The following is a 56845-nucleotide window of genomic DNA, read 5'->3' on the forward strand; positions in this document are numbered from 1 at the left end:
CTTTGAAGGGTCGTTCGAGACCAGGACGTTGATAGGTCAGGTGTGGAAGTGCAGTAATGCATTAAGCTAACTGATACTAATTGCCCGTACGGCTTGTCCCTATAACCTTGACGGTTATGTAGCACTTACCTCGTGTTTGAGAACACTACCCCTCCTTTTACTTCTTCCCGGATTGTTGACAAGTTATGCCTGATGACCATAGCAAGTCGGTCCCACCCCTTCCCATCCCGAACAGGACCGTGAAACGACTTTGCGCCGATGATAGTGCTGCAACCAGTGTGAAAGTAGGTTATTGTCAGGCTCTTATTAGAGAAGCCCGCTAACATGTGTTAGCGGGCTTTTTGCATTTCGTCCCCAGATTTCGGCGTTTCGTCGCACAGGCGTTTTAGCCTTTTGCTAAGCCCATTACGATCCATCTGTCGCTACTGCGCGTCAGAAAAGGATAACGATAATGGATAGAACGTCCCCCCACAGCTTCACACCTACCGCAGGCAATGAACGCATCGAAGCCCTTGATGTCGTGCGCGGCTTTGCGCTGATCGGCATATGCATCATGAATGTCGAATACTTCAACCGTGCCATCGCCGATATAGGCGGTATCAATCCGAAGCTGACGGGCCTCGATTTCATCATCAGCTATCTCACGCAGTTCCTCGTCACAGGGAAGTTCTGGACCATTTTCTCTCTGCTGTTCGGCATGGGCTTTGCGGTGATGCTGACCCGCGCCGACAAGGCTGGCCGCAGCTTCCTGGTTCCGTATATGCGGCGGCTCGCTGCATTGGCGGTCTTCGGCGCCTGCCATCATATCTTCCTGTGGGGAGGGGACATCCTGTTCAGCTATGCGGTAGGTGCGACCTGCCTGCTGATCACCTTGTTCGGGCGGCCCAAGTACATCATTGCCGCTATCATCCTGTCGCTGCTGCTGGGATTCGCACCCAAAGTCGCCGTGATGGCGGGACTGGTCGCCGAAAAGTCCGCGCCGGATCTCGGTTTCTTCTTCGGTCTGGCGGGCAGCCTGGCCTTCTTCTCCGTCGTGGCGTGGTGGCTGCGTGGCGATACGCGGGTCAAGAAACTGAACATGCCAGCAGTGGCGCTGCTGCTGCTCGTTGTCGGGATAGTCGCGCTCATCGCAGCCGTGGTGGTGTGGGTCATGCCGAATGCGCCGCGCGAACCGCGCATGGGCTTGCCCGTCTTCGGTCTTGTGGCGACCACGCTTGGCGTCTTGACCTACAAGTTCCACGAGCCGAAAGCGGCGCGGCCATGGCGCCTCGGCATCGGCATGTATCTTCTGGCTTTCTCCATGATGACCGGCGTGGGCGGCATGCTGTACGCGTTCCCTGAAAACGCCGAGCCCGTGGCGCAGGCAACTGCGGCTACGCCGGCCACAGGCAAGGCCGCCGAAGCTGCCAAGGCAAAAGCCGAAAAGGCCGCAGAGCGCGCCAAGCGCCGGAAGGAGCGCGAAGAAGAGGTGAAGAAAGAGACGCAAGTCGCCACTACGGGCAGCTATAGTGATCATCTTGTCGTTCGTGCAGAACACTTCGCGAAGAATGCGCCGGGTGAGCTGGGCTTCGCCCCCATCGTAGTCGGCATGTTCCTGCTTGGTTATTGGTTTGTGCGGGCTGGGATCATGGAGAACACGCGTGCGCACCTGCCCCTGTTCCGCAAGCTCGCCATATATGGCCTGCCGTTTGGTATCGGCTTGGGATTGCTCGGTTCCGCCATCGCGATATATCCGGTGCAGGGTTCCAACGGTGCGGATGGCTTCCAGCTCGCCATGGGCATGCAATTCCTGGGCAACCTGCCAGCCTGCCTTGGCTATGTCAGCCTGGTTATCCTCATGTTGCATAGCAGCTCCGTGTTCTCGAAGATTCGCGTGCTCGCGCCGCTCGGCCGCATGGCCTTGACGAATTACCTGACGCAGTCGCTGGTTGGCGCGTTGTATTATTTCGGCTGGGGCTTTGGTCATTTCGGTGCAAGCCGTGCGCACCAGATGGCTTATGTCGTCTGTCTGATTGTCTTGCAGGTTGCGTTCAGCCACTTCTGGCTGGCCCGCTTCCGCTACGGTCCGATGGAATGGCTGTGGCGCGCGATCACTTACTGGACCATCCCGTCCATGAAGCTGGAAAAACCGTCGGGTGTCCCGGCCATTGCAGGAGGCGTTTGATTGCAGGCTGTATTGCGTAGGCTGGCGCCGGCCTTGGCGCTGCTGGCGGGCGCCGTCGGCGCCCATGCCGAAACCGTTGAAGTGGCCGGGCTGGGACAGGCGGCCCGCATCCAGGTCGATAAGTGGGGCGTGCCGCATATTTATGCGGCGGATCGCAACGACCTGTTTTTCGTCCAGGGGTTCAATGCCGCGCGCGACCGCCTGGCGCAGATCGACCTGTGGCGGCGGCGTGGCCTTGGCCGCATGGCATCGGTATTCGGTCAAGGCTATGTGGAACAGGACCGCGCCGCGCGGCTCTTTCTCTATCGCGGCAATATGGATGCCGAATGGAAGGCTTATGGAAGCGGCGCCCGCGAGATTACGGAGCGGTTTGTCGCCGGAGTTAACGCTTACATCGATTTGCTGGAGCGTAAACCTGAGCTGCTGCCGTTCGAGTTCCGGCAATTCGCCTACAAGCCCGAGAAGTGGGCAGCCGACGATGTTGTGCGTATCCGTAGCCATGGCCTGACCCGCAACCTGCTGCAGGAATTCGAACGAGCGCATGTCGCCTGCAACGCCAGTCTTGAGGCCGACCAGATTCGCGCCAAGCTGGCGCCGGCATGGGTGACGCGCATTCCCGAGGGATTGGATCCCTGCCTGCCGGATAACGCACTCGATGTTTTCCACCTTGCGACGGCGCCGGCACGATTGCTGCGCAATCCTGGCAAAGGAGACGTTGCCGCTGCGGATAGCCAGCGCATGGAAGGCAGCAACAACTGGGTGATCGCTCCGTCGCGAACTGTGACAGGCAGGCCGATCCTGGCGAACGATCCCCACCGCTCTTATGCCACGCCATCATTGCGCTACATAGTTCACCTGAGCGCACCGGGCTTGGATGCGATCGGGGCAGGGGAGCCCGCCTTGCCCGGAATTTCAATCGGCCACAATGGCCGCATAGCTTTCGGCCTGACGATCTTCAGCATTGACCAGGAAGACCTGTACGTCTACGAAACCAATCCGGATAACCCGCGCCAATACCGCTATCAAGGTAAATGGGAGGACTTTCGCGTGCTGAAGGAGAGCGTGCCTTTGCCGGGCGGGCGTTCGTCGCAGGTGGAACTGCGTTTTACCCGCCATGGTCCGGTTATTTTCGAAGAGCCAGGAAAGCGGCGCGCGCTGGCCGTGCGCAGCGCCTGGTCTGAGCCGGGCACCGCGCCGTATTTCGGCAGCATCGATTACATGCGTGCGCAAAACATGCTGCAGTTTCGCGCAGCGATGGCGCGCTGGGGGGCTCCGGCGGAAAACCAGGTATATGCCGACACCTCAGGCAATATCGGCTGGGTAGCCGGCGGTATGGCGCCGTTGCGGCCCAACTGGGATGGCTTGATGCCGGTGCCCGGCGACGGGCGCTTTGAATGGGAGGGATTCCTGGACGGACGCAAGCTGCCTTCGCAGTTCAATCCGAAGCAGGGATGGTTCGCCAGCGCGAATGAGATGAACCTGCCGCCGTCGTTTCCGTACAAGGAATACAAGCTTGGATTCGAATGGGCCGAACCGTCGCGCGCGCAGCGCATCGCGGAAGTGCTGGGCAAACCGGGCAAGGTCGGAATGGAGGACATGCAGCGCTTGCAGAACGACCTCGTTTCGATTCCCGCGCGTCGGCTGCTGGTGGTGCTCAAGCCAATGAAGACAAACGATGCCGCAGCCCAAGCTGCATTGCGCTTGCTCGCAAGCTGGAACGCGGAAGCGAGACCGGAATCGGCTGCCGCCGCATTGTTCGAAGTGTGGTGGTCGCGCCATCTGGGGGAAGCTTTCAAGACCGCCTTGCTGGGCCCGGCCGGTGCACGCACGATGGGCAATCCCGATACCACAGTGTTGCTGGAGGCGCTGGAGCGGCCGGCGTCACGCTTCGGAATGAATGCCAACGCCCGGCGCGACCGTTTGGTCTTGGAAAGCTTATCGGCAGCCTGGGCGGAAATGGTGCGCCTGCAAGGCAGCGATCCAGCGCGCTGGGCCTGGGGACGCCTGCAATTCAGTTACTTCATGCATCCGATGTCGCAAGTCGTGGATGCCAAGGTGCGTGCAACGCTGGATGTCGGGCCGATGCCGCGCGGCGGCAGTTCGCATACGGTCAACCAGTCGGGCTATCACCCGGCCAATTTCTGGCAGGTCAACGGCGCTTCCTTCCGCGTCGTGATCGATGTGGGTGGCTGGGATAATTCGCGTGCAATGAATACGCCGGGCCAGTCCGGAGACCCGGCCAGCCCGCATTACCGCGACCTGGCTCAGGACTGGGCCAAGGGCGACTACTTCCCGCTGCTGTACACGCGCAAGGCGGTGGATGCGGCGACGGAAAGGACGATCGAACTGGTACCGGCCCGGCGTTGATTGCGCTTCAAGGACTGACGTTCATGCGCTGCGTGTGTGTCCAGTTATGGTCGGACGCACTGACGGCCGAGGCGAAGGTCCGATAAGTCTGGCCCTCGCCCGGCCACGGGTTCATGATGTAGATGTAGTTGGTGCCATTGGACGTTTCATAGCCGCGCCCCACCATGATATGCCCGCCGCCACTGGTCCAACCGTAGCGGATCACGAACGGGCGGCTGCCGTTGATCTCGTTCACCACCGAATTCCACGACAGGTAATTGTTGATCGCCGTATTCGGCACGCCCCAATTGGAAAGGATGTTCTGGACGCTGCCGGAGCTGCCGTACATATTGTTTGGACGGTTGGCGTAGCTATTCCAGTTAAAGTTGCTGTTGCCGCAGGCGTAGTTGATGCCGAAAGCCCAGTTCACGATCTGGCATTGGCTTGGCGTGCGGTTATATAAATTCAGGACCGCCTTGCTGGAGCCGGCCCAGCACCATTGACTGTGTTCCTGCGTCACGAGCGGGACGCTCAGTGTTTTCCACTGTGCGAGGGCGGTGGGCAGGGCGAGCGCCAGCACGGAGCCGGCCAGGATGTTCGCGAGTTTCATGTCTGCCCCTCCTTAACGGAATGCTTCGATATTGGCTTTCACCGCGGCGCGCAGCGGCTCGAGCAGGTCCGCCCCGTCCACCAGCTGGTCGCCGTTCTTCTTCAGAAGCAGCGATTCGCGCGCGGAGTGGAGCGGCGCGAACCTGGCGTGGTCCACCTCGAGCAGGTCGGAGCGCGCCTGGTAAATGCGGATGAAACGCAGGTTGGAGCGCGCGCTGTTGCCGTGGACGTTCATGGCGGCATCCACGTCCTTGGCCAGTACGGCAGCACCGTATGCCACGGTTTCGTAGCGGCCGTTCACCTTCTGCACCGTGGCCAGGCCGATCGCCTTGCCGCGCACGGAAATGATGAAGCGCCATTCGCCGGTCGGCTTGGCGAGCGATGCCAGGTCGCCGCGCGCCAGCAGGTCTTTGGGTTCGATCGTATAGACCTCGAAGCCCTGGTTGATCGTCGCTTGTTTCAGGTCGCCGACATCGGTGATATCAAGCGGGAAGTCCACCGGCGCACTGCCGGGGCGAATCGCCTGCTGGTGCTCGGCGAATTGGGCAAGTCCACGTTTTGCGGCTTGCATTGCTGCGTCGTTGTCGGCTTTGGCCAGGAACGGGGAGGCCATCATCGCTGCGCAGGCAATGCGCAGCCAGAGTCGATGCGTATGCATGTGACTACTCCTCTGAGAGATCGATCAGATGACGATAGAGCTGCGTGTTGATTGCCCCCTCTGTGCTGGACCTGAGAGTTTCACAGGCATTGCTGCCTGCTTGCTCCTTCGGTGCGCCAGCCATGCTGCACTGGCGGCTCTTCAGAGTTTTGAAAACGCGTGGCCGGTCCTTGGGCCTGAGAGATTCCGGGGGCGGCTTGCTCCTTCGGCGTTGTCCATGGTGGGACAAACTCTCCCGATCACGCGACCGGCATGCGCCGGCTGCAAAATCAGAATAGGCAGCGAACTATGCGAATTCAAATGAATTCCCGCAGGCGTTGCGTTTTCACCAAGGAAGGCTTTCATGATATTTTATTGACACCCGCATGAGAAATTGGTAACGTTTCCAAAAATAGCGGCACACTACAGGAGACGGGATGTTGAAGCGGTTAATTGCCGGCGCGATGGCGCTGGGCGCTGCATCCGCGCAAGCGGGCGGACCGAGTGCGGAAGTGATCCACTGGTGGACTTCAGGCGGCGAGTCGGCCGCAGTCAAACAACTGGCCAATGCTTACCGTGCCGCGGGCGGCACCTGGATCGATACGGCGATCGCCGGCGGCGACCAGGCGCGCGCCGTGACGCTCAATCGCATGGTCGGCGGCAAGGCGCCGACTGCCGCGCAATTCAATATCTCCAAGCAATTCGTTGATATCGTTGACCAGGGAATGCTGGCCACGCTCGATGATGTGGCGCGCCAGGAGCATTGGGATACGGCGCTGCCGGAGCCCATCGTGAACACCATCCGCATCGACGGCCATTACTACGCGTTGCCGATGAATATCCACATGCAGACCTGGATCTGGTATTCCAAGGCGGCTTTCAAGAAGGCTGGCATCGAGAAGGAGCCGGCCACCGTCGATGAATTGTTTTCAGCACTGGACAAACTGAAAGCCGCCGGACTGGTGCCGCTGGCGCACGGCGGACAAGCATGGCAGGAGCACATCCTGTTTGCGTCTTTGCTGGCCAATATGGGAGGGCGCCCGCTTTACTTGCAGGTGCTGCGTGACCGCGACCAGCGCGCAATCAATTCCGAACCGGTGCGCAAGGTGCTGCTGGCCTATAAGCGCCTGCAATCCTATGTTGATCCCGCCTCGCCTGGTCGCAACTGGAATGATGCCACTTCAATGCTTGTCAGCGGCAAGGCAGGCATGCAGATCATGGGCGACTGGGTCAAAGGCGAATTCAATAATGCGAAGATGGAACCGGGCGTGCATTACGGTTGCATTCCGGGCCTCGGCGCAAACGCGCCATATTTGATCCAGGGCGATGCGTTCGTGTTTCCCCGCTCGGACCGGGCGGAAGTGCAGCAAGCGCAGAAATTGATGGAGAAAGTACTGTTGGCGCCAGCTACGCAAGTGAACTTCAACAAGCTGAAAGGCTCGGTGCCGCCGCGTGCAGATGCGGATAGCACTCAGCTCGATGCCTGCGCCAGGGCCGGTGCGGCGATCATGCGCGACCGCAATCGCCAGGTTGGCGCACCGGAGATTTACCTGACGCCGGACCAGAACGGCGCAGTGCAGGACGCGCTGACGGCCTACTGGCACACGCCGATGCCGGTTGAAAAAGCGCAGAAGGCGCTGGCAGCGGCGCTGAGGAATTAAACCGTGCGGCGAGCCATGTCCTATGCGGCGCTGCTGCCGATGCTGTTGACGGTATGCGTCGGTTATCTCGGTTCGTTCGCCTGGACTTTGTATGTTTCGTTCACCAGTTCGCGCAGCATAGCGTCCAGCAGGATGGTCGGCATGGCGCAGTATGAGCGCCTGTTCGAAAACGAGCGCTGGATCCTCTCCCTGCATAATCTGGCGCTTTACGGGGTGCTTTTCATCCTGGCCTGCATGGTGATCGGATTCCTCCTGGCTGCGGCGATTGATCGGCAGGTGGCGGGCGAGGGCGCGCTGCGTACGGTGTTCCTGTACCCATACGCAATGTCCTTCGTCGCAACGGGCCTGGTGTGGCAATGGATATTGACGCCCGGCGGCATTCCCGGACTGCAGGTCGACTGGCTGGTGGACCAGGGCATGGTTGTCTATAGCGTGGTGCTGGCGTCAGTGTGGCAGGCGTCGGGCTTTGTAATGGCGCTGATGCTGGCAGGCCTGCGCGGCGTCGATCCGGAAATCTGGAAGGCTGCGCGTCTTGACGGCATTCCGGTATGGCGCGTCTATTTGTCCATCGTACTGCCGATGCTGGCGCCGACGCTGGCGACAGTGTTCATCCTGCTGGCGACCATGGTGGTCAAGCTGTACGATGCTGTGGTGTCGATGACGCAGGGCGGCCCTGGCACAGCCAGCGAGGTGCCGGCGAAATTCATCATGGACCACCTGTTCCTGCGCGCGAACATCGGCCTGGCTTCCGCCGGCGCCGTGGTATTGCTGTTGACGGTCCTGGCTTTACTCGCGCCCTGGGCCTATGCGCGCAGCCGGAAAGGCCCTGCATGAAGGCCGCCCGTATCGGTTTGTATGCCTTCCTGGCCGGCGCGGCGCTGTTCTTTCTGCTGCCGCTCTACGTCATGCTGGCCACATCATTCAAATCCATGCAGGAAATCCGGTTCGGCAATATCTTTGCGCTGCCGCTGTCGCCGACGCTGGACGCCTGGCGTGCCGCGTGGAGTGAGGCCTGCACCGGCGCGTCTTGCGAAGGGATGCAGGGCGGATTCTGGAATTCGGTGAGCATTGCCGTGCCAAGTACGGTGCTGCCGATCGCATTGGGCGCCCTGAATGGCTATGCACTGTCTTTCTGGCGTCCGCGCGGCGCCAACCTCCTGTTCGGCATACTGCTGTTGGGGGCCTTTGTCCCGGTGCAGGTGATGATATACCCGCTGGTGCGGATGATGGCTGGCCTTGGCGTGTTCGGTTCCTTGCCGGCCATCGTGCTGGTGCACGTGGTGTTCGGCATGCCGGTGCTGACACTGCTGTTCCGCAATTACTATGCGGCGCTGCCGCAGGAGCTGTTCCATGCCGCGCGCATGGACGGCGGCGGTTTCTGGCGCATTTTCTGGCATGTGATGCTGCCGCTCTCGGTGCCGATGCTGGTGGTTGCCGCGATCATGCAGCTGACTGGGGTATGGAACGATTACATCCTCGGGCTGGTGTTTGCCGGCCGCGACAACCTGCCGATGACGGTGCAGCTGAATAATGTGATCAATACGACGACGGGCACGCGTCTTTACAATGTCAATATGGCCGCCACGATCCTTACCGCGCTGGTGCCGCTGGCGGTTTATTTCCTGTCGGGCCGTTGGTTTGTGCGTGGCATTGCCGCCGGCGCGGTGAAAGGTTGAAGGGATGGCGAACGTAAGCCTGAAAAATCTGGACATTACCCTCGGCGGAAACGCCATCATCCGCAACCTGGACCTGGAAGTGGAGGAGGGCGAGTTTCTGGTGCTGCTCGGGCCTTCGGGCTGCGGCAAATCGACGCTGCTGCACAGCATTGCCGGCCTGCTTGACATCAGCGGCGGAAGCATCGCGATTGGAGGCAGGGATATGTCGCGCACCGATCCGAGCGAGCGTGGCATCGGCATGGTGTTCCAGTCATATGCGCTGTATCCCACCATGACGGTGGAAAAGAATATGTCGTTCGGCTTGCGCATTGCAGGCGCGGCGAAGGGCGAAATCAAGCGCCGGGTAGGACGCGCCGCGGCCATGCTGCACCTGGATGATCTGCTGGAGCGCAAGCCGGCGGCCCTGTCCGGCGGCCAGCGGCAACGCGTGGCGATCGGCAGGGCGCTGGTGCGCGAAGCCGGCGTCTACCTGTTCGATGAACCGCTCTCCAACCTGGACGCCAAGCTGCGCACCGATCTGCGGCGGGAACTGAAACTCCTGCACCGGCAGCTTGGCGCCACCATGATTTATGTCACCCACGACCAGGTGGAGGCAATGACTCTCGCCAGCAGGATTGTCGTCATGCGTTCTGGCCAGATCCAGCAGGTAGGTACGCCGGGGGAGGTTTATGACCGTCCGGCCAACCTCTTCGTCGCGGGATTTCTCGGGGCGCCGGCGATGAACTTTGTCGACGGCGCCATCGACGCCGACGGCATGTTCAGCGGTTCGGGGCTGCGGCTTGCGCTGGGCGAGACCGTGCCCGCTCCAGGGGGAAAGGCGGTGCTGGGCGTGCGCCCGGAGCATATCTCGCTCGCGCCTGGCGGCCCGCTGCAGGGGCGGGTGACGCTGGTCGAACCGATGGGGGCGCACCGCGTGGTATGGCTCGATTGCGGCGGCATCGAGCTGTCATGCATCCTCCAGGGCGGCCGCGTTCTTGCGCCGGATGATGCGGTGGCGTTCGCGATTGATGCACAACGCGTATCGCTGTTCGATGCGGATAGCGGCAAGCGCTTTGAAACGGCGGGCGCTTCAAGTATGCTCGCGGTGACGTTATAAGCAGAAAAGGATTGCAGTGGCCACTATCAAAGACGTAGCCCGCTTGGCGGGCGTTGGACTGGGCACCGCCTCCCGCGTCGTCAGCGGCAAAGGTTCGGTATCGCCGGCCACGCTGGAAAAGGTGAAGAAGGCAATCGACGAACTGGGGTTTCGTCCTTCGCATGCCGCGCGCACGCTGCTAACGGGTACCAGCCAGATGATCGGCGTGTATATCCCGGTCCTGAGCGGGACGTTTTATACGCCCATCCTGCAGATCATCGACACCGAACTGCGCGCCGCCGGGCTGCATATGGTGGTCGCTTTCGGCGTGGGCTTGGGCGATGAGCACAAGCAGGCCAAAGACGGCATCCGGTTCCTGATGGAGCGCGGATGCGATGACCTGATCGTGATGAGCAGCGCCTTGCTGGATGAGGACATTGAAGCGCTGGGCATGCCGCAGGGCCGGATCGTGATGCTGAACCATAGTCTGGCCAGCATCCAGGACCAGTGCTTTACGGTGGATCACAGGCTGGGAGGCCGACTGGCGGCGCGCGCCCTGCTGGATCACAAGCACCGCGACATCGCCGTGGTCGCAGGACCGTCGCGGCTGGCGGACAACGTCGCGCGTATCGATGGATTCATGGCGGAGCTTCAGGATGGCGGCATCGATACCAGCCGCATGTGGGTGGCCGAAAGCGATTTCTCTCCAGCTGGCGGCTGGGCCGCGGCCAAGGAACTGGTGGAATCGGGCCATCGCTGCACAGCCCTGTTCTGCGCCAACGATGAAATGGCGGTCGGCGCGCTATCCTATTTCCAGGAGGCGGGCATCCGCGTGCCGCAGGATTTGTCCGTCATTGCCTATGACGATACACCGAGCGCCGAGTTCTCCGCCCCGCGGCTGACCAGCATTCATATGCCGTGGCGCGAAATGACGATGAACGGCCTGAGCGCCTTGCTGAACCGCTGCTACGGCTTGCGGCGCACGGTGACCCGCAGCTTCCCGGTCACCGTCACATTGCGGGCATCGTTGGCCAAGGCCGCCAGCGCCAGGCGCAAGGCGGCGGCATGATCTGAACCTGCAAGGGGCGGTTGCCCCTTTTTTTCGGCATGATATGGAAACCTTTCCAATTGCGGTACACTACTCAAAATGACCAATCCAGACCAGATCGAACCGGGCGCCCCGGCGCGCACCGACTTCGCCAGCGACTTCCTATGGGGCTGCGCCACTTCGTCCTACCAGATTGAAGGGGCGGGCCGCGAAGATGGGCGGGCCGAGTCGATATGGGACCGTTTCGCCGCCACGCCGGGCAAGGTGCGGGACGGCTCCAGCGGTCTGGTGGCCTGCGACCATTACCATCGCTGGCCGGAAGACCTGGACATCGCCCGCGATATGGGCTTGAATGCCTACCGCTTTTCGATCGCCTGGCCGCGCATCGTTTCCGAATTCAGAGCGCAGCCCAATGCGAAAGGACTGGATTTCTATTCGCGCCTGGTGGACGGCATGCTGGAGCGCGGCATACAGCCGTGGGCCACCCTGTATCACTGGGACTTGCCGCAATACCTGCAGGATCGGGGCGGATGGGCCGAGCGCGAGACGGTACAGCGCTATCTCGAATTCGTCGACGCGGTGACGCGCCGCCTGGGGGACCGTGTGCGGCACTGGATCACTCATAACGAGCCGTGGTGCACTGCCATCCTGGGCAACTTCGAAGGCGTGCATGCACCGGGACTGAGCGACTTTGCGACCGCGCTGCAGGTTTGCCATCACGTTCTGCTCTCGCATGGCAAGGCCGTGCCCCTGATCCGCGCCAACGTGCCTGGTGCGCGGGTCGGCATTTCGCTCAGCCTGCATCCGCTGCGCCCTGCCAGCGATAGCGATGCGGACAGCGCGGCGCTGGCGCGGCATGACGGCTTGCGCTACCGCTGGTTCCTGGACCCGCTGCATGGGCGAGGCTACCCTGCTGAGACGCTGCAACGGGTGGGCGCGGCGGCTCCGGCAATCCAGGACGGCGATATGGATGCGATTGGGGTAGCGACCGATTTCATGGGAGTGAACTACTATTTCCCCGAGACGGTGGCAGGCGCGCCTGACCACGCACCGCTGGATGCCCGCGTGTTGCCCCCGCCTGCCGGGGCGCAGACCACGGCCATGGGCTGGGAAGTGGCGCCGGAAGGCCTGTGCGAACTGCTTGGGCGCATCCATGCCGACTACGCGCCGAAGGAGCTGTACATTACCGAAAACGGCTCCTGCTATAACGACGAAGTGCGGGCCGATGGCCGTGTGGCCGATGTGCAGCGCGGCAGTTATCTGGCACGGCACATCGGCGCCATGAAGGATGCGATTACGGCCGGCGTGCCGGTGAAGGGCTATTTCGCCTGGAGCCTGGTCGACAATTTCGAATGGGCGGAAGGCTACTTGCGCCGTTTCGGCCTGGTCCACATCGATTACACAACACAACAACGAAGGCTGAAGGATAGCGGCAAGTGGTATCGCGACTTCCTGCGACAGCCCTGACAAGGAGACAGGATGAAGAAGATTGTTTTATTGGCTGCCACAGCGCTGGCCTTGCCCGCCATGGCAGCAACATTGGCGGACTGGCCGCATGTGCGCAGCGCCATCGCAGCCGATTCCGCGCTCGAAAAGCGTGCCGCGGAAATCGTTGCAGGGATGACGCTGGAGCAGAAGGTCGGCCAGATGACCCAGCCTGAAATCAAGACGGTTACGCCGGACGATGTGCGGCGCTATTACCTGGGTTCCGTGCTGAACGGTGGCGGCAGCTGGCCGAACGGGAACAAGCGCGCCAATGCCTCGGAATGGCTGGCGCTTGCTGAAAAATTCCACGCAGCCTCAATGTCCACCGCCATGGCGGTGAAGGTGCCTGTGGTCTGGGGGATCGATGCCATTCACGGCAACAGCAATGTATTCGGCGCGACCTTGTACCCCCACAATATCGGCCTCGGTGCGGCGCACAATCCGAAGCTCGCATTCGAAGTCGGCGCCGCCACCGGCAAGGCAGTGCGGGCGACCGGCATTGCCTGGGTATTCGGGCCGACGATTGCCGTGGTGCGTGACGACCGGTGGGGGCGCACTTACGAGAGCTTTTCGGAAGACGGCACGCTGGTGGCGCAATATGCGGGCGAGTATGTGAGGGGACTGCAGGGGCGTTTCAAGAGCGACGCCAATGTACTGGCCAGCGCAAAACACTTTGTCGGCGACGGCGGCACGGAGCAAGGCAAGGACCGCGGCGACAACAAGTCCTCGCTGAAAGAGATGGTCAATATCCATGGTGCTGGCTATTTGCCGGCGCTGGAGGCCGGGGCGCAAACGGTAATGTCCTCCTTCAACAGCTGGAATGGCGTGAAGATGCACGGTAGCCGCGTCATGCTGACCGATGTATTGAAGGCCAAAATGGGCTTCGATGGCTTCGTCGTCAGCGATTGGAACGGCATCGCCGAGGTCCCCGGCTGCCGCAACGATAGCTGCCCGCAGGCGATCAATGCCGGTATCGATATGGTCATGGTGCCGGACGACTGGAAGGCCTTTATCGCCAATACGGTTGCGCAGGTGAAGTCGGGAGAAATCCCGATGGCGCGCATCGACGATGCGGTAAGCCGTATCCTGCGCGTCAAGCTGCGCGCCGGCCTATTTGGGAAGAGTCCCGCACAGAATGCCTTTGCCGGGCAGGATGCGGCGCTGCAGGATCGGGAACTGGCGCGCCGCGCGGTGCGCGAGTCGCTCGTGCTGCTGAAGAACGAGGGCCCCGCGTTGCCGCTGGCGCGCGGCAAGCGCTTGCTGGTGGTCGGCAAGAGTGCTGACAGTATCTCGAACCAGACCGGCGGCTGGTCGCTTACCTGGCAGGGGACGGACAACACGAATGCCGATTTCCCGCATGCGGACAGCATCCTTTCCGGCATTCGCGCTGCGGCGGGCGCCGACCATGTCGAATTCAGCGCCGACGCCAAGGACGTGGACTTGTCCCGGTTCGACGCGGTAATCGCGGTCATCGGCGAGCGGCCTTACGCCGAGGGCGATGGCGATATCGGTCCATCCGGAACGCTGCGCCACAGCAGCCGCTACCCGGAAGACCTGGCGGTGCTGGAAGCAGTGGCCGGAAAAGGCAAACCCGTTATCACCGTGTTCATGTCGGGGCGTCCGCTGTTCGTGAATGATTTGCTCAACCTGTCGGATATCTTTATCGCCGCCTGGCTGCCCGGCACCGAAGGCAAAGGAGTCTCCGACCTGCTGGTGGCGGGCAAGCACACGTACGACTTCCGCGGCACCTTATCGTTCTCGTGGCCGAAGTCGGCTTGCCAGACGCCCCTGAACGCGGGCGATCCTAGTTATGCGCCGCTCTTTGCCCTGAATTACGGCCTGCGCAAGGGGCAGCGCTCGAGGCTGGGCAAGCTGGATGCGTCATTTGCGCCCGGTGGCTGCGGCGCAAGCAATAGCTTCCCGGTGCATAGCCAGGCCGACCGTGCCAGCTTCCCGCTGCAGATCCGCAGCGGAAACGAGCACATGACGCTTGGCGCGGACTTGAATGCCACATTCCGCCTACCGGGCATCAGTGCGCAGACGGGCCAAGTCAACACCCAGCAGGATGGGAAGCTGGTGACGTGGACCGGCAGCGGCGTGCTGGAAGCTCGGGGGAAAAAAGCAATGGTCCTGCCATCGGTCGCTGCACGCGGAGGCGCCCTGCAATTCGACCTTATCGTTTCGGCTGCACCGGCGGGCCGCGTCATGCTGGCGATGCAGGATACCGCGCTGGATGCCACGAAGCTATTCAACCGAATGGCGGGCAAGGGCAGGCAGACGGCCAAAGTGCCACTGGCCTGCTTCACTGCACAAGGCCTTCAGTTGGATCATGTGGACGCACCGTTCAGTATCAGCGCCGACGCACCGTTCTCCGTGGCGATCGCCAATATCGAAATCGCCGGCGGCGCTGCGGCGGCCCAGGACGCGGTACGGTGCGAAGAACTTAACTAGGGAGACAGCATGGCAAACACGGCACGCAACAGCGCGACGCCGGCTCCGCCGGAGATAGCCGGCGGTGCGCAGAATGGCGCGAACCGCAGCGCTTTGGTGATCGTCACGATCCTGTTCTTCATGTGGGGATTGATCACCTCACTCAACGACGTGCTGATCCCCCACCTGAAAGCGATCTACACGCTGAGCTACGTGCAGGCGATGCTGGTGCAGTTCTGCTTCTTCGGCGCCTACTCTATCGTGTCGATGCCGGCGGGCGCCCTGATCCGCCGCATCGGTTACCAGAAGGGCGCCGTTGCGGGACTTCTGATTGCCGCCGCCGGTTGCGGCCTGTTTTACCCGGCATCTTTTAGCGGCTATGGCTTGTTCCTTTTCGCGTTCTTTATTCTTGCATCGGGCATCACGATCCTGCAGGTGGCGGCCAACCCGTACGTGACGGTGCTTGGCGCGGCACGCACCGCCTCCAGCCGCCTGACGCTGACCCAGGCCTTCAATTCCCTCGGCACCACCATCGGGCCATCGATCGGCGGCCTGCTGATCCTGTCGTCCGCCGTCGCGGCAGGTGCGGCGGCCACCGTTCGCGGCCCATACCTGGCGCTGGCTGGAGCATTGGCGCTGCTGGCCGTACTGTTCTTCGCTGCCAGGCTGCCGCAGGTCGCCGACCGCGAAGACGTGGCGATGGCTGGCGAGGGGCATGGTTCGGCCTGGGCGCACCGCCACCTGGTTCTGGGCGCAATCGGCATCTTCCTTTATGTGGGAGCGGAGGTAAGCATAGGCAGCTTCCTGATCAACTTCCTGGGCGAGCGGCATATCGCCGGGCTCCCGCATGCCGACGCCGCGCACTATGTCAGCGTCTATTGGGGCGGCGCCATGGTGGGCCGCTTTCTCGGCTTCGCGGTCATGCGCGTGGTCAGCCCAGGCAAGGCCCTGGCGTTCAACTCGCTGATGGCGATTGCGTTGGTGTTAACGGCGGCATTCGGCTCGGGCCGGGTGGCAATGTGGGCGATCCTGGCAGTCGGCCTGTGCAACTCGATCATGTTCCCGACCATTTTCAGTATGGCGCTGAATGGCCTGGGAAAATACACGGGCCAGGGATCGGGCATCCTGTGCATGTCCATTGTCGGCGGGGCACTTGTGCCGTTCGCGCAGGGTGCGCTGGCTGACTCCATGGGCGTGCAGGCATCCTTTGTCCTGCCGGTCGCCTGTTACGCCTACATCCTGTACTTTGGCGCCAAATATTCTGCCATGTACGCGGCAACAGGGCGGGTCGATACTAGCGGTTGATTTTCTTGAGCAGATGCGCGCGCAGCATGCGCGCCGCATCGTCGCCGATCGGGCCGAGCACACCTTGCGCCGCAGCCGGGATATGCGCGGAGGTCCCTGCATCGGCCTCGAATACATAATGGCGGAAGAGGTCCTGCCATGCGCGGCGCTGCGCAGGCGGCAGGTCCCGCATGGACAGTAGGGAAAGCATCAGCGCGTTGACCGGCGTGTCCATGAAATCCGGTGACTGGCGCCACCAGTAGTTGACCAGGACATTCAAGCATTCCAGCGCTTCGACATGGTGCCACCACATGCTGGGAATGAAGATGGCGTCACCCGGCTGCAGTTCGGCGCACAAAGCGTGCCGCATCGCTTCGGCAAAACGGGGGAAGCGCGCAAGGTCGGGCCGGTGCAGGTCCACCAGGCTGATTGGCTGACCGGCGGGCGTGAAGTCCAGCGGTCCGATATACAGGTTTTCCAGCTGATCCGGCGGGAACAGGGTGAACTCGCGGCGGCCTGCCACCACCACGGCCAGATTGTCGGGCAAGTCGTAATGGGCGGCGATACGGGTCTGGTTGCCGATCCATATGCTCGTGAGGGCATCGCGCCGGCCCAGGTCGAGCGGGTTCTCTTGGTCGAAGCCGGGCAGGGCGGTTTGCACCGTGGTGGAGCCGACGTAGATGGCCGGTGGGCGGGGATTGTCGCGGTGGCCCGCCAGCTCAAGGAGCACGTCGTCCAGGCGCGCCCGCACCGAGGCGAAATTGAAGCCGCTCAGGTCTTCGTTATAGAAGAAGCGTCCGCCAATGTCGCGCGTGCCGAGCATAGCGCCCACTGTCGCATCGCGATAAAAGCGGCGCAGGTAGGCGTCGATGCTGGCGGCGCCGGCCCTGCCTGCCAGCACAGCGGGCCAGCACTTCAGCAGGCCGCGCAGCACCAGCGGTGCTGTGCCCGACAGCAGTCCGTCATTGAGGTCGTCCGGCGTAAGGCCCTGCAGTTCGCGGATTGGTTTAGCTCTGGGCTGCATGGATGCGGTTCTTGCGCTCGATCAGCGCGCGGAGATTGGACATGGAGGCAATGGCCATATAGATGGCCTGCAGGTAGCCTGCCCGGTTCATGCGTTCCAATATCTCGCCCCCCAGCGCTGCAAGGCGCTCATCGTTGATGGTATTGAACCCGGCCAGGCATTGCCGGGAGCCGTCGTCGAGCTCAAACTCGAATACGAAGGTTTCCAATAGCTGGTGCTCCTGCAATGCGGCGAAAAAGCCTTGCGCCTGCTGCAATCCCTGGTGGATCGTGAGCAGCGTGGAACTGACACGCTCCAGGTACTGCGAAGTGCCGCCGTGCGGCAGGAAGATGCGTTCACCCACGGAGCCGCTGATGCGAGGGTTTGCAAGATCCACGTGCACCATCAGTTCATCGCCGTTGGCGCCGATCAGAAAGGGCAGGCGTTCGATCGCCAGCGGCACATAGGCTGCCTCCCAGCCGTGCTGCCCGAGGAACAGGTTTTCGCCTTGCTGGAAGCCGAACAGGGCGTGCGCCTCAATGCTGCCATTGCCCGCATCGCGGAAGACGATGGGGTAGCAAGCCTGTACATCGCGGAATTCGGACGGGAAGGTGAGGGCCGACATCACATTGTCGCCGAAGCGCGCCCCACGGCCTGTCTGTACGTGCAGGTCCTTGTGGTCGATATTATTGAGCAGGACGGGATGGGCCATCGTGTTCCTCATGAAAAGGGCGGCAGCCGGCCGATTCGCCGAACCGCCGCCTTGACAGGTGCAGGCTCGAATGGATGTCAGAACTTGTAGCGGGCGCCAAGCATGTAGCGCGGCCCCGCTTGCGTCACGAACAGCGCCATGGTTTCGGCGCGCCCATGCACGCGCTGGGTTTCGTTGGTCACGTTAATGGCTTCAAATTGCACGCTGAGCTTCTCGTTGAAGGCATAGCCGACGCTCAAGTCCAACTGGCCGTAGGGCTCCGTATAGTTCGGGTTGGGGCCGGCGCCGTCGAAGGTCGAAGAGAGGAATTTGTCGCGCCAGTTGTAGGCGGCGCGGATCGACCAGTTCTTGTCCTCGTAGATGCCCACCAGATTGGCGGAGTTGCTCAAGCCGACCAGGGCAAACTGCTCGCCGACCTTGTAGTTGTCGTACTTCAGCCCGGAGTTGACCCAGGTGTAGTTGGCCGATACGCCGAAGCCCGAATCGCCGAACATATGCTGCACATTGATCTCCGCGCCTTTGAGCTTTTCGTTCTTCTGGTTGGCGAAGGAATTGATTTCGAACGACATGACCGGGTCGCCCGGCTGGCCGACGATGGTGCCCGTTGCATTGCCGCTGGCGTCGTCCGGCCCGCGCGTCACCCCGGGCGCCGTCGGATGGTTGCGGAAGATGTAATTGCGGATGCAGACGCGGTCGGTGCCGCAATTGCCCTGGCTGACCGCCTCGTTCCACAGTGGCCCGCCCACCGGCGTGTGCAGGTTGAACGGCGTGGCCGTGAACTTCGACTGCCCGGCATAGTTGCTCAGGTCCTTGTGGAACAAGCCGATGGAAGCGAAACTCTGCTGGCCGTAATACCATTCCCACGACAGGTCCAGGTTCTTCGATTTGACCGGCTTCAGTTGCGGGTTGCCCTGGCTGCCCGTACCGCCGAAATCGCGCCCCAGGCGGTCGAGCGTCATGCCGCCCTGGATCTGGTCGTAGCGCGGCCGGCCGATGGTTTCGCCGTAGCTGGCGCGCAGCTTCATGTCGGAGCGGATATCGGCGTCCCAGTCCACGCTTGGCAGCCAGTGGCTGTATTTGCCGTTCAGCGTGGTGAAGGTCGGATCGCCGAAGCTGAGGGGGAACTCATTGGCCGATACCCAGCTGACGCCCGTTCCGGCCGGCACCAGGGCGGTCGAATACACCTTGGTCGTCTCATAGCGCACGCCGACATTGGTATGCATCGGGATCGCGGTATTCCAGTCGGTGCCGAACTGCAGATAGCCGCTCTTGGACTTTTCCGTTGTGCGCTGGTCGGTATCGAAGCTGGACTTCGGCAGGTACATGTCCGGCAAACCGGTGACCTTGGCGGTCAAGGCCCGCAGGTCGGCGAAATTGAAGGTATAGAACTGGGTGAAGAGGGCCGGGTTGCCGCTGCCGCTGATCTTGTCGAAGTACTGGCGCAGCGACTCCTGGTGAAACATGCTGGCGGGGTAGTCCGAAGCCTTGGACGCGCCGCCCCAGCTATCGCGCTGTTGGGTGGAGAGCGCCGAGCGGTTTTTCACTTCCGTCGAAGCGAGGCCGAAGTTCAGGTTCGATGCTGCCAGCAGCTTCATGCTGCCCTTGAATTGGGCCTGGTCGATTTCGCCCTTCATATAGCCGTTCTGGAATACGGAACCGGTCACCTGCTGCGGCGCCCTGGCAAAGTCGGCGCCCTTGATGCTCAGCACCGGGAAGTCGTCGCGGAAGTCGACCGTGGTATCGCCGCGGCTGAAGCTGGCGCTGCCCAGCACATTGCTGGAGCCGAAAGGACTGTCGGCCCTGGAAACCGCGGTCGACTTGTGCATGTCCAGTTCCAGTTTCAAGCCATCCGTCTTCCATGCGGCATTGAAACCGAGCGATTTGTTGCGCGTCCGGGTGGCGAAGTCGCCGCCGCCCATGGCGATATCGCTGTTTGCCGCGGGCAGCAGTTCGGTGTACATCAAGGGCGCGGCGACCGGGCCGTTGCTCCAGGTCGAGGTGGACGGGCCGAAATTGAACCAGGCCGACAAGTCCTGACGCCGGGTCTGGATCTTGTTCTCGGAGTAGGTGTAATCGAGCGTCGTGACCAGTTGCTTGACCGGTGCCCATTGCAGAGTCAATTGGCCGTTGCTGCGCTGGCGCTGCACGCCGTTCATGCTGTAGTTCAGGTTTTGCGGCAGCTCATAGATGTCGCCGTCCTTCGGATGGTTGGTGGCGCCAGCTTGCGCCACCGGCCCCTCGCTGCCCTTGTAAGGACCGCGCCAGCCGTTCGATACGGCTGCCTGGTTGAAGCCCAGGTTGCGCTCCTGGTAGCTGGCGCTGAGCGCCGCGCCGAAGCGGTTGTCGTCGAAGGTATTGCTGTAGATGCCGGAAACTTCAGGCGTGGTGGCGCTGCCGCGTTTCACATCGCCCGGCAGCTTGTTGTGCGAAGTGTCGTGCACCGCCTTGGCGCCGATGCTGGCCACCAGGCCGGGACGCTCCAGCGGGCGCGCCGTCATCACGTTGACGGTGGCGCCGATACCCCCGGTCGGGGTTTCGGCGCGGCCGGTCTTGTAGACCTGGATCTGGGAGATCGCCTCCGACGCGAGATTGGCGAAATCGAAGGCGCGGCCATTCAGGTCGCCCAGATTGGAGGTCGGCATCTGGCGGCCGTTCAGCAGGACCAGGTTGAAGTCGGGCCCGACGCCGCGCACGGTCACCTTGGAGCCTTCGCCGATGGCGCGGTCGATCGACACGCCACTGATACGCTGCAGCGACTCGGCGAGGTTGGTATCCGGGAACTTGCCGATATCGGCGGCCACAATGCCGTCGACGATGCCGTCGGCATTGCGCTTCAGGTTCATGGAGGAACCCAGGCTGGCGCGCAGGCCGCTGACAACCACGGTCGCCACGTCGCCGGTATTGGCGGGGGCGGGGGCCCGGCCCTGGTTGGCATCCTGGGCCTGGGCCGGCGCGATCAAGGCCGCGCAGGCCGCCGCGACGGCAAGGCTCATCAAGGACTGCTTCGCCTTTGGATAGTGCATTTGGTCTCCTTGGTTCTTATAGTCTGGCCGCGTCCCGGTAAGTATGGAAACGTTTCCATATTGTGTTTCAAATACTAGGGGCGGCAAAATCGATTGTCAATAAATTACGTCGGGAAGCGGCAGGAAGTGTGGGGTTTTCATCGTCAAAATGGAAACGTTTCCACTGACAGGGAAAATATAGCACCGTTCAAATTTTTGAGTCAACGGCTTTTCCGTATCGCCGATGCAACGAATTTGGCAACGTTTCCAAGGCGATTTTGCTGCGGTGAACGGGCTTGCCGTGCGCCAGAGGGGATTCATTGAATGTACTATTCATATGAAAGTGTTGGCTTTCCACGCGCCCGGCAAAGACATCCTGGTATCTCGCAAGGGTGACTAATGGTACACTCAATGCATGAATGCAACCATTCTTGCCGCGATCATATGGACTGCGGCACGTTGTTCTGTCGGCGAGCTGGCAGGCGACGCTCGTCGGTAAGATCGCTTTGCACGCGTGTTCAGCATGGCTGAATCACGCCATGATTGTGGCGCACACTGGAAGGCGGCACACCAGGCGCCTGTCTGGAGGAATCATGAACGAGAAAACGGCACGGGCAATCCTGCTGGTCAAAGCGATTGAAGAAGCGGACCAGCAACAGGACGTACTGACCGAAGATGATCGCAAATTTGCCAGCCGCACTGCGCGCGAGTTGGCGCACTGGCAGGCGGCTGAATCGCGCAATGCCGCCACACTCCCGGATTTCCTCTACCAGCGCGCCGAGCAGCTGCTCAAACGCCTGACGGCGCGCCATAAACTCTTTGCCTCGGTTGCCCAGGGCCATAGCGGCATGTGGGGCGCCAGCTGGCTGCTGCCGATCGTGGCGCTGCTGGTGGGCGCCATGGCCGAACGTTTCGGCGACCCGCACCGGGTTGACCTGCTGTCCTTCCCGCTGCTGGGCATCATTGCCTGGAATATGCTGGCGTATCTCCTGATCCTCGGCTGGGCGCTGGCGCCTTCCCGGCGCGCCGGCCTGCGGCGCGCGATGGCCAACCGCATGGCCCTGGGGGGCGCCCATGTACCGCGCCGCCTGCCGCATGCGCTGGCCGGCGGCGTGCTGCAATTCATGGTGGACTGGGCCCGCCTGGGCGCGCGCCTGAACCTGGCCCGCATTGCGCGCATCCTGCATTGGTCGGCCGCGGCCTTTGCGATCGGTGCGGCGCTGTCGCTGTATGCGCGCGGCATCCTGTCGCTGTACGCGACGGGATGGGAGAGCACGTTTCTGAATGCGAGCCAGGTGCATCGCTTGCTGTCGCTCGTCTTTACCCCGGCCGAAAAGCTGTTCGGCCTGGAGGGCTTCACGCTGGACGAGGTGATGGGCTTGCAGAACTGGAGCGACGCGCGCTTCGGGAACGGCGCGCGCTGGGTCCATCTTTATTCCGCCAGCCTGCTGCTGTACGTGGTGGTGCCGCGCATGGTACTGGGCGCGCTGGCCGCGGCGCGCGTGATCTGGCTGCGCCAGCGCTTCCCGCTCGATCTTGAGCAGCCGTATTTCCACCAGTTGTCGGTGGCGGCCGGCGGCGAGCCGGGCATGCTGCGTGTGCTGCCTTACAGCCTCACGGTGGACGAGGCGCGCAGCAAAGGACTGGATTCCGTGGCCCAGGAAATGCTGGGCGAGCAGGCGCGCGTGCGGCTGCTGCCTGCCGCGGCCTACGGCAGCGAGGCGCCGCCCCTTGAGGCGGGCGAAGGCGTGACAAACGCGGTGTTGTTCGGCATCGCCGCCACGCCGGAACAGGAGAACCACGGCGTCTTCCTGGCCGCGCTGGGACGGGGCAAGCGCCTGGTGGCGCTGCTCGACCAGTCAGCCCTTGCCGCACGCACGGATGCCGGACGATTGAGCGAGCGGGTAGAATTGTGGCGGGAATTCTGTATTCTGCACGGCGCCGAGCCCATGGTGGTGGACTTGCTGGCGCCGGAAGCCATGAAAGGTCAACCTGCATGAGTGGTGCCCCGGTCACCATCCAGCTTGCGCTGGTATCGCACACCAATAATGGCAAGACCACGCTGGCGCGCACCCTGCTGGGGGCCGACGTCGGCGAAGTGCGCGACGCGGCCCACGTCACGGCCTTGGCGACGCCGCATGCGCTGATGGCGACGCCGAACGGCGACCGCCTGGTGCTGTGGGATACGCCGGGCTTCGGCGATTCCGTGCGCCTGATGAAGCGCCTGGCCATGGCGGGCAACCCGCTTGGCTGGTTCCTGCGCGAAGTCCTGGACCGCTACCGCGACCGGCCGTTCTGGCTCAGCCAGCAGGCCCTGCGCACCGCGCGCGATGAAGCGGACGTCGTGCTCTATCTCGTCAACTCTGCGGAGAGCCCGGCCGATGCCGGCTATATTCCCGCTGAAATGCGCATTCTCGACTGGCTGCAAAAACCGGTGCTGGTGCTGTTGAACCAGATGGGACCACCGCGCCCGCTGCCGGAAGAACAGGCCGAGCTCCTGCGCTGGAAGGACTTCATGCTGCAGTTCGGCCAGGTGCGCGAAGTGCTGCCGCTGGACGCCTTCGCCCGCTGCTGGGTGCACGAGCGGGTCTTTTACGATGCGCTGGGCGCCCTGGTCGGTCCGGCCAAGCAGGCCGGCTATGAGCGCCTGTTCTCGGTATGGGAAGACACCAATGCGCGCCGCTTCAAGCAATCGATGGCGGTGATGGCGCACCAGCTGGCCGATGCGGCCCACGACAAGCAGATCGTGGAGACGGTGGAGCGCGGCGTGATCGCCTCGGCGCTGAAAATCATCGGCATCGGCAAGGGCGCGGACCGCAAGCGGCAGGAGCGCGCCATGAATACCCTGGTGGCGCGCCTCAACCTGTCGATCGGCCAGGCCACCGTCAACCTGCTGGCGCTGCACAAGCTCGATCCCAGCGAGGCGCCGAAGATCAATGCCCGGGTCAGCAATAACTTCGTGGTGCTGGCACCCGTCGACAAGGGGCAGGCCGCGCTGCTGGGCGCGATCGTGTCCGGTGCCGCCACCGGCTTTTCGGCCGACCTGGCGGCCGGCGGCCTGACGCTGGGCACTGGGGCGCTGCTGGGCGGCGTGATCGGCGCGCTGACCTTCGCCGGCGCGGCATGGGGCTTCAATGTCGGCATGGACCGCGAGGTGCCGATCATCACGCTGTCCGAAGATTTTCTGCGCACCCTGTTGATATCCAGCGTGCTGCGCTACCTCGCGGTGGCGCATTTCGGCCGCGGCCGCGGCAACTTCGTCGAAAGTGAGGCGCCGCCTTTCTGGCAGGAAGAGGTGGAGCAGGCGGTGGCCTTGCATGACGCCGAAGTCGCCGCCCTGTGGCCGACTCTGCGCGGACAGGAAGAGCGCGACCTGGCGCCGGCCAGCGCCGTGATCACCGCGATCGCGGCCCACGTGCTGGCGCGGCTCTACCCCGAAGGTCAGGCGGCGAACCCGCCGTCGATATTGAGGCCGGCGCCCGTCACGTAAGCCGCTTCCTCGCTGGCCAGGTAGGCCACCATCGCGGCAATCTCCTCGCCGCGCGCATGGCGCTTGATCGCCATCAGCTCGTGCAGCGCTTTGGCGAAGTCGCTGTGCGCCGGGTTCATCTCGGTATCCACCGGACCAGGCTGCACATTATTGATGGTGATGCCGCGCGGCCCCAGGTCGCGCGCCAGGCCCTGCACCATGCCGGTCAGCGCCGACTTGCTCATCGCGTAGATCGACCCGCCGGGGAAGGGCATGCGCTCGGCATTGGTGGAGCCGATATTGATCACGCGGCCACCGGCTTTCATGTGCGCCACCGCCGCCTGCGTGGCCGCGAACACGCCGCGTACATTGACGGCGATGGTCTGGTCGAAGGCCTCCAGCGTCAGCTCCGAGACGTCGCCCAGGTGCAGCACGCCGGCGTTGTTGACCAGGATGTCGAGGCGGCCGAAGCGGCGCGCCACCTCGTCGATGGCGGCGCGCGTGGCGGCGGCGTCGGCGGCATCGACCTTCAGCGCGAGCGCCTGGCCGCCGGCGGCTGCGATCTCGCCGGCCAGGGCATCGGCTGCCGCGCCCGAGTTCTGGTACGTGAAGGCGACGGTGGCGCCGTCCTTGGCCAGGCGGCGCACGATGGCGGCGCCGATGCCGCGGGAACCACCGGTGACGAATGCGATCTTGTTCATGTTGTGCTCCTTGGGAATGGGGTTGGTATGGAGCCAGTATGACCTTGGCATTGCATGCTGACTAGGTGGTAATATCGACTATCACTTTCAACTGAATGTATCAAATGCTGCCGCTGAATTTGCTTGAATCCTTCCTGCAGAGCGCCGAGGGCGCGGGCTTTTCCGAGGCGGCGCGCCGCCTCGGCCTGAGCCCGGCTGCCGTCAGCAAGAATGTGGCGCGGCTGGAAGCGCGCCTCGGCGTGCGCCTGTTCCAGCGCAGCACGCGGCGCCTGGCGCTGACCGAGGCCGGTGAGCGCCTGCTGCGGCAGGTGCGCGGCCCGCTGGCCGAGCTGCAGGGCGCCATCGCCGGCGCCGCCCAGGATGCGGGCGAGCCGGCCGGCACGCTCAAGGTGGCGATGGCGCATGGGGTGGGGCGCATGTACATCCTGCCGCTGCTGAAAGGCTTCCTTGAGCGCTATCCCGGCGTGCAGCACGACTGGCGCTTCGACAACCGCACGGTGGACCTGATCGGGGAGGGCTACGACGTGGCCATCGCCGGCGGCATCGAGCTGGCGCCCGGCGTGGTGGCGCGGGAACTCGGGCGCCCGCGCATCCTGCTCGCTGCCGCGCCGTCCTACCTGGCCGGACGCCAGCGGCCGCGCCATCCATCCGAGCTGGCTGGCTGGGAAGGCATCGCCCGCCGTTCGGCCGAAACCGGCCGCCTGCGCGACTACCTGCTGCGCAACGCCGCCGGCGAGGAAGCCGTGGCGGAATTCCGCACCGTCGCCACCTTCGACGACCCGGAAGCGATGGCGCAGGCCGTCTGCATGGGGCTGGGCGTGGCGCTGTTGCCGGCGCCCCACGCCGCGCCGCTGCTCGAAGCGGGCCAGCTGGTGCGCCTGCTGCCCGAATGGCATGCCGAGGTCGGGCCGCTATCGATCTACTATTCGAGCAAGCAGCTGCTGCCGGCCAAGACGCGCGCCTTTGTCGACTACCTGCTGGAACAGATGCAGGCGATGGACTTTGCGGGGCGTCTCGACAGGCTCTGACGGATCACGGTAATATTGGTTTCCAATTCATCAGCGATAGGGGTGCCTTCCATGAAGTTCCGCCTAGTGACCCGCAGTGATTTTGATGGCCTGGTGTGCGCGGTGCTGCTCAAGCACCTGGACCTGATCGACGAGATCCTGTTCGTGCACCCCAAGGATATGCAGGATGGGAAAATCGCCATCAGTTCGCGCGATATCACCACCAACCTTCCCTACGTTTCGGGCGCCCATCTGGCCTTCGACCACCACCTGTCGGAAACCATCCGCAACACGGGCGACCGCCAGAACCACATCATCGATCCCAGCGCGCCTTCCGCGGCACGCGTGGTGTACGACTACTACGGCGGCGGCAACAAGTTCCCCGCAGCGTGGAACGATATGATGCTGGCGGTGGACAAGGGCGATTCCGCGCAGTTCAACCGCGAGGAAATACTCAACCCGCAAGGCTGGAACCTGCTGAACTTCCTGATGGACGCGCGGACCGGCCTGGGGCGCTTCCGCGACTTCCGCATCTCGAACTACAACCTGATGATGGACCTGATTTCCTATTGCCGCTCGCATTCGATCGACGAAATCATGGCGCTGCCGGATGTGAAGGAGCGCAGCGAGCTGTATTTCGACCACGCCGAAAAGTGCAAGGAGCAGATTCGCCGCTGTTCAACCGTGCATAAAAACCTGGTGGTGCTGGACTTGCGCAACGAGGAAACGATTTATGCGGGTAACCGTTTTGTCATCTATGCCCTGTATCCTGAGCAGAATATCTCGATCCACGTGCTGTGGGGGCTGAAGAACCAGAATACGGTGTTCGCGACCGGTAAATCGATCCTGAACCGGACGTCGAAGACGAATATCGGCGCGCTGATGCTGGAGTACGGCGGCGGCGGGCATGAAAATGCCGGCACATGCCAGGTGGAGAACGCGATGGCGGAGGATGTGCTGGGCGCCCTGGTGGTGCGCATCAACAAAGAGGGCTAGAACCGATAGGGCGGTGTCCGACCCTGCGGGTCAGACACCGAAGTAGCGGTTTTAAGCAAGCTGTATTAGAGCTCTTTCTCAGGTAAAGATATAGAATTATCGGTCGAGAACTGGTAGTCCTTGAACACGTGTTCTGCCGTCAGCAGCTGGTAGGAGCCATCCGGTTTCTTGAAAGAAGTGTCCTTCAGGCGGAAGGTGTAGTGGCCGCAAGTCCAGCAATTGAAGTTGCGCATATGGGTGCACAAGCAGGTCTTGTCCATCACCTTGATGCCCTTGTCGCTGCCGCCGTTGGCCACCACTTCACGGTTATACGAATTGATGTAGGAGCAGTTGCCGGTCGCGTCGAGCAGGTAGCCGTAGGATTCGCAGCCCGGCCGGATGCCGGCGCCGATCGCCGGGGTCTGCTTCAGCATGCGCATCGGATAGCCGGTCGGCGAAATGCCGTTGACGATCACGTCGTCTTCGGTGGCCTTGAAATATTCCTGCTTCACTTCGGCTGGCAGGCCGCATTCCCTGGTCACGGTGAAGCGCGTCGCCACCTGCACGCCGGCCGCCCCCATCTCCAGGAAGGACACCGCATCGCTGCCGGTGAACACGCCGCCTGCGGCGATCACTGGCACGTCCAGGTTTTCCGCCTTCATGTAATCGAGGATCTCCTGCACGATCTGGTGCAGGTCGAACTCTTTCCAGTCTTCCAGGCCGAAGCCCAAATGGCCGCCGGCCAGCGGGCCTTCCACGATCACGTAGTCGGGCAGGCGGTTCAGCTTCTGGTTCTTGCGCAGGAAGATCTGCAGCGCGCGCACCGAGGACACGATGATGCCCAGTTTCGCTTCGCGGAAGCGCGGGTGGTCGGCCATCAGGGTGAATGAGCCGAAGTGCAGGCCGGCCGACAGCGTAATGCCGTCGATGCCGGCGTCCAGCGCCGCGTTCAGGCGGGTGCGCAGGGTTTCCTTGGGGCCGTTCATGGTCAGCTTTTCCATGCAGTTCACGAAGATCAGGCCGGGGCCTTCCTTGCGCTGCATGGTGTCGCCGATGTGGCGGCGCTGTGCTTCGGCCAGGCGTCCCAGGTCGAACTGCACCTCGGACTTGTCCATGTTATTGATGTTGTGCTTGTACAGGCGGGTCTTGTCCTTGACGAAGGTGGTGTCGAATTTGCGGTCCGAAACATCCTCCACCATGGCATCGGAAATATGGCCGATGCCGCCAAGGCGCGCTGCTTCCAGCGCCAGTTCGGTCGTGGAGATATCCACGCCCATCCCGCCGATCATGATTGGCACATACTCTTTGTCGCCAAGCTTGAGGCGGAAATCGTCAACACGTTTCATTAAAGTCCTTCGATCAATCGCGGAAATTGTTGAATTCCAGAGGCGTGTCAGGCACTTCCTTGCGCAGCAGCTGCATTGCAGCCTGCAGGTCGTCGCGCTTGGCGCCGGAAACGCGCACCGACTCGCCCTGGATGCTGGCCTGGACCTTCATCTTGCTTTCCTTGATAACCTTGGTGATTTTTTTGGCGGTCTCGGAATCGAGACCGTTCTTCACCTTGATGACCTGCTTGACTTTGTCCCCACCAATCTTCTCTACCTTGCCTTCGTCGAGGAAGCGCACGTCGACCTTGCGTTTGGCCAGCTTGTTGGTGAGCACGTCGCGCACCTGGCTAAGCTGGAACTCCGAATCGGCGAATGCCGTCAGGTCGTTTTCTTTTTGTTCTACGCGCGCATCGCTGCCTTTGAAGTCGAAGCGGGTCGAGATTTCCTTGTTGCTTTGGTCGACTGCATTACGCACTTCGATCATGTCCGCTTCGGATACTACGTCAAACGATGGCATATTCTTTCCTTTACAATGAAGCAACCGCCCAAGGGGCGGATTCAAAAGAAGCGACATTTTAACGGACAAACAAGCGAACGCTCGGTCGTTTTTGTCATCATTGCACTATAATCCAGCAAAAACTTGATCTGCCCATGTCTTTCCCCGAAATTCTCCAGCACGACTACCCACTGAAGCATTTAAATACATTCAGTATTGATGTACGCGCCAAACATTACCTGCGCGTGACATCGCTGGACGACTTGCGCAGCGCGCTGGCCGATCCGCAGCTGGCCGCCATGCCGCGCCTGGTGCTGGGCGGCGGCAGCAACCTGCTGCTGACCCGCGATTTTCCCGGCCTGGTGCTGCATATCGCGCTGGAAGGCCGCGCAATCCTGGCCGGTACCGCCAGCCATCACCACGTCCGCGCCGCCGCCGGCGAAACCTGGCACGACTTCGTGCAATGGACGCTGGCGCAGGGCGTGGGCGGGCTGGAGAACCTGTCGCTGATCCCCGGTACCGTGGGCGCCGCGCCGATCCAGAATATTGGGGCGTATGGGGCGGAAACCAAGGACTATTTCCTAGCGCTGGAAGCCTTCGACCCGGCCAGCGGCGCGGTGCGGGTGATGGACGGCGCGGCGTGCCGCTTCGCCTACCGCGACAGCGTCTTCAAGCACGAAGGCCGAGAGCTGATCATCCTGGGCGTGACATTCGCCCTGCCGCGCGACTGGCAGCCCAACCTGCGCTACGCGGAACTGGCCAACGGCGTGGCCGAGCAGGGCATTGCCGCGCCGACCCCGCAGCAGGTGGCCGACACCGTGATCGCCATCCGCCGCCGCAAGCTGCCGGACCCGGCGCAGATCGGCAACGCCGGCAGCTTCTTTAAGAACCCCGTGGTCAGCGCCGAGCATTGCGCGCGGCTGCTGGCGCAATTCCCGGCTCTGGTGCACCACCGCCAGGCGGACGGCAGCGAAAAGCTGGCGGCCGGCTGGCTGATCGACCAATGCGGCTGGAAAGGACGCAGCATGGGCGCCGCCGGCGTGTACCCGAAACAGGCGCTGGTGCTGGTGAACAACGGCGGCGCCAGCGGCGCCGAAGTACAGGCCCTGGCGGCCGCCATCCAGGCCGACGTCGCCGCCCGCTACGGCGTCACACTGGAACCAGAGCCGGTCTTCATTTAAAGTTGAAAGTCGGGGTCAGCTCTGGCAATCGGACATGGCGCGCAGCGCCATGTCCGATTGCCAGAGCTCGACCCCGACTTTCTTTTACAAAGTTGCGTTGACGATGCGGTTGCGCCCTTCGGCCTTGGCGGCGTACAGGGCGCGGTCGGCTTCGGCGACCAGCTCGCCCCAGGACGATTGCCGCTGCGGCACCACCGTGCACACGCCGACCGACATGGTCAGCACGCCGTATGGCTTGGCCCTGGCGTTTTCTATTTCCAGCTTCTCCAGCTGGCGTTGGCATGCTTGCGCGACGCTCACGGCGCCGGCATTGTCGGTTTCCGGCAGAATCAAGGCGAATTCCTCGCCGCCGTAGCGCGTCACCAGGTCGGCCGGGCGCTTCAGGTTTTCCGTCAGCACCGCCGCCACCTTCTTCAGCGCCAGGTCGCCGGCCGGGTGGCCGTAGCTGTCGTTGTAGTGCTTGAAATGGTCCACGTCCACCATCAGCAGCGATAGCGGGGTTTTTTCGCGCTGGCCGCGCTGCCATTCCAGCTCCAGCGTTTCGTCGAAGCGGCGGCGGTTGGCGATGCCCGTCAGCGGGTCGAGCGCGGCCAGCTTTTGCAGCTCGACGTTGGCGGCGGCCAGCTTTTGCTGGCTCTCGCGCAGGAAGCGGAAGGCCTGGTCGCGCTGCAGGCGGTGGATGTGGGCGTTCGAGTGGTGGCGTACGCGCGCCAGCAGTTCCAGCTTGTCCGGCAGCTTGACCAGGTAGTCGTTGGCGCCGACGGCAAAGCCGTGTGCCTTGAGCTTGGGGTCTTCGCGGGCGGACAGGACGATGATCGGCACATGCGCCAGCAATTCATCGGCGCGGAAGCGGCGGATCAGCTCGAAGCCGTCCACGTCGGGCATCACCAGGTCCTGCAGGATGACGGTCGGCTGCAGTGCGTGGGCGCAGGCGATCGCTTCGCGCGCGTCGGTGGTGAAGTGAAATTCGATATCGTCCTGGTCGGCCAGCATGCGCCGTACCGCTTCAACGATGATGAGCTGGTCGTCCACCAGCAGCACGCGTACCTTGAAGTTGGTCAGGCTCGGTTCGGATTCCAGATTCAAGGTGAGTACGTCCGGCATCGCTTTCCTTCAAATCAGTTTGCCTCCGATCATGCCGCGCAGGAATGGACCGATCTTATCGAGAGGCAGGATGGTTTGTGCTGCATCCAGTTCCACGGCTGCGCGCGGCATGCCGTACACGGCGCAACTGGCCTGGTCCTGGGCGATGGTACTTTTCCCCGCACGGCGCAGTGCGAGCATGCCTTCACCGCCGTCGCGCCCCATGCCGGTCAGCAGCACGCCGACCGCGTCGCCTTTCCAGTGCTGTGCCACGCAGTGGAAAAACACGTCGACCGAGGGCCGGTAGGCGTAGTCCTTTGGATTTGCATCGTACCCCAGTTGCAGCTTTTCATCCAGCACGAGGTGGTCGTTGCTCTTGGCTACCATGACGATACCACCCTGCAGGGTAGCGCGTCCTTCGATGGCGCGCACCGGGACCGCCAGTTGTTCCGCTAACCATTTGGCGAAATGGTCGGCAAAGTTTTCGTCGATATGCTGCACCACCACCACCGCGCAGTTGGGCGGCGGCATCCAGCCCGACAGGATGCGCGCGACCGCCATCGGCCCACCGGTGGAGGCGCCGATGGCCAGCAGGGTGTCCACCACGCCGGCGCGCCCGTCCGGCTGGGACGCATTGCGGCGCGGCGGCATGGACTGGTTGCCGCCGCTGTGGCGTATCAGCGTACCCATGGTCTTGATCTTGTGCAACAGCTCGGCGTCGCCGCCTTGCTGCCCCTGCAGCACCGGGGTCGCCGTCACGTCGAGCGCGCCGGCGCCCAGGGCGCGGAAGACCTGGTTGACATTGTCCTGCGGACGCCCGGTCACCACCAGGATGGCGCACGGGCATTCCTCCATGATGCGGCGGGTGGCCTCCACCCCGTCGAGCTCGGGCATGTTGAGGTCCATCAGGATCAGATCGGGGCGGTCGATGCAGCATTTCTGCACCGCCTCGAGCCCGGTGCGAGCGATCCACGCCACCTGGTGCTCCTGGGTGCTGGCGATCACACGGCGCAACGCTTCCGCCGCCATCGCGACATCGTTGGCGATCGCGATTCTCATCGGTAGGCTTCGCCGATCAGGTCGGACACGGCATCGAGCAGCGTCTCGTCGTGAAAGCTGCCCTTGGTCAGGTAATAGTCGGCGCCGGCCGCCAGGCCGCGCGCCCGGTCTTCCGGCCGGTCCTTGTAGGAAACGATCATCACGGGCAGCTTGTGCAAGTGCAGGTCCTTTTTGATCAGGTTGACCAGTTCGATGCCGTCCATGCGCGGCATGTCGACGTCGGTGATGACCAGGTCGTAGTCGCCGCTGCGCACCACGTTCCAGCCATCGATGCCGTCGATCGCGATGTCCACGTCAAAACCGCGCCCGACGAGCAATTTGCGCTCCATCTCGCGCACCGTGAGCGAATCGTCCACGACAAGAATGCGTTTCATTCTACGCCGTCCTGCATGGTCTGCGCGCGCAAGTTGGTGCAGGCCGCCTTCCTGCAGCAGCTTTTCGACGGAAAGCAACAGGTCGGGCACGTCCAGGATCAGCACCGGTTCGCCGTCGTCCAGCATGGCGGCGGCGGAGATATCGCGCATCTTGCCGAAGATCGGGTCGATGGCCTGCACCGCCAGGCTTTCCTCGCCGCGGATCTTGTCCACCACCAGGGCATAGCGCTTGGCACTGGCGCCGATGACCACGACCGACAACTCCTCCGTATGCGCCATCTCGCCCAGTTCCAGCACCTGGGCCGCGGCGACCAGGCCCAGATGCTCGCCGTCATGCTCGAAGAACTGCTTGTTTTCCAGCGTGTGCACGGCCGCTTGCGCCACCTTGACGATGCGCTCCACCTTGACGATGGGAATGGCATAGGCTTCACCTTTGATATCAACCACCAGGGCGCGCACGATCGATTGCGTCAGGGGCAGGGTGATCGAGGTGCGGAAGCCCTTGCCCAATTCGGACTCGATGCGCACTGTGCCGTTCTGCTGGCGGATGGTGTCGTGCACAATGTCCAGGCCCACGCCGCGGCCGGAAATCTCGGTAATGCCGCCCTTCAGGCTGAAGGCGGGCAGGAACAGGAATTCCATCAGCTCGGCTTGCGACATGGCCGCGACCATCTGCTCGGTGGCCATCTTGCGCTCGATGACGCTGCGGCGGATTTTTTCCGGATCGACGCCGCGCCCGTCGTCGCTGATTTCGATATTCAGCATGCCGGCGCGGTGGCGCGCTTCCAGCACGACGGTGCCGGTCGCCGGTTTGCCCGCGGCGGCGCGCTCCTGCGGGGTTTCCATGCCGTGGTCGACGGCGTTGCGCAGCATGTGGTTGAGCGGGCTTTCGATGCGCAGCAGGATGTCCCGGTCGACCAGGGTGTCCTCGCCCTCGACCTGCAGCACCACGTCCTTGCCCAGGCTGCGCGCCAGGTCGCGCACCATGCGCGGGAAGTGCTGGATGCCGTCGCGGAAAGGGCGCATGCGCAGTGACAGCACTTCGTCGACCATGTTTTCCGAACCCGTCAGCAGGCGGCGTTCGTAATTTTCCATGTCGGTGATGTGCTCCAGCATGAACTGCTTGAGCGGCTGGCTCTTTTGGATCGCCAGCAGGGCTTTTTCCTGCAGCGCCGGATCGCTGGCGCGGGAGGCGGCTTCCATGACCTCTTCCAGCACGGCGAACAGGGCGGCCTGGTTGCGCTTGTAGCGCTGCATGCCCTGGATCAGGGGATGCAGCTGGTGCGCGTTGATGCGCGCCTCGCTCGCCAGTGCGAGCAGGCGGTCGAAGTTTTGCGCGGTCTTCATCGGCGGCAGGGCGCGGCCGGCGACGGGCTGCTCGCCCGCCGGGTCGGCCGCATTCTCGCTGCCGGGCTGGGCGGCCGGCTCGTCCGGACGGGGCGCGGCGGGCGCCGGCGCCGCGCTTGCCGGCGGCAGGATCACCGGTTCGGGCAGGAAGGCAATGCCCTGCACGTCATTCATGGTCTTGCCGACCTGGGCGCTGTGTGCCGCCAGCCAGGCATCGAGGCCGCCGTCGACGCGCGAGCATTGCACGATCAGGTCGACCGCAGCCAGCAGCGCATCGACGCGGTTCGGCGTCAGTTTCAGCTTGCCTGCCTGGGCGGCGATGAAGGCGTCTTCCATGCCGTGCGCCAGTTGCACGATCATTTCCAGCCCGACGATGGAGGCGGCGCCCTTGATCGAATGCGCGGCGCGCATCATCGATTCGACGGCGGCGGGATCGTTGCGGCGTTCGAAGGCCAGCAGGCCGTCGGTCAGGATCTGGGTCTGGCTGTCGGCCTCCATGCGAAACAGGTCGAGCATGGAGAACTGGCTCAGGTCATCCTTCTTGTCACTCATCGCAAGGTCCTCGCGAGTTGGTAGCCGAGCAGGCTGCCGTCCAGGCAGCCGATCTGCATGTCTTCGTGCGGCAGCACGCCCGCGAGGTAGCGGTCGATGCCCCGGTTGATGGTGGCGGCCGGCGGCTTCAGGTCGGCGGCGGCGTAGCGGAGGATGCCGTGCAGCTCGTCCACCGGCAGGGCGTAGGCTTGCTGCTCCCATTGCACCAGCAGCATGCGGGCGAAGGTGTGGCGGCCGGCCCGCGCCTCGCCGCCCGACTCGTCGATGTCCAGGAGGTCGGCCAGCGCAATGCATGGATACAGCTTGCCGCCCGCGTTCACCACGCCGCGCAGCCCGCGCGCGGCGCGGTGCGGTAGCTTGTGCGGCATCGCTTTCGGGGCGATTTGCTGGAACATGCCGGTCGGCAGGGCGAGCCATTCGCGGCCGATGCGGAAGGCGACGCAGGAGTTGTCGTGGCGCGCTCCCGCGTCCTGCGGGGCGCGGAAATGCTCGGCCCATTCGCGCAGGTAGCCGGCGCTGACGGGGCGCTGCAGGTTGCGCAGCGCGGCATCGGCGTACACATCGCAGTTGCGGCAATGGACCGCCTTGTCGAGCATGCCGCAGCTATGGTCGCCGGCGACGCCGATCCGGTTCCAGCAGGCGTCCAGGTCTTGGGTCTGATCAGTCATAGTCGTTCATCACTGCGGCTGCTGGCGCTGGAAAGCGCGCGCCGCCCGCGCCTTCAGCGTGGCGGCCGCGCTGCTATTGCCGCCTTGCTCTTGCAGCAGGGCCAGGTGGCACAGGGCTTGGTAGTGATCGGGCTGCAGGTAGAGGCAGCGTTTCAGCTGGGCTTCCGCCTCGGCGCCTTTGCCGGCGGTTTCCGCCAGCAGTCCCAGAATAAAATAGGCTTCGGCCGATTCGGGTCGCTGCGCGAGGAACTCGCGGCATGCCGATTCGGCTTCCAGGATTTTTCCTGCGTCGGCCAGCTTGCGGGCGTGCGCGAGCAGGGTGTCGTCGCCGGCGGCGGCCAGGCCGGGCGCCGCTTGCGGGCGCGCAGCCGGTTCGCCAGCCGGGCGGGCGCCGGGCGCGGCCCGTGGCGCCGCGCCCGGCGCCTTGCGCACGGCGGCGGTGTGGCGCGGCAGGGCGGAGCGGGCCGGCACGGCGGGCAGCTTGATATCCTTGCGCAAGGCGAATGCCTGCCGGTGCGGCAGCGGCGCGAAGCCGTGGCGCACGAAGGATGGCACCTCCGCATAGCCAGCCAGCAGCATGCCGTCGTCGGCCAGGTGGGCGGACAGGCGCCCGATGGCGGCTGCGGTGGTCGGGTCGTCGAAGTAGATCAGCAGGTTGCGGCAGAAGATCACGTCGTACTGGCGCGCCGAGCCGAGCGCCCCCTCCAGGATGCTGCCCTGGCTAAAACGGATGCGTGCGCGCAGCGCTTCGTCGATAAGGAATCCATCCCCTCCCACGGCGGTAAAGTAGCGCTCGCGGAAGGACAAGTCCTGCCCGCGGAAAGCATTGCGCCCGAATACCCCGGCTTCGGCGCGCGCGATGCATGCCGCACTGATGTCCAGCGCATCGATCATGAACGATTGCAGCGGCACCCCCGCGTCGCACAGGGCCATCGCCATGGAGTAGGGCTCTTCGCCGCCGGCGCAGGGAATGGACAGGATGCGCACGATCCGGACGCCTTCGGCCAGGCGGCGGCGGATGAATTCCGCCGCCGCCGCAAACGCCTGCGGGTCGCGGAACAGCCAGGATTCGGGCACCACCACCAGTTCCACCAGCTCGCGCAGCTCCGCCTGATCCAGCTGGGCGGCATAGGCCTTGTGTTCGGTCTGCCCGGTGGCAGCCATGCGTCGCCGCACGGCCTGCTCCACCGTGGCGGGGGCCAGGTTCAGGCCTGTCAGCTTGCGTAATGTCGACAGTACTTTCATTCCGCCATCGCCTCCGCAGGGAACAGGCGCGCCCGCAAATCCGCCGGCAGCAAAGCATCGACATCCACCAACTGCAGCATGCCGTGCGCATCGCCCGCGACCTGGCCCAGGAAGGGCGCGGCCTGCACGCCGCTTGGCGCCAGGTCCTGCTGCGCCACATCCTGCACCCCCTGTACGCGCTCGGCCATCAGGCCCAATGGACGCAGCCTGCCATCCGGACCGGTGTAATCGGCCACCACGATGCGCGTATCGAAATGCTGGCGCGCCGGTGCGCCGCCGCTGAGGCGCGCCAGGTCGATCACCGGCACCGGGTCGCCGTGCAGGTTCATCAGGCCTGCCACGCTGTCCGGCGCCAGCGGAATGCCTTTCAGTTCCAGCAGCGGCAAGACGCGCCGCACCTGCCGCAACGGCAGGCCGTAGCGGTCGGCGCCGATGTGGAAGACCAGGGCTTTCATGTGTTGACCGCGAAGGTGGCCACGCTGGTTTGCAAGTCGCCGGCCGCATACTGCAGCTGGTGCACCGCCTCGCTGGTGGCCTTCAGCGATTCGACGGTCTGCTGGGTGGCGTCGTTGAGCTGCATCATGGTCTCGGTGATCTGCTGCGCGCCGACGGCCTGCGCCTGCATGCCTTGCAGCACGGCGTCGAACTGCGGCGCCAGCTTCTGCACCTGGTCCATCACGCCCGACAACTGTTCGGTGACCTGGCGCACTTCGCCCACATTGCGGCGGATCTCTTCCGAGAATTTGTCCATGCCCATCACGCTGGCCGATACGGCCGACTGCATTTCCTTCAGCATCTGCTCGATATCCCAGGTGGAAACCGACGTCTGGTCGGCCAGGCGCCGGATTTCCGTGGCCACCACCGAGAAGCCGCGCCCGGCCTCGCCGGCCTTTTCAGCCTCGATGGCGGCATTGAGCGAGAGGATATTGGTCTGGTCGGCCACCTTGGTGATGGTGGTCAGCACGGAATTGATATTGGACGCCTTCTCCGACAGCGCCGCCAGCTTGGCGTTGATCGAGTCGGTCGCGTTCACCATGGTTTGCATGGTCTGGTCCATGCGGCGCAAATTGCCTTGCGCGTCGGAGGTGGCGCTGGTGGTGTAGTCGGCCACGGCCGTGGCCTCTTCCATGGTCCGCAGCAGCTGCGATGTATTGGAGGAGATCTCCTTGGTGGTGCTGAGCACTTCCACCGATGTCTGGGCCTGTTCGACGCCGGTCGCCTCCTGCTGCTTGGCCGATGCCGCGATCTCGGTGGCCGATGTGGTGACCTGGATGCCGGCCTTCTGCACATTGGTCAACAGCTGGCGCAGGTTGTCGAACATGCGCTGCAAGCCGCCGCCCAGCTGGCCGATGGCGTCCTCGCCGGAGACCGGGACCTTGCCTGTCAGGTCGCCGCCGGCGGCTTTTGACACCACATCGAGCAGTGAGTCGACTTTGGCGCGCAGCTCGTCGGTCAGGTCCTGTTCGCGTTGCGTGGCCGATTGCAGCTGCAGCGCCATTTTGTTGAAATCTTCGCTGACCTTGCCCAGTTCGTCGCTTGAGCTGACGGCAATGCGCGCCGACTGCTCGCCACTGCCCAGGCGCGACAGGCCGCTGGTCAGGTTGGCCAAGGGGACCAGGATGGCGCGTCCCAGGCTATAGGCAATCAGCAGCGACAGCCCGAACACCACGGCGCCGCCGCCTATCATCAGCTTATTTTGGCTGGCATGCAGCTCGACGGTTTTGCTGCTGCGTTCGACCAGCAGGCGCCGCTCTTCGTCGCTGGCCTGGTCCAGCAGCTCGCGCGCGCTCGACACGACGGCGGCGGCCTCCTTCAGTTCCGACGACTGGCCCAATACGTCGGCCGCGCCTTTGGTATCGCCCAGCGCGCGCCGCTTTTCGATCTGGCGATGGATATTCACATCGGCCCAGGTGGCAAACAGGGCCTGCGCGCGCTTGAGGCGTTCGTTCTGCTGCGGGTTGTCTGCCGTCAGCTGGACCGCTTTTGCGATGTGCTGCTTCAGCTGCTCGCCATTATCGCGTTCGCTGGCGATGAAGCTTTCGTTGCCGGTCAGTATATAGCCGCGCGTATCGACCTGGATTTGCAGCGAAGCGTTGTTCACCCGATCCAGCTCGATCAGCACTTCCATCGTGTGCTTGTCCCAATGATTGGCATCGGTCAGGCGGCTGAAGTTGTTGTAAGCCAGGATCAGCAGGATCAGGATGACGGCGACGATGCTGCCGAAGCCCAGATACAGCTTGCTTCTGATACTCAGGTTGTTCATGCGCAGGCTCCCGGAGTTGACTTTCGAACGAATGTAGCAAAAAAGCATGGAGGGCGCAAAGTAATCGCAGCGCATGCCTGCATTTTGCAAGTTAAAGAAACCGTGCTGGCAGCTTTGCATGGCCGGCAAGTGTTGATACGATAAGCCGCAGCTCGCTCCCCTGGAGATCCGCCATGAAATCCCGGACGCTGGTTTGCGCGCACGTCCTGGCCGCCGTATGCATTGCAAGCGGCGCCAATGCCCATGCTGGCGACGTGCCTGCCGGGCAGCTGCGCATTGCCGGGTCGAGTACCATGGCGCCGCTGGTGGCGGCCATCGCCCAGCGTTTCCGCACGCGCTATCCGGCGGTCGGCATCAGCGTCGAAGCGGGCGGTTCGGGCCGCGGCCTGGCGGAGACCCGGGCCGGCAATGTCAGCATAGGGATGGTGTCGCGCGCCATTGGCGCAAGCGACAAGGGCCTGTATAGCTTGCCGATTGGACGCGACGGTGTTGCGCTGGTCGTACACGGGGCCAATCCCGTGCAAACGCTGCCGGCACGGCAGGTTGCCGCTATCTTCACCAAGCCATGGAACAACGAATCGATGCGCCGCCGCGTGCGCGAAGCATTCCGCCATCACAGCCTGGCGCGCGAATACAGTTGAAGGACGAAAAAAAAACGGGCCGCATGGGCGGCCCGTCCGTCGTGGCGGAATGGTGTTACTGTCCGCGCTTGTTGCGTGCGTTGGCGGCGATGCGCATGCGCAGCGCGTTCAGCTTGATGAAGCCGCCCGCGTCGGCCTGGTTGTAGGCGCCGCCGTCTTCATCGAAGGTGGCGATGGTCTGGTCGAACAGGGAATCGGTCTTCGAATCGCGGGCCACCACGATCACATTGCCCTTGTACAGCTTGACGCGTACCCAGCCGTTGACGGTGGCCTGTGTGTGGTCGATCAGGGTCTGCAGCGCAACGCGCTCCGGTGCCCACCAGTAGCCGTTGTAAATCAGCGAAGCGTAGCGCGGCATCAGGTCGTCCTTCAGGTGGGCCACTTCGCGGTCCAGGGTGATCGACTCGATGGCGCGGTGCGCCTTCAGCATGATGGTGCCGCCCGGGGTTTCATAGCAGCCGCGCGATTTCATGCCGACGTAGCGGTTTTCCACCAGGTCCAGGCGGCCGATGCCGTGCTTGCCGCCCAGGCGGTTCAGCTCTGCCAGCACGGTGGCGGGCGACATGCGCTTGCCGTTCAGGGCCACGATGTCGCCCTTTTCGAATTCCACATCCAGGTATTCCGGCTGGTCCGGCGCCGCTTCCGGGCTGACGGTCCAGCGCCACATCGATTCCTCGGCTTCGGCGCTTGGGTTTTCCAGGTGGCGGCCTTCGAAGGAAATGTGCAGCAGGTTGGCGTCCATCGAGTACGGCGCGCCGCCGTTCTTGTGCTTCATGTCGATATCGATGCCGGCGTCTTCCGCGTACTTCAGCAGCTTTTCACGCGACAGCAGGTCCCACTCGCGCCATGGCGCGATCACGCGCACGCCCGGTTTCAGCGCATAGGCGCCCAGCTCGAAGCGCACCTGGTCGTTGCCCTTGCCGGTGGCACCGTGCGAGATGGCGTCGGCGCCGGTCTGGTTGGCGATCTCGATCAGGCGCTTGGCGATCAGCGGACGCGCGATCGAGGTGCCCAGCAGGTATTCGCCTTCGTACACGGTGTTGGCACGGAACATCGGGAACACGAAATCGCGCACGAACTCTTCGCGCACGTCGTCGATGAAGATGTTCTCCGGCTTGATGCCGAACTTCAGCGCCTTGGCGCGCGCCGGTTCCAGCTCTTCGCCCTGGCCCAGGTCGGCGGTGAAGGTCACGATCTCGCACTGGTAGTTATCCTGCAGCCACTTCAGGATCACGGAGGTGTCCAGGCCGCCGGAGTAGGCGAGGACTACTTTTTTAACGTCGCTCATGGTTTTCTCAGTCAGTTGGGTGTTCGGTATCGATGCGGCCAAGGAGTAAATACTCGATCAGGGCTTTTTGCACATGCAGGCGGTTTTCGGCTTCGTCCCAGACCACGGATTGCGGGCCGTCGATGACGTCGGCGGCCACTTCCTCGCCGCGGTGGGCTGGCAGGCAGTGCATGAACAGGGCGTCCGGCTTGGCGCGCGCCATCTTGGCCGCATCCACGATCCAGCCGTCGAAGGCCTTCAGGCGGGCGGCGTTTTCCTCTTCATAGCCCATCGAGGTCCACACGTCGGTGTTGACCAGGTCCGCGCCTTCGCAGGCGTCGGACGGGTTGGCGAAGAAGGTGAAGCGGTCGGTCGAGACCAGCGACATGTCCATGTCGTAGCCGTGCGGCGTGGAGACATTGACGTGGAAGCCGAAGACTTCGGCCGCCTGCAGCCAGGAATACAGCATATTGTTGGCGTCGCCCACCCAGGCCACCACCTTGCCCTTGATCGAGCCGCGGTGCTCGATATAGGTGAAGATGTCGGCGAAGACCTGGCACGGGTGATGCTCGTTGGTCAGGCCGTTAATCACCGGCACGCGCGAATAGGCGGCGAAACGCTCGATGATGTCCTGGCCGAAGGTGCGCACCATGATGATGTCGCACATGCGCGACATGACCTGGCCGGCGTCTTCCACCGGTTCGCCGCGGCCCAGCTGGGAATCGCGGGTGTTCAGGTAGATCGCGGCGCCGCCCAGCTGGTGCATGCCGGCTTCGAAGGAGAGGCGGGTGCGGGTCGAGTTCTTGTCGAACACCATGACCAGGGTGCGGTCGATCAGGGGATGGTAGATCTCGTAGGCTTTGAACTTGCGCTTGATTTCCGCGGCGCGGGCGATCACGTATTCGTACTCCTCCAGGCTCAGGTCCTTGAACTGGAGATAGTGCTTGATGCTTTTAGGTGGTATAGACATCTTTGCAAAGTTTTGCTGCGGTGGGCTAAAGATTATACGGGCATTTCAATAAATGGTGGCCGGGCGTTCGGGGTCGTGGCTGGGCGCCGTGATTGGTAGGTCCAGCGTGAAGGTGGTGCCGGCGCTGCCGCTGGCCACGGCAATCTGGCCGCCCAGCAGGGAGGTGACGATGTTGTAGCTGATCGATAGTCCCAGCCCCGAACCGCCGTGCCCCAGCTTGGTGGTGAAGAAAGGGTCGAAGATGCGCCCCAGGTTTTCCGGGGCGATGCCGCTGCCGTCGTCGCTGAAGGCCACCAGCACGCGGCCTTCCACCGGCGTGGTGGCGCGCAGGCGCATCTGGCCGCCTTCGCGCCCGTCGAAGGCGTGCAGCAGGGAGTTGTTGATCAGGTTTGTGATGACCTGGCCGAAGGGGCCGGGATAGCTGTCAAGCATGACCAATTCCGGTACGTCGAAGTCGATCAGGTGGCAATCCTTGCGGATGCGGTTCATCACAGTGGCGACGATTTCATGCGTCACCTGGTGCAGGTTGAAGATGCGGCGCTGCTCGGTGGTGCGGTCAACTGCCACCTGCTTGAAGCTCGACACCAGGTCGGCCGCGCTGTGCAGGCCGCGCATCACCAGGGCGGAAGCGGTGCGCGTGTCGTCGATAAAGGCCAGCAGTTCGGACTTGCGCAGGCCCGGGCCCTTGACCGCCGCCTCCAGCTCATTGGTTTTCTGCTCCAGCGTGCTGGCGATCAGCAGGCTGTTGCCGATCGGCGTATTCAATTCATGCGCCACGCCCGCCATCAGCGAGCCGAGGGCGGCCAGCTTTTCCTGCGACACCAGCTGCGACTGCGCTTCTTGCAACTGGCTGTAGGCATGGGCATTATCCAGCGCGATGGCGCCGTAAGCGCACAGGGTGCGGAAGATCAGGCGTTCGCGTTCGCCGTAGGCATTGGCATGCATGGCCTGCACCGTCATCACGCCCAGTACCCGCTCGCCCACCAGCAGGGGCACGTACAAGGCGCTGCGGCTGGCCGCCGTGCCGGGCGTGACCAGGCTGTCGCGTTCGGGCGGGATCTCGCCGATATACACCTCGCGCCGCTCGCGCAGGCACTGCGCGGTGTAGGCGGTGGCGTGGTCGACGGCGATGGCGTTGCGCGGCAGCGCCTTGCCGGCCTCCACGCCGAACGCCCGTTCCAGCTTGCTGCCGGAGGCGTCGACCAGGTAGACGGCAAAGGTATTGGCCGAGAGCAGGGCGTGCGTATGGCGGTCCAGCGCCTGGAAGACGGCGCGGGCATCGAGGTGGGTGGTGATTTCCTGGCCGATGGCCGACAGCCGTTCCAGCAGCTTGCTGGTCTGCTGCAGCACTTCGGCGCGGCGCGCCTCCGACATGGCCAGTTCGCGGTGGTGCATGCCTTCGGCGCGCGCCTGCTCGGTCTGGTGGTGCACCTGCATGGCGATGGCGCGGCTGGTCGCTTCCAGCGTATGGGTCTTTTCGCGCGCCGCGCTGGCGGCCGTCGACATGGCATAGGCGCGGCTGAAGTCGCCCAGGCGCGCATACTCGGCGCCCAGGGCGTCATACAGGTCGCCCGGCACCGTATAACCCTTGATGGTCTGGGCCGCCTCCAGCGCCTTGTGCAGGTAGTGCAGGCGCGCGTTGGGCGCTGCCATGCCAGGCGGCGACGACAGCTGCAGCTGGCCGTGGATCAAGGCCAGCACGCGCAGCGCGGCCACGTGGTGGAAGACATTATGGTGGCGCGCCGCGCGCTCCACCGCCAGCTGCGCCATGTCCAGCGCCTCCAGCGAGCGGTTCAGGTAGCACAGGGCATGCGCCTGGCCGCGCAGGGCGACGATCTTGAAGTCGCCCTGCTGCAGCGCCTCGGCGCGGTCCGACAGGCGCTGGAACGCGTCCAGCGCTTCGCCGAAATCCTTTTTGTCCAGACACAGGTCGCCCAGGTGCTGCAGGGCGATGGCGTAGCTGCGGCCGTTGGCCTGCGGCGCCAAAATCACCAGGGCTTCGCGCAGCAGCTCCTCGGCCGCATCGAGCCGGCCTAGGCGGCGCACGATGTCCGCCGTGTGCACCAGGCAGGAGCCGATGCTGCGCGGCCAGCCGGTCGGTTTGGCCAGCTCCATGGCGCGCTGCATCCACTCCAGGCCGGAATGGTGGTCGTTCAGCTGCGAGAATTTTTCCGCGATATTGGTGGCAGCAGTTGCGGCGGCCCGGATCTGGCCGGTTTCCAGCGCCGCCTCGTAGCTGCGGATATAGAAAGCCGCCGAATTGCCGATGTCGCCGGCCTGGCTGGCGGCGATGGCGAAGAAATCGTTGATCCAGCATTCCACGCCGGGCGGCGCGTCCTGCTCCAGGTTGAAGCGCTTGCCCCAGCGCTCAGTGGCGGCATGCAGGTCGCGCAGCGCCGCCCAGCGTGCCTGCACCGCGTCGGCGATGGCGGCGCGCTGTTCGTCGTCCGCCGCGTGGGCGGCCTCGGAGCATGCTTCCAGCTCGGCGTCGCGCTGGGCGTGGTTGCCGCGGTCGACGGAGATCCAGGCTTTCAGCCAGTGCGCATCGGCCCGTCCAGCATGGTCGCCCTGCGCGGTAAAGACGTCCTGCGCGCGGGCGGCCAGGGCGGCGCCGGCCTCCAGCTCGCCGTCCAGCCAGCGGATCTCGCCGTCGACCAGTTGCAAGCGCGCTTCCAGCTGCGCTCTGTTAGCTTCCGGCAGCTGGGCCGACGGCAGCAGCTCGGCCGCCTCCTGCGCCAACTGGCGCGCACGCTTGCCGTCGCGCTGGCGCAGGTGCCAGGCCAGGGGCAGCAGCACCGGCAGCCGCGCCATGCCGCGCAGCGGCAGGAGCTCGAGCTCCCACTGGGCAACGGCGTCGTCGTCGGCAAACAGCTGCTGCATGGGCGTCCTGTCAGTAAAGCGTTTGCGAAGACTCGTGCAGCAGCTGGCCGTACAGGGTATGCCGCATCGTCGCGATCTTGCCCTCGTTGACCGCTTCCAGCACGGCGCACTGCGGCTCGCTCAGGTGCCGGCAATTGTAGAAACGGCAGTTGCCAAGATAGGGCTGGAAGTCCCGGAAGGCCCGTTCCAGCATGCCTTCGCTCAGGTGATACAGGCCGAACTCCTGGAAGCCCGGCGAATCGATCACGCTCGAACCGGGCCCCACGTGGTACAGGCGGGTGAAGGTGGTGGTGTGCTTGCCGGTATCGAGCGCTTCGCTGATTTCGCGGGTGGCGATATCGGCGTCCGGCACCAGCAGGTTGATCAGGGACGACTTGCCCATGCCGGACTGGCCGATCAGGATCGAGGACTGCCCCTGCAGCAGCGGCGCCAGCGCGGCGCCGGTCTGCTCCGGCAGGCCGGTCGCCGACACCTCCAGCACTTCATAGCCCATGGCCGCATACACTTGCAGGCGCTTGCGCGCGTGTTCGAGCATCTCCGTGACGTCCACCTTGTTCAGCAGCAGGCGGACGTGGATGCCGGCCGCCTCCGCCGCCACCAGGGCGCGCGACACCAGGTCGTCCGAGAAGCTGGGCTCCGTTGCGACCACGATGAAGAGCTGGTCGACATTGGCCGCCAGCAGCTTGGATTTGTACTGATCGGAGCGGTACAGCAGGGTCTTGCGCTCCTGGATCTTGTCGATCACCGCCTGGTCGGGCGACGTCAGGGTCAGGTCGACCAGGTCGCCCACGGCGACATTGGTCTTCTTGCCGCGCGTGACGCATTGCAGGCGCTGGCCTTCCGCTTCCGCCAGGTAGTGGCGACCGTGGGCTGCGATGATGGTACCGGTGCGTTGCGTTCCCTTGCTCATGCCTGGCCCAGTGCATCGGCCTTGGCGGCGCAGATGAAATCGTTGATCGACAAGCCGTTCACCGAGTGCGTGTCATAGCGCACCTGGCAGGTCTTGTAGTCCACCACCAGCTGCGGGTGGTGATCTTCGCGGTGGGAGATGAAGGCCAGCGCGTTCACAAAGGCCATCGTCTCGTAGTAGTTGTTGAAGCCGAAGGTGTTCACCAGCTTGCCGCTGGCCATGCTCCAGCCGTCCAGCAACTGGACCAGACGCAAGGCTTCCGGCGCGTCCAGGGCTTGGGTCTGGTGGCTGCAGCGCAGCGCGCGCAGGTCGGCTGCGGTGTGGATGTTCGCTGTCATGAGCGCTGTCATTGGGATACTGCCAGGTTGAGTTGACGGATCCGCACGCTGGCGGGCGGGTGCGAATCGTAGAAGGCTGAATGCAGGGGATCGGGCGTCAGGGTCGAGGCATTATCCTCGTACATCTTGACCAGGGCCGACACCAGGTCGCGCGCGTCGGTATGCTTGGCGGCGAAGGCATCGGCCTCGAACTCGTGCTGGCGCGAGCTGAGCGAGGTCAATGGGCCGAACAGGAAGGTAAATACCGGCAGCACCAACATGAACAGGATCAGCGCCAACGCGTCGTTGGACTGGCCGGGCACGATGATCGGATTGACGCCCAGGCCGGTGTAGAACCACAGCTGGTTTTTCAGGTAGCCAAGCAGGGCCAGGAAGCCGAGCGAGAGTCCGAACATCACCACGATACGCTTGATGATGTGCTTCAGCTTGAAGTGGCCCAGTTCGTGCGCCAGCACCGCTTCCACCTCCTGCGGCGACAGACTGGAGACCAGGGTGTCATAGAACACGATGCGCTTGGCCGCGCCGAAGCCGGAGAAGTAGGCATTGCCATGGGCGCTGCGCTTGGAGCCGTCCATCACGAACAGGCCCTTGGAAGCGAAGCCCACGCGCGCCATCAAGCCTTCGATGCGCTGCTTCAGCGACTCGTCGGCCAGTGGCGTGAATTTATTGAACAGGGGCGCGATGAAGTTGGGGTAAAGCGCCATCACCAGCAACTGGAAGCCGCACCACACGAACCAGGCGTACAGCCACCACAAGCTGCCCGACTTCTCCATCAGGGCCAGGATGACCCACAGCAGCGGCAGGCCGATCACGGCGGCGATGCCGACGCCCTTGGCCATATCGAAAAAGAACAGGCCCTTGCTCATCTTGTTGAAACCGAAGCGCTCTTCCAGCGTGAACTGGCGGTAGTAATCGAGCGGCAGGTCGATCAGGCCGGACACCAGGGCGAACGCCAGCACCAGGCCAAGCTGGTACAGCATGCCGCCGCCGGTGGCGTTGAACACGGCGGCCGACAGCCATTGCAGGCCGCCCAGCAAGGTAAAGCCCACCAGCGCGAGGCTGGAAATGAGCATGTTCACCAGCCCAAGCTTGGTGCGCGCGATGGTGTAATCGGCGGCCTTCTGGTGCGCCGCGAGGGGAATCTTTTCAGCGAAATCAGCCGGCACGGCGGCACGGTTCTGCATCACATGGCGGATGTGGCGCGAAGCGAGCCAGAAGCGCACCAGCAAGGTCGATACTAAAAATGCAATGAACAAAAACGAAAACGCGTGTGAATACATTCTATGCCTGTGAGAAAATGGCGGATTAATCTGCCTTATATTGCCTTAGAGAGAATTATGTCACAAGCGAACGACACCCCAGCAACCCCGGCAACCCCACAGCGCCCGAATGAGATGAACCTGGTGTGGGTGGATATGGAAATGACCGGCCTGGAGCCCGAGACCGACCGTATCATTGAAGTGGCCATGGTGGTCACCGACATGCACCTGAACATCCTGGCCGAGGGCCCGGTGCTGGCGATCCACCAGTCGGACGCGACGCTGGACAAGATGGATGCCTGGAACAAGGGTACCCACGGCCGCTCCGGCCTGATCGAGCGCGTCAAGGCGTCGACCGTGAGCGAAGCCCAGGCCGAAGCCGAGCTGATCGCCTTCATGCGCCAATGGGTACCGAACGGCAAATCGCCGATGTGCGGCAATACGATCGGCCAGGACCGCCGCTTCATGGTCAAGTATATGCCGAAGCTGGAAGCGTTCTTCCACTACCGCAACATCGACGTCTCGACCCTGAAAGAACTGGGCCGCCGCTGGAAGCCGGAAATGGTGTCCGGCTTCAAGAAAGCGCAAAAGCACACCGCGCTGGCCGACATCATCGAATCGATTGAAGAACTGAAGTACTACCGCGAACACTTCATCAAACTGTGATCACGGCCGAGCCCGTGGCAACCTTGGGGTCAGGCTCTTGGGTTGCCACGGGCTCTACTTTTAAGCCGCTGGCTTAAGGAAGGGCATTGCCGCAGCGTACCCAGCAATCTTCCCACCAGTCGCTGCAGGCTTGGCGTGCTTCAGCGTCATGCCCGGCCTGGGCCAGGCAACGGTCGCGGCCGACGCGGCAATTCCAATCGCAATTGCGGTCGCCCGCGACAGCGGCCAAGCTGGCGCCGCAGCCAACGGCAAACACAAACACCGCAAACAGTTTCTTCATATTTCGCTCTTCAAAATTGGTTTAACCGCAGGATTGATTGCAGTTGTCGTATGCTTCCCAGCAGGCGCCTTGGGCATCGACATTGCCGCCCGCATTCTTCAGGCAGATACGGTAGGCGACGCCGCAGCGGTACTCGCAGCTGGTGGCTGCAGCGGTAAGGCTGGCGCCGACGCCGACGGCAAACAGGAAGACGGCCAATACTTTTTTCATGATGTGCGCTCCTGATTAAGGGATGTCGTTGCCGCAACGTACCCAGCAGCTCAGCCAGCGGTCGTAGCAGTCATCCCCGCCATTGCGCGCGCAGACTTCCTGGTCGACGGCGCACCAGTATTCGCAAGACCGATTCCCCGCAACGGCACTAAAGCTCGCGCCGAGTCCCACGGCGAACACAAATGCCGCAAATAATTTTTTCATGTTTCTATCTCCACTTTGTTGATGTCATTGTTGTAAAGCGGGTGTTAGCATAAAAATAATTATGGATCGACGTCAATCTTTATTTTTCATAAATAGTTACCCCCATCCTGTCGAGCTTGTGGCAAGCAAAGAGCCTGACCCCAAGGTTGCCACGGGCGCGGCCGTTAGAGCATGAAGCCCAGGTCTTTCACGGCGAAGTTCGCCAATTCGTTCTTGAAGACCTGGTTTTCCAGCGCGTCGGCTTCGGCGCCGAACCAGCGGCCCAGGGTGGCGCCGTATTGCTGGTTGGAGAGCTGGGGTATCCAGGCGCCGCGTCCGGTGGCGTCATCCTTGCCGCCCAGGACGAAGTCGGGGAAGCGGCCGTATAGCCCGCCTTTCACCGCCGCGCCGACGATTAGCTGGTGGTTGCCCCAGGCGTGGTCGGTGCCGCCGCTGTTCGGCTGCAGGGTGCGCCCGAAGTCGGACATGGTGAAGGTGGTTACTTTCTGCTCCGCGCCGATTTCGCGCAGCGCGTTCTGGAAGGCGGCCACCGATTGCGATACCTGGCGCAGCAGGTCGAATTGCTGCCATGCCTGGCCGCTGTGCGTGTCGAAGCCGCTGAGCGATACAAAATACACTTGCCGCCCCGGTCCTTGCAGGGCGCGCATGCGGATCAGCTGCGCCACTGTTTTCAGCTGCTGTGCAATGGCGTAGCCGGGGAAGACCGTCTGCAGCGCGCTTCCGCCATTCGTGGCGGCCTGCAGGTCTTTGGCCAGCTCCAGGCCGTTCAGCAGCGATTTGTTGGCTGCGGTGGCGATCAGGTTGGGATTGCTCGCCGATAGCGCTTGCACCAGGGCGGCGCGCCGCTTGTCGGCTTCGCTCTGCGGCCAGAAGTTCATGCCCGCGACGCTCAGTTGTCCATTCCCCGGCAGCAGGTTGCTTTGCACCGTGGTGCCGGAGGCGAACAGGCCGTTGGCGCCGACCGATACCGCATCCAGGTCGCCATGCGCGCCCAGCGCATCGGCCAGCCGGCCGCCCCAGCCGGTGCCGGCGGCCGAGGGCGTTCCGGCCTGGTTTTGCAGGTTCTGGTCGGGATGCGAGAACAGCTGCGGCGGCACGCCGGCGCCGCCCTGGTACTGCGCCTTGGTCAGCGGCTGGCGCAGGTTGCCGACATTGAGCAGTGCCGCCACCTGGCCTTGCGCGTACAGCGCATCGATCTCCGGCATGCCGTAATGGAAGGCGAAGGGTTGGTTGCTGCCGTCCTGCAGCCGCGCGTTGCGCGCCGCCAGCAGGGTCTTGGCGTTGACCGAGAGGGCCAGGCCGCTGCTGCCGCGGATGCTGTTGTAGGCGGCGTAGTGCGCGGCGTCCAGCGGCACGATCATATTGTTGCCGTCATTGCCGCCATACATGTACAGGCAGACCAGTGCCTTGTAGTCGGATACGGCGGCTTGCGCCGGGCGGGTCATGCCCAGCAGACCCAGGGTGGACATGGCACCCAGCATGCCTACCTGCGCACTGGCGCCAAGGAAGCGGCGGCGCGACATTTTATCGTTGCTCATGATGGTGTCCTTTCTTACTGCTGTACGGCGAAGTCGGCCGCAATGGCGGTCAGGTAGAGGGCGGTGATGGCGCGCTGCTTGAGGTCGGTCGTGGCGAGCAGCGTGGCGCCGATCGCGGCACGCGTCGAGGGCGTCATGCGTCCTTGCAGCAGGGTGGCGTCGACCAGGTTGAGCAGGGCGGTCGGGTTGCCGGCGACGGCCTGGTAGGGGGCCAGGTTGATGCTCACCATGCCGGCGTAATTGCCGGCGATGAAGGCGTACAGGAAGTCGGCCCGGCCCACGGCTTGCGCCGGGGTATACAGCTGGAATTCCGGGCCGGACATTGCCGGGTTGCCGGGCAGCGGCGCCAGCGGCGAGTAGAAGTTGAATACGCTCGGCGCCTGCAGCAGGCGTTCGCCAAGCAGGAAGTAGTCCCAGAACAGGTTCTGCGGATTGAGCACGGTGGCGCCCGTGGCACGGAACAGGCTCAGGCTGTGCAGCATCGGGTCTTTCAGCTTGCCGGCGGTGGGGGCGACAACCAGCGCTTCCGGATCCATCAGTACGGCGTTCAGCGTCGCCTTCAGGTCGCCGCGCCCGTTCGGGCCATAGGCGAACACATTGGCCACCCGTTCGATGTAGGCTGGACTTGGATTGCTGGTGGTGAAGGCGCGGATCAGGCGCACGGCGATGAAAGGCGGCAGGTTGGGGTGGTTGAGCAGGTTCTGCATCACGCCGTCCAGGTCCTGCACCGTGCTTTGGCCGGCGGGCAGGCTGGCGCCGTTCAGCAATACCTTGGCGCCCTTGTCGTGCATGCTGTCGCGCGGCTGCAGCGGGCCGGTAAAGTTTTCCCAATTGCTGCTGGTGAGGTTGCTGCCGGTATAGGTCCAGCCGCTCAGGGCGCGCGCCATCTGGGCGATGCTGTCCTGGGTATAGCTGGGGATGGGTGCGCCGTTGCGGTCGCGCTGCACGCTGCCGTCCTGGTTCAGCATGACCGGGCCGATAGTGAACAGTTGCATGACTTCGCGCGCATAGTTTTCGTTCGGCGCTGGTACGCGGCTGTTGGCGAGGTCGAGGTATTTGCCCATCGACGGGTTGAGCGTCATTTCGCGCAGCAGGTTGCCGAATTTGCCGAAGGCGTGCTTGTCCAGGGTCGCCAGCCAGGGCAGCAGTTCGTTGGCGTTGTTGTTCTTGTCGGCGGACACGACGAAGAGCTGCGACAGCGCGAAGAGCATGCGCTGGCGTACCTGGTCGGGAGCGTTCACCATATTCATGTACCAGCCGTTGCGCAGGGCGTTCATGTCGGTGGTTTGGGGCAGTGGCGTGGCCGGCATGCTGTATTGCTGGTTCAGCCAGGCTTGCGCACCCATCTGTTTGACGGCGGCAATGCTGGCGGCATTGGGTCCGAAGGTGGCGCGCTCCAGCAGGCGGGCTGCGGCCACAGTGGCGGGATCGGCAGCCGGCTGCGGGCCGATGGTGCCAGGAGCGGGCGAGGGCGTGGGCGGCGTGGTGGCGCCCGTGCTGGTGCTGGCCGCGCTCAACGTGAGTTTAGTGCTGGCGCTGAGCTTGGGCGTAGTAGCCGTGGTGCCGGTCACGGTGATGACCGCATTGGGCGGCATGCCCTTGGGCGCCACGTATTCGCCGTTCTGGGAATTCAGCGTGCCGACGCTGGCGTTGCCGCCCGGGATGCCATTGACGGCGAAATTCATGTAGACGCCCTTGCCGTCGACCTTGCCGAGGAACCAGACCGTGCGGCCCAGTTCCACCGAGGCATTTTTTGCTGTGTGCGTGATCTCGACCGTGGTGGCCGAAACCAAGGCCGGTATACCCGATAGGCTTATCAGGCAGGCGAGCGCCCAGGCCCTGTATTGGGATAGTTGCATGGTTGTCCCCTGTTGAAGTGGCGGTCAGGCCGCCGGTCCTTTCGCTACAGCAAGGCGTGTGCCAGCTTGCAACTGCCTAGGGCGTACAGGGTAAGGGCACAAAATTTGTCAGCAGCAAGGCGGCCGACGGCGACAAAACCTGTCAGTTAAGCGTTTTCCGAGTGGCGTTGTGGCAGTTTTTGTACAACCAGTAAGGTTTGGACATTGCAAGAAATTTATTTTCCATTGGGAATCAATTATCATTTCGTGCTAGCAATGTCATTGATAAATTTACCAATTGGAGCTGTATGAATTTGAATCAGTTCGTCCTGAGTGCAGGTCTGCTGCGGGTTTTCGCACTGCCGATCCTGATCCTTGGCGGAGCCGCACCTTCGGTTTCCGTGGCCGCACCCATAAAGACGGAGCAGAGCGCGGTAGCCATCAGTATCACCAGCAATACCAGCCAGATCGATACCTTTGACCGCCTGCGCCTGCAGCGTATGGGATCGAGCCAGGACGTCGTGCTGAAGAAGACCGAGAAGCTGGTCTCGCGCGGCACCAGCTTATTCACTGGCACCTTGCCTGCCGGTGAATACAAAGTCGCTTTGCTGGAGGACACCAAATCCCACCTGAATCTGCAATTGACGGAGGATAGCGGATATGTCGGCAATTTCCGCGTGAAAGGCGGCGGCCCGGTAGACCTTGGTCGTTTGATTATCACGCCCGTCAATCTCAAAGTGTTTGTGGGCCGTAGCAGCCGCGTGACCAGCAATGTGCCGCTGCTGAAGGTCTATGCGCCGGAACAGGCGCCGCTGTTCGAGAAGGAAGCGGGCGGCGGCTGGTCGGAGCCGCGCCGCCCGGACGACAAGGTGGAGGAATACGCCATCAGCAAACCCGGGGATTTCGACTGCATCACCGAAAAAGACGGGATTGTCCTGGCCGGTGGCCGCATGGGTACCTTGATGCAGCGCCAAGTGACTGGCCAATGGCTGGCATTAAGCGGCCCGAGCATCGCAGCGCTGAGTTGCGCTTTGCCCGTCACCTTGCCGAATGCCGACCTGCTGGTGACCGGCGAGTTCGGCACGCTGTTGCGCCATGCCAAGGGCGACGCCAAGCTGCTGCCGGTATCGACCGGCGACCTGCCATTCGGCCACCTGCTGCGCATCGTTGGAAACGGTGTCGGCGGCTGGTATATCGCCGGCCTGCGTGGCGATACGGTGAGCCTGCATTATTCGCAGACGCTGGAAAACGGCAAGTGGACGGAAGTCCGCAGCGAAAAGATCGAACGCTTACCAGGACGGCAGGGCCTGCGCTTCTGGATTTGGCCTATCGCCAATGGCCTTGCTTATACGACGGGGCGCGACACGATTCAGACGCTGGACTTTGCCACCCGCCAGTGGAGCGCCCTGGCCCTGCCTGAAAAGCAGAAATTCTCCAGTCTGAAGATCAGCCCGAGCGGCACGTTGGCAATCGCCGGCGGCGGCAAGCATTTTGTTTCATACGACGCCGGCAAGCACTGGGACCCGGTGAAGGTCACCTTGCCGAAAGGGGTTGTGGACGTCGGGCCGGTTCAGCAAATGGCCGACGGCGCATTCGTGATGCAAAGCCTGAACAATGCCCAGAAGAGTGCGATCTATCGCAGCGCCGACAAGGGGCAGAGCTGGCAGGTGATGAAACAGTTTGACTGGCCATACCGCGTACAGGTCCTGAAGTCGGTCCCATTGCTGCAAATCGGGGACGAGAGCAGTTTCGGCTTCGTGTCCTTGAGCAGTTCGACTGACGGCGCGAACTGGAAATCGGAATACTCCAGCTTCGACCGCGAGTTCGACGAACGGGAAAAGAAGCGCAAGGCGAAATAGGCCGCCTTGCGCTTCCCGCGTGAAGTACCCGGCGCGCCTAGTCCTTGAACGCCGGCGCGCGCTTGGCCATGCTGGACATCATGGCTTCCTGCAGGTCGGCCGACATCAGCATGGCCGCGTTCCAGGTGGCGTTGTAATTGAGGCCGTCGGCGACCGAATGGTCGCGCGCGTAGGTGATCATTTCCTTGACCCCGCGCACGGCCAGCGGGGCCTTGGATGCGATGTCGGCGGCGATTGCGCGCACGCCTTCGCGCAGCGCTTCCGGCGATTCGAATACGCGATTCACCAGGCGGATGTCCCTGGCTTCGGCCGCATCGACCTTGCGTGCGGTATAGGCCAGTTCGCGCGCCATGCCTTCGCCGATCAGGCGCGGCAAGCGCTGCAGGGTGCCCACGTCGGCCGTCATGCCGATATCGATTTCCTTGATGGTGAACCAGGCGTCCGCCGAGCAGTAACGCATGTCGGCACAGGTGACCAGGTCGATTCCGCCGCCCACGCAGGCGCCATGCACCGCGGCCAGTACCGGCTTGCGGCAGCGTTCCAGGCTGGTCAGGGTGTCCTGCAGGTCCAGGATGATGCGGCGCAGCGATTCGCGCATGCGGCCATCGCAGTCGTTCTGGATTTGCCGGCCCAGGCCCATCATCATCTGCAGGTCGATGCCCGCCGTAAAGGCCTTGCCTTCGCCCTCCAGCACTGCGACGCGGATGTCGGGCGTGTCGTCCACGTAGCGGAAGGCGCTGCGGATGTCATGCCACATTTGCAGATTCATGGCGTTCATCTTTTCCGGCCGGTTCAGCCGCACGGTGGCGATATGGGCTTCGACGCTGATGGTGACTGTTTCCAGCACTGGCATGCTCATTGGGTGTCTCCTCGATGATAAGGAGGGCAATTATGGCAGTGCCACCAGCCATGTTTTAGAGTAAATACGCTAATGCGGATAGGGGGGGCGGAATTTGGCATTCGGCGTAAAAAAGCCCGCAGGTGGCGAGCTCTCGGGCTCTCGGGAGCTGGGGCGCTTATTGCTCGGCGCCGTGGCACTTCTTGTACTTCTTGCCGCTGCCGCACGGGCAGTCGTCGTTGCGGCCGACTTTCGGCTCTTCGTGCTTGACCGTGGTGACGCCGGTCTTGCGGCGCGGTACCCACCATTTATGGATGGCCGGCAGGTTGGCTTCGATGTCCAGGGCCAGTTGGTGGGCTTTGATCGGATCTTCCACTTCCGGCAGTTCTTCCGGCTTGATCTCGTCGGCGCCGAGCAGGTAGATCGGGCGCATCAGCGGGGCCGCTTCGGAATCCCAGATCGCGTCCCAGGAACCTTCGCGCAGCTCCATGCCGTCCCAGAAGCCCCAGCACCAGGCTTCGGCGTTCAGCAGGACCTTGCCGTCGTGCTCGTGCTCGACGAACAGTGGCTCGAACTCTTTCGGCGCCACTTCAAAGGTCACCAGCACTTCGTTCATGAAGCGGGTGATCAGGTTGTAGATGCGCTCTTCCTGCTTCGGATTCTTGAATTTCGGCCCATCCTTGCGGTCTTCGCCCCAGATGCTTGGCAGCCATTCGGCCGGGGTGATCGGCTCCGGGCCGATGGCGATGGCGGTCAGGTAGCCATGCAGGTGGTCCATCGTCATGGAATCCTCAGGGCTCTGGTCGCCCAGCAGGAAGTTATCGAGTTCGTCGAACTCTTTGTCGGACAAAGGCTGGTCGAGTTGCATGGCTTGGTGCTCAATTTATTAGGGTCGAAGGGCGACAGTATACGCCCTGGCCCTTACAATTGCGAATATGACCCATTCTTTCCTTGAACTGAGCCCCGACCGGGTGCTCGACGCCCTGGCCAGCATCGGCCTGTTTGGCGATGGCCGCCTGCTGGCGCTGAACTCCTACGAAAACCGTGTCTACCAGGTGGGCATGGAGGAAGGGCCGCCGGTGGTGGCCAAGTTCTATCGCCCGGGGCGCTGGACCGACGGGCAGATCCTGGAAGAGCACGCTTTCGTCCAGGAATTGCAGGAGCGCGAAGTGCCGGCCGTGCCGGCACTGGCGCGCGATGGCCGTACCCTGCATGAATTCGAAGGTTTCCGCTTCGCCGTGTTCCCGCGCCATGGCGGGCGGGCGCCGGAGATGGACGATCCCAAGGTATTGGAGTGGACGGGCCGCTTTATCGGCCGCATCCACGCGGCGGGCGCGGCGCGGCCGTTTGCAACGCGGCCGACGCTGGACCTGGCCTCCTTCGGCGAAGAACCGCGCGACTGGCTGCTGGCCCATGACTTCCTGCCGGCGGAGCTGGTGGCGCCCTGGCGTTCGGTGGTGGACCAGGCGCTTGAGGGTATCAAGCGCTGCTACGAGAGGGCAGGGCAGGTCGAACTGATACGCCTGCATGGGGATTGTCATGGGGGCAATGTTTTATGGACGGACGCCGGGCCGCACTTCGTCGACTTCGACGATGCGTGCATGGGGCCGGCGGTGCAGGACTTGTGGATGATGCTGTCCGGCGAGCGCAGCGACATGGTGCGGCAAATGAGCGATATCCTGGCCGGATACGAGGATATGCGCGAGTTCGACCCGCGCGAATTGTACCTGGTGGAAGCGCTCAGGACGTTGCGGCTGATCCACTACTCGGCCTGGCTGGCGCGCCGCTGGGATGATCCCGCGTTCCCGGCGGCGTTTCCGTGGTTTAATACGCAACGATACTGGCAAGATCGTATCCTCGAATTGCGCGAGCAGATCGCGCTGATGGACGAGCCGCCGCTCTGGCCAGTTTAAACGCTAAGACCGATACGCGGCTGCACCGGGCGTGTCTGACCCTGCGGGTCTGACACAGGTTTACCGGTTTTAAAACAAGAATTACCGGGAATTCCCCGCTTTCTTCAAGCGCTTCACCCCCGCAGCTTCCAACCATAATGGCAGCATCACCCTAAAAGCCAAGCGAGAGCCTCATGCAAGCACAACTGCCGCCATCCTCCGAAGCCGCGCCCGACCGCGCCGAGCATGAGAAAGCCGAGCTGAAAGCCATTACCGAAGCCATCGCCCGCGTCGAAGCGGAAGCAAAAGCCCAGTGCGCCGCCGAATCGCGCGCCGTGGCCGAAGCCCGGGCCCGCGCCCTGGCGGAAGACCGCG

At 63.3% G+C, this 56845-nt stretch carries 48 protein-coding genes, 2 rRNA genes and 1 riboswitch (1 of these 51 cut by a window edge); of the genes, 22 read left to right on the forward strand and 28 right to left on the reverse strand.

The features are described from left to right. The 4 genes from H597_RS0115205 to H597_RS34850 all read left to right on the forward strand — a co-directional run. Positions 1-101: ribosomal RNA gene (locus H597_RS0115205) — 23S ribosomal RNA — on the forward strand; the annotation flags it as partial. A gap of 87 nt (positions 102-188) precedes the next feature. Next, positions 189-301: ribosomal RNA gene (gene rrf / locus H597_RS0115210) — 5S ribosomal RNA — on the forward strand. 252 nt (positions 302-553) lie between these two features. Next, complete coding sequence (locus H597_RS34845; RefSeq protein ID WP_229632181.1) at positions 554-2164, forward strand: DUF418 domain-containing protein; 1611 nt, start codon at positions 554-556, stop codon at positions 2162-2164. Beyond that, complete coding sequence (locus H597_RS34850; protein WP_035374374.1) at positions 2165-4531, forward strand: penicillin acylase family protein; 2367 nt, start codon at positions 2165-2167, stop codon at positions 4529-4531. A 7-nt stretch (positions 4532-4538) separates the two neighbouring features. On the opposite strand, the gene H597_RS0115225 is transcribed toward H597_RS34850, so the two are convergent. Both H597_RS0115225 and H597_RS31085 read right to left on the reverse strand, forming a co-directional pair. Further along, positions 4539-5120: a C39 family peptidase gene (locus tag H597_RS0115225; protein WP_028102900.1), complete on the reverse strand. Its 582-nt coding sequence runs from the start codon at positions 5118-5120 to the stop codon at positions 4539-4541. 12 nt (positions 5121-5132) lie between these two features. Then, complete coding sequence (locus H597_RS31085) at positions 5133-5777, reverse strand: hypothetical protein (RefSeq protein WP_051293827.1); 645 nt, start codon at positions 5775-5777, stop codon at positions 5133-5135. Between the two features lie 154 nt (positions 5778-5931). Then, positions 5932-6025: riboswitch (glycine riboswitch) on the reverse strand. Between the two features lie 168 nt (positions 6026-6193). Between H597_RS31085 and H597_RS0115235 the strand changes: the two genes are divergently transcribed. The 8 genes from H597_RS0115235 (at position 6194) to H597_RS0115270 (ending at position 16436) form a co-directional block, all read left to right on the forward strand. Further along, entirely contained in the window at positions 6194-7417 is a 1224-nt protein-coding gene (locus H597_RS0115235; RefSeq protein ID WP_028102901.1) for an ABC transporter substrate-binding protein, read from the forward strand. A gap of 15 nt (positions 7418-7432) precedes the next feature. Further along, positions 7433-8251, forward strand: coding sequence for a carbohydrate ABC transporter permease (locus tag H597_RS0115240; protein WP_035374377.1), 819 nt, complete (start codon positions 7433-7435; stop codon positions 8249-8251). Then, positions 8248-9093 (forward strand): carbohydrate ABC transporter permease, encoded by an 846-nt coding sequence (locus tag H597_RS0115245; protein WP_083941117.1) that lies wholly within the window; start codon positions 8248-8250, stop codon positions 9091-9093. The genes H597_RS0115240 and H597_RS0115245 overlap by 4 nt, the downstream gene beginning before the upstream one ends. A 4-nt stretch (positions 9094-9097) precedes the next feature. Beyond that, complete coding sequence (locus H597_RS31090) at positions 9098-10189, forward strand: ABC transporter ATP-binding protein (RefSeq protein ID WP_051293828.1); 1092 nt, start codon at positions 9098-9100, stop codon at positions 10187-10189. A gap of 16 nt (positions 10190-10205) precedes the next feature. Further along, positions 10206-11237: a LacI family DNA-binding transcriptional regulator gene (locus H597_RS0115255; protein WP_028102904.1), complete on the forward strand. Its 1032-nt coding sequence runs from the start codon at positions 10206-10208 to the stop codon at positions 11235-11237. A 78-nt stretch (positions 11238-11315) separates the two neighbouring features. After that, on the forward strand, positions 11316-12683 hold the full coding sequence (locus H597_RS0115260; protein ID WP_051293829.1) for a GH1 family beta-glucosidase: 1368 nt from the start codon (positions 11316-11318) through the stop codon (positions 12681-12683). Positions 12684-12695: 12 nt separating this feature from the next. Continuing rightward, positions 12696-15152, forward strand: coding sequence for a glycoside hydrolase family 3 protein (locus tag H597_RS0115265; RefSeq protein WP_028102906.1), 2457 nt, complete (start codon positions 12696-12698; stop codon positions 15150-15152). 9 nt (positions 15153-15161) lie between these two features. After that, positions 15162-16436 carry a sugar MFS transporter gene (locus tag H597_RS0115270; RefSeq protein WP_028102907.1) on the forward strand — a complete coding sequence of 425 codons (1275 nt, stop codon included), beginning with the start codon at positions 15162-15164 and terminating at the stop codon, positions 16434-16436. On the opposite strand, the gene H597_RS0115275 is transcribed toward H597_RS0115270, so the two are convergent. The 3 genes from H597_RS0115275 to H597_RS0115285 all read right to left on the reverse strand — a co-directional run bounded on the left by H597_RS0115275 (position 16426) and on the right by H597_RS0115285 (position 21153). Further along, positions 16426-17439, reverse strand: a complete 1014-nt coding sequence (locus H597_RS0115275; RefSeq protein WP_028102908.1) for a cupin-like domain-containing protein — start codon at positions 17437-17439, stop codon at positions 16426-16428. The two genes, H597_RS0115270 and H597_RS0115275, sit on opposite strands and share 11 nt — an antisense overlap. After that, complete coding sequence (locus tag H597_RS0115280) at positions 17423-18130, reverse strand: SapC family protein (RefSeq protein ID WP_028102909.1); 708 nt, start codon at positions 18128-18130, stop codon at positions 17423-17425. The genes H597_RS0115275 and H597_RS0115280 overlap by 17 nt, the downstream gene beginning before the upstream one ends. Positions 18131-18207: 77 nt before the next feature. Beyond that, the gene (locus tag H597_RS0115285) at positions 18208-21153 is read right to left on the reverse strand and encodes a TonB-dependent receptor (protein ID WP_028102910.1); all 2946 of its coding nucleotides are present in this window, start codon (positions 21151-21153) and stop codon (positions 18208-18210) included. A 572-nt stretch (positions 21154-21725) separates the two neighbouring features. Between H597_RS0115285 and H597_RS0115290 the strand changes: the two genes are divergently transcribed. Then, the gene (locus tag H597_RS0115290; protein WP_028102911.1) at positions 21726-23132 is read left to right on the forward strand and encodes a DUF2868 domain-containing protein; all 1407 of its coding nucleotides are present in this window, start codon (positions 21726-21728) and stop codon (positions 23130-23132) included. Next, positions 23129-24622: a DUF3482 domain-containing protein gene (locus tag H597_RS31095; protein ID WP_051293830.1), complete on the forward strand. Its 1494-nt coding sequence runs from the start codon at positions 23129-23131 to the stop codon at positions 24620-24622. Before H597_RS0115290 ends, H597_RS31095 begins: the two co-directional genes overlap by 4 nt. Here the strand turns inward: H597_RS31095 and H597_RS0115300 are convergent. Beyond that, on the reverse strand, positions 24574-25302 hold the full coding sequence (locus H597_RS0115300; RefSeq protein ID WP_083941118.1) for an SDR family oxidoreductase: 729 nt from the start codon (positions 25300-25302) through the stop codon (positions 24574-24576). The two genes, H597_RS31095 and H597_RS0115300, sit on opposite strands and share 49 nt — an antisense overlap. 104 nt (positions 25303-25406) lie before the next feature. On the opposite strand from H597_RS0115300, the gene H597_RS0115305 reads away from it, so the two are divergent. Further along, positions 25407-26330 carry a LysR family transcriptional regulator gene (locus H597_RS0115305; RefSeq protein ID WP_028102913.1) on the forward strand — a complete coding sequence of 308 codons (924 nt, stop codon included), beginning with the start codon at positions 25407-25409 and terminating at the stop codon, positions 26328-26330. Between the two features lie 51 nt (positions 26331-26381). Continuing rightward, positions 26382-27305 (forward strand): exopolyphosphatase, encoded by a 924-nt coding sequence (locus H597_RS0115310; RefSeq protein ID WP_035374383.1) that lies wholly within the window; start codon positions 26382-26384, stop codon positions 27303-27305. Between the two features lie 65 nt (positions 27306-27370). Here H597_RS0115310 and H597_RS0115315 read toward each other — a convergent pair whose 3' ends face one another. Both H597_RS0115315 and H597_RS0115320 read right to left on the reverse strand, forming a co-directional pair. Further along, positions 27371-28630, reverse strand: a complete 1260-nt coding sequence (locus tag H597_RS0115315; RefSeq protein ID WP_028102915.1) for a nitronate monooxygenase — start codon at positions 28628-28630, stop codon at positions 27371-27373. 13 nt (positions 28631-28643) lie between these two features. After that, positions 28644-29129, reverse strand: a complete 486-nt coding sequence (locus H597_RS0115320) for a YajQ family cyclic di-GMP-binding protein (RefSeq protein WP_028102916.1) — start codon at positions 29127-29129, stop codon at positions 28644-28646. Between the two features lie 134 nt (positions 29130-29263). Here H597_RS0115320 and murB point away from each other — a divergent pair, with 134 nt between their 5' ends. Beyond that, positions 29264-30289, forward strand: coding sequence for a UDP-N-acetylmuramate dehydrogenase (gene murB / locus H597_RS0115325; protein WP_028102917.1), 1026 nt, complete (start codon positions 29264-29266; stop codon positions 30287-30289). Positions 30290-30373: 84 nt separating this feature from the next. On the opposite strand, the gene H597_RS0115330 is transcribed toward murB, so the two are convergent. Genes H597_RS0115330 through H597_RS0115360 form a run of 7 tightly spaced genes read right to left on the reverse strand, consistent with a single transcriptional unit; the run spans position 30374 to position 38880 of the window. Continuing rightward, positions 30374-31393: a diguanylate cyclase gene (locus H597_RS0115330; RefSeq protein WP_028102918.1), complete on the reverse strand. Its 1020-nt coding sequence runs from the start codon at positions 31391-31393 to the stop codon at positions 30374-30376. 9 nt (positions 31394-31402) lie between these two features. After that, complete coding sequence (gene cheB / locus H597_RS0115335) at positions 31403-32431, reverse strand: chemotaxis-specific protein-glutamate methyltransferase CheB (protein ID WP_028102919.1); 1029 nt, start codon at positions 32429-32431, stop codon at positions 31403-31405. Continuing rightward, positions 32428-34704 carry a hybrid sensor histidine kinase/response regulator gene (locus tag H597_RS0115340; RefSeq protein ID WP_028102920.1) on the reverse strand — a complete coding sequence of 759 codons (2277 nt, stop codon included), beginning with the start codon at positions 34702-34704 and terminating at the stop codon, positions 32428-32430. The genes cheB and H597_RS0115340 overlap by 4 nt, the downstream gene beginning before the upstream one ends. Next, positions 34701-35372, reverse strand: a complete 672-nt coding sequence (locus H597_RS0115345; protein ID WP_028102921.1) for a chemotaxis protein CheW — start codon at positions 35370-35372, stop codon at positions 34701-34703. Before H597_RS0115345 ends, H597_RS0115340 begins: the two co-directional genes overlap by 4 nt. A gap of 9 nt (positions 35373-35381) precedes the next feature. Next, positions 35382-36617: a CheR family methyltransferase gene (locus H597_RS0115350; protein WP_028102922.1), complete on the reverse strand. Its 1236-nt coding sequence runs from the start codon at positions 36615-36617 to the stop codon at positions 35382-35384. Then, a complete protein-coding gene (locus H597_RS0115355; RefSeq protein ID WP_028102923.1) occupies positions 36614-37072 on the reverse strand; it encodes a chemotaxis protein CheW in 459 nt (152 codons plus the stop codon). The genes H597_RS0115350 and H597_RS0115355 overlap by 4 nt, the downstream gene beginning before the upstream one ends. Next, positions 37069-38880, reverse strand: coding sequence for a methyl-accepting chemotaxis protein (locus tag H597_RS0115360; RefSeq protein ID WP_028102924.1), 1812 nt, complete (start codon positions 38878-38880; stop codon positions 37069-37071). Before H597_RS0115360 ends, H597_RS0115355 begins: the two co-directional genes overlap by 4 nt. A 173-nt stretch (positions 38881-39053) precedes the next feature. On the opposite strand from H597_RS0115360, the gene H597_RS31100 reads away from it, so the two are divergent. Further along, the gene (locus H597_RS31100; RefSeq protein ID WP_051293831.1) at positions 39054-39521 is read left to right on the forward strand and encodes a substrate-binding domain-containing protein; all 468 of its coding nucleotides are present in this window, start codon (positions 39054-39056) and stop codon (positions 39519-39521) included. Positions 39522-39576: 55 nt separating this feature from the next. Here H597_RS31100 and H597_RS0115370 read toward each other — a convergent pair whose 3' ends face one another. From H597_RS0115370 to H597_RS0115395, 6 genes are read right to left on the reverse strand one after another with little or no spacing between them, the layout of a single operon-like run. Continuing rightward, complete coding sequence (locus tag H597_RS0115370) at positions 39577-40809, reverse strand: argininosuccinate synthase (RefSeq protein ID WP_028102925.1); 1233 nt, start codon at positions 40807-40809, stop codon at positions 39577-39579. Between the two features lie 7 nt (positions 40810-40816). Then, positions 40817-41758 (reverse strand): ornithine carbamoyltransferase, encoded by a 942-nt coding sequence (gene argF, locus H597_RS0115375; protein WP_035374385.1) that lies wholly within the window; start codon positions 41756-41758, stop codon positions 40817-40819. 45 nt (positions 41759-41803) lie between these two features. After that, the gene (locus H597_RS0115380; RefSeq protein ID WP_035374386.1) at positions 41804-44638 is read right to left on the reverse strand and encodes a tetratricopeptide repeat-containing sensor histidine kinase; all 2835 of its coding nucleotides are present in this window, start codon (positions 44636-44638) and stop codon (positions 41804-41806) included. Between the two features lie 10 nt (positions 44639-44648). Next, positions 44649-45548 carry a ribosome small subunit-dependent GTPase A gene (gene rsgA / locus H597_RS0115385; protein WP_028102928.1) on the reverse strand — a complete coding sequence of 300 codons (900 nt, stop codon included), beginning with the start codon at positions 45546-45548 and terminating at the stop codon, positions 44649-44651. Then, positions 45545-45886 carry a 4a-hydroxytetrahydrobiopterin dehydratase gene (locus tag H597_RS0115390; protein WP_028102929.1) on the reverse strand — a complete coding sequence of 114 codons (342 nt, stop codon included), beginning with the start codon at positions 45884-45886 and terminating at the stop codon, positions 45545-45547. The genes rsgA and H597_RS0115390 overlap by 4 nt, the downstream gene beginning before the upstream one ends. Positions 45887-45894: 8 nt before the next feature. Next, the gene (locus H597_RS0115395; protein ID WP_028102930.1) at positions 45895-47166 is read right to left on the reverse strand and encodes a M48 family metallopeptidase; all 1272 of its coding nucleotides are present in this window, start codon (positions 47164-47166) and stop codon (positions 45895-45897) included. A gap of 57 nt (positions 47167-47223) precedes the next feature. On the opposite strand from H597_RS0115395, the gene orn reads away from it, so the two are divergent. Further along, positions 47224-47811: an oligoribonuclease gene (gene orn / locus H597_RS0115400; protein ID WP_028102931.1), complete on the forward strand. Its 588-nt coding sequence runs from the start codon at positions 47224-47226 to the stop codon at positions 47809-47811. A 73-nt stretch (positions 47812-47884) separates the two neighbouring features. On the opposite strand, the gene H597_RS0115405 is transcribed toward orn, so the two are convergent. The 5 genes from H597_RS0115405 to H597_RS0115420 form a co-directional block, all read right to left on the reverse strand. Further along, positions 47885-48091, reverse strand: coding sequence for a hypothetical protein (locus H597_RS0115405; protein ID WP_028102932.1), 207 nt, complete (start codon positions 48089-48091; stop codon positions 47885-47887). 21 nt (positions 48092-48112) lie between these two features. Further along, the gene (locus tag H597_RS0115410; RefSeq protein WP_028102933.1) at positions 48113-48301 is read right to left on the reverse strand and encodes a hypothetical protein; all 189 of its coding nucleotides are present in this window, start codon (positions 48299-48301) and stop codon (positions 48113-48115) included. A gap of 15 nt (positions 48302-48316) precedes the next feature. Further along, positions 48317-48505, reverse strand: a complete 189-nt coding sequence (locus H597_RS34855; protein ID WP_154668125.1) for a hypothetical protein — start codon at positions 48503-48505, stop codon at positions 48317-48319. A gap of 164 nt (positions 48506-48669) precedes the next feature. Then, on the reverse strand, positions 48670-50043 hold the full coding sequence (locus H597_RS31105; protein ID WP_051293832.1) for a DUF1501 domain-containing protein: 1374 nt from the start codon (positions 50041-50043) through the stop codon (positions 48670-48672). 14 nt (positions 50044-50057) lie between these two features. Then, complete coding sequence (locus H597_RS0115420) at positions 50058-51902, reverse strand: DUF1800 domain-containing protein (protein WP_083941119.1); 1845 nt, start codon at positions 51900-51902, stop codon at positions 50058-50060. A gap of 197 nt (positions 51903-52099) precedes the next feature. Here H597_RS0115420 and H597_RS0115425 point away from each other — a divergent pair, with 197 nt between their 5' ends. Beyond that, positions 52100-53740 (forward strand): beta propeller repeat protein, encoded by a 1641-nt coding sequence (locus tag H597_RS0115425; protein WP_154668126.1) that lies wholly within the window; start codon positions 52100-52102, stop codon positions 53738-53740. A 37-nt stretch (positions 53741-53777) separates the two neighbouring features. Here H597_RS0115425 and H597_RS0115430 read toward each other — a convergent pair whose 3' ends face one another. Both H597_RS0115430 and H597_RS0115435 read right to left on the reverse strand, forming a co-directional pair. Then, on the reverse strand, positions 53778-54599 hold the full coding sequence (locus H597_RS0115430) for a crotonase/enoyl-CoA hydratase family protein (protein WP_229632182.1): 822 nt from the start codon (positions 54597-54599) through the stop codon (positions 53778-53780). A 157-nt stretch (positions 54600-54756) separates the two neighbouring features. Then, entirely contained in the window at positions 54757-55446 is a 690-nt protein-coding gene (locus H597_RS0115435; protein WP_028102937.1) for a UPF0149 family protein, read from the reverse strand. Between the two features lie 67 nt (positions 55447-55513). Between H597_RS0115435 and H597_RS0115440 the strand changes: the two genes are divergently transcribed. Together H597_RS0115440 and H597_RS31110 are read left to right on the forward strand one after the other, a co-directional pair. After that, on the forward strand, positions 55514-56491 hold the full coding sequence (locus tag H597_RS0115440) for a serine/threonine protein kinase (protein WP_051293833.1): 978 nt from the start codon (positions 55514-55516) through the stop codon (positions 56489-56491). A 173-nt stretch (positions 56492-56664) separates the two neighbouring features. Beyond that, on the forward strand, positions 56665-56845 hold the 5' end (the start) of the coding sequence (locus tag H597_RS31110) for a coiled-coil domain-containing protein (RefSeq protein ID WP_051293834.1). It continues 2039 nt past the right edge of the window; 181 of the gene's 2220 nt are visible here — the first part of the coding sequence; the start codon lies at positions 56665-56667; its stop codon lies off the right edge, out of view.

This window comes from Pseudoduganella violaceinigra DSM 15887 (assembly GCF_000425385.1).
Classification (GTDB): Bacteria; Pseudomonadota; Gammaproteobacteria; order Burkholderiales; family Burkholderiaceae_D; genus Rugamonas; species Rugamonas violaceinigra.

What these genes read in the sequence shown, in the direction of transcription:
- H597_RS0115300 (WP_083941118.1), bottom strand. Translation starts at nt 25,302, where the DNA reads ATGAACAAGATCGCATTCGTCACCGGTGGTTCCCGCGGCATCGGCGCC.
- H597_RS0115265 (WP_028102906.1), top strand. Translation starts at nt 12,696, where the DNA reads ATGAAGAAGATTGTTTTATTGGCTGCCACAGCGCTGGCCTTGCCCGCC.
- H597_RS31095 (WP_051293830.1), top strand. Translation starts at nt 23,129, where the DNA reads ATGAGTGGTGCCCCGGTCACCATCCAGCTTGCGCTGGTATCGCACACC.
- H597_RS0115430 (WP_229632182.1), bottom strand. Translation starts at nt 54,599, where the DNA reads ATGAGCATGCCAGTGCTGGAAACAGTCACCATCAGCGTCGAAGCCCAT.
- cheB (WP_028102919.1), bottom strand. Translation starts at nt 32,431, where the DNA reads ATGAGAATCGCGATCGCCAACGATGTCGCGATGGCGGCGGAAGCGTTG.
- H597_RS0115270 (WP_028102907.1), top strand. Translation starts at nt 15,162, where the DNA reads ATGGCAAACACGGCACGCAACAGCGCGACGCCGGCTCCGCCGGAGATA.
- argF (WP_035374385.1), bottom strand. Translation starts at nt 41,758, where the DNA reads ATGTCTATACCACCTAAAAGCATCAAGCACTATCTCCAGTTCAAGGAC.
- H597_RS0115315 (WP_028102915.1), bottom strand. Translation starts at nt 28,630, where the DNA reads ATGAAACGTGTTGACGATTTCCGCCTCAAGCTTGGCGACAAAGAGTAT.
- H597_RS0115370 (WP_028102925.1), bottom strand. Translation starts at nt 40,809, where the DNA reads ATGAGCGACGTTAAAAAAGTAGTCCTCGCCTACTCCGGCGGCCTGGAC.
- H597_RS0115435 (WP_028102937.1), bottom strand. Translation starts at nt 55,446, where the DNA reads ATGCAACTCGACCAGCCTTTGTCCGACAAAGAGTTCGACGAACTCGAT.
- H597_RS0115390 (WP_028102929.1), bottom strand. Translation starts at nt 45,886, where the DNA reads ATGACAGCGAACATCCACACCGCAGCCGACCTGCGCGCGCTGCGCTGC.
- H597_RS0115330 (WP_028102918.1), bottom strand. Translation starts at nt 31,393, where the DNA reads ATGCCGGACGTACTCACCTTGAATCTGGAATCCGAACCGAGCCTGACC.
- H597_RS0115225 (WP_028102900.1), bottom strand. Translation starts at nt 5,120, where the DNA reads ATGAAACTCGCGAACATCCTGGCCGGCTCCGTGCTGGCGCTCGCCCTG.
- H597_RS0115285 (WP_028102910.1), bottom strand. Translation starts at nt 21,153, where the DNA reads ATGCACTATCCAAAGGCGAAGCAGTCCTTGATGAGCCTTGCCGTCGCG.
- H597_RS34845 (WP_229632181.1), top strand. Translation starts at nt 554, where the DNA reads ATGAATGTCGAATACTTCAACCGTGCCATCGCCGATATAGGCGGTATC.
- H597_RS31085 (WP_051293827.1), bottom strand. Translation starts at nt 5,777, where the DNA reads ATGCATACGCATCGACTCTGGCTGCGCATTGCCTGCGCAGCGATGATG.
- H597_RS0115405 (WP_028102932.1), bottom strand. Translation starts at nt 48,091, where the DNA reads ATGAAGAAACTGTTTGCGGTGTTTGTGTTTGCCGTTGGCTGCGGCGCC.
- H597_RS31090 (WP_051293828.1), top strand. Translation starts at nt 9,098, where the DNA reads ATGGCGAACGTAAGCCTGAAAAATCTGGACATTACCCTCGGCGGAAAC.
- H597_RS0115305 (WP_028102913.1), top strand. Translation starts at nt 25,407, where the DNA reads ATGCTGCCGCTGAATTTGCTTGAATCCTTCCTGCAGAGCGCCGAGGGC.
- H597_RS0115310 (WP_035374383.1), top strand. Translation starts at nt 26,382, where the DNA reads ATGAAGTTCCGCCTAGTGACCCGCAGTGATTTTGATGGCCTGGTGTGC.
- murB (WP_028102917.1), top strand. Translation starts at nt 29,264, where the DNA reads ATGTCTTTCCCCGAAATTCTCCAGCACGACTACCCACTGAAGCATTTA.
- H597_RS0115340 (WP_028102920.1), bottom strand. Translation starts at nt 34,704, where the DNA reads ATGAGTGACAAGAAGGATGACCTGAGCCAGTTCTCCATGCTCGACCTG.
- H597_RS0115260 (WP_051293829.1), top strand. Translation starts at nt 11,316, where the DNA reads ATGACCAATCCAGACCAGATCGAACCGGGCGCCCCGGCGCGCACCGAC.
- H597_RS0115395 (WP_028102930.1), bottom strand. Translation starts at nt 47,166, where the DNA reads ATGTATTCACACGCGTTTTCGTTTTTGTTCATTGCATTTTTAGTATCG.
- H597_RS0115440 (WP_051293833.1), top strand. Translation starts at nt 55,514, where the DNA reads ATGACCCATTCTTTCCTTGAACTGAGCCCCGACCGGGTGCTCGACGCC.
- rsgA (WP_028102928.1), bottom strand. Translation starts at nt 45,548, where the DNA reads ATGAGCAAGGGAACGCAACGCACCGGTACCATCATCGCAGCCCACGGT.
- H597_RS0115245 (WP_083941117.1), top strand. Translation starts at nt 8,248, where the DNA reads ATGAAGGCCGCCCGTATCGGTTTGTATGCCTTCCTGGCCGGCGCGGCG.
- H597_RS0115355 (WP_028102923.1), bottom strand. Translation starts at nt 37,072, where the DNA reads ATGAAAGCCCTGGTCTTCCACATCGGCGCCGACCGCTACGGCCTGCCG.
- H597_RS31105 (WP_051293832.1), bottom strand. Translation starts at nt 50,043, where the DNA reads ATGAGCAACGATAAAATGTCGCGCCGCCGCTTCCTTGGCGCCAGTGCG.
- H597_RS0115240 (WP_035374377.1), top strand. Translation starts at nt 7,433, where the DNA reads ATGTCCTATGCGGCGCTGCTGCCGATGCTGTTGACGGTATGCGTCGGT.
- H597_RS31100 (WP_051293831.1), top strand. Translation starts at nt 39,054, where the DNA reads ATGAAATCCCGGACGCTGGTTTGCGCGCACGTCCTGGCCGCCGTATGC.
- H597_RS0115290 (WP_028102911.1), top strand. Translation starts at nt 21,726, where the DNA reads ATGAACGAGAAAACGGCACGGGCAATCCTGCTGGTCAAAGCGATTGAA.
- H597_RS0115420 (WP_083941119.1), bottom strand. Translation starts at nt 51,902, where the DNA reads ATGCAACTATCCCAATACAGGGCCTGGGCGCTCGCCTGCCTGATAAGC.
- H597_RS0115275 (WP_028102908.1), bottom strand. Translation starts at nt 17,439, where the DNA reads ATGCAGCCCAGAGCTAAACCAATCCGCGAACTGCAGGGCCTTACGCCG.
- H597_RS0115350 (WP_028102922.1), bottom strand. Translation starts at nt 36,617, where the DNA reads ATGAAAGTACTGTCGACATTACGCAAGCTGACAGGCCTGAACCTGGCC.
- H597_RS0115380 (WP_035374386.1), bottom strand. Translation starts at nt 44,638, where the DNA reads ATGCAGCAGCTGTTTGCCGACGACGACGCCGTTGCCCAGTGGGAGCTC.
- H597_RS34855 (WP_154668125.1), bottom strand. Translation starts at nt 48,505, where the DNA reads ATGAAAAAATTATTTGCGGCATTTGTGTTCGCCGTGGGACTCGGCGCG.
- H597_RS0115410 (WP_028102933.1), bottom strand. Translation starts at nt 48,301, where the DNA reads ATGAAAAAAGTATTGGCCGTCTTCCTGTTTGCCGTCGGCGTCGGCGCC.
- orn (WP_028102931.1), top strand. Translation starts at nt 47,224, where the DNA reads ATGTCACAAGCGAACGACACCCCAGCAACCCCGGCAACCCCACAGCGC.
- H597_RS0115360 (WP_028102924.1), bottom strand. Translation starts at nt 38,880, where the DNA reads ATGAACAACCTGAGTATCAGAAGCAAGCTGTATCTGGGCTTCGGCAGC.
- H597_RS0115280 (WP_028102909.1), bottom strand. Translation starts at nt 18,130, where the DNA reads ATGGCCCATCCCGTCCTGCTCAATAATATCGACCACAAGGACCTGCAC.
- H597_RS0115235 (WP_028102901.1), top strand. Translation starts at nt 6,194, where the DNA reads ATGTTGAAGCGGTTAATTGCCGGCGCGATGGCGCTGGGCGCTGCATCC.
- H597_RS0115320 (WP_028102916.1), bottom strand. Translation starts at nt 29,129, where the DNA reads ATGCCATCGTTTGACGTAGTATCCGAAGCGGACATGATCGAAGTGCGT.
- H597_RS0115345 (WP_028102921.1), bottom strand. Translation starts at nt 35,372, where the DNA reads ATGACTGATCAGACCCAAGACCTGGACGCCTGCTGGAACCGGATCGGC.